54 protein-coding genes and 3 tRNA genes (2 of these 57 cut by a window edge) are annotated in these 57,671 nt (G+C 41.8%); 33 read left to right on the top strand and 24 right to left on the bottom strand.

Going from position 1 to position 57,671, the window contains the following annotated elements; all coding sequences use genetic code 11:
* Together rlmN and E4635_RS11270 are read right to left on the bottom strand one after the other, a co-directional pair.
* On the bottom strand, nucleotides 1-856 hold the 5' portion of the coding sequence (rlmN, locus tag E4635_RS11275; protein ID WP_135526790.1) for a 23S rRNA (adenine(2503)-C(2))-methyltransferase RlmN. It extends 188 nt beyond the left edge of the window; only the first 856 of its 1,044 coding nucleotides appear in the window; it begins with the start codon at nucleotides 854-856; the stop codon falls past the left edge of the window.
* A gap of 9 nt (nucleotides 857-865) precedes the next feature.
* Nucleotides 866-2,569, bottom strand: a complete 1,704-nt coding sequence (locus E4635_RS11270) for a carbamoyltransferase family protein (protein ID WP_135526789.1) — start codon at nucleotides 2,567-2,569, stop codon at nucleotides 866-868.
* Nucleotides 2,570-2,699: 130 nt separating this feature from the next.
* Between E4635_RS11270 and E4635_RS11265 the strand changes: the two genes are divergently transcribed.
* On the top strand, nucleotides 2,700-3,341 hold the full coding sequence (locus E4635_RS11265) for an O-methyltransferase (RefSeq protein ID WP_135526788.1): 642 nt from the start codon (nucleotides 2,700-2,702) through the stop codon (nucleotides 3,339-3,341).
* A 74-nt stretch (nucleotides 3,342-3,415) separates the two neighbouring features.
* Here the strand turns inward: E4635_RS11265 and E4635_RS11260 are convergent, their stop codons facing one another.
* From E4635_RS11260 to E4635_RS11240, 5 genes are all read right to left on the bottom strand, one after another.
* On the bottom strand, nucleotides 3,416-3,988 hold the full coding sequence (locus tag E4635_RS11260) for a phosphatase PAP2 family protein (RefSeq protein ID WP_135526787.1): 573 nt from the start codon (nucleotides 3,986-3,988) through the stop codon (nucleotides 3,416-3,418).
* Nucleotides 3,988-4,338 carry a Sec-independent protein translocase subunit TatA/TatB gene (locus tag E4635_RS11255; protein WP_135526786.1) on the bottom strand — a complete coding sequence of 117 codons (351 nt, stop codon included), beginning with the start codon at nucleotides 4,336-4,338 and terminating at the stop codon, nucleotides 3,988-3,990. Before E4635_RS11255 ends, E4635_RS11260 begins: the two co-directional genes overlap by 1 nt.
* Nucleotides 4,339-4,394: 56 nt before the next feature.
* Entirely contained in the window at nucleotides 4,395-6,647 is a 2,253-nt protein-coding gene (locus E4635_RS11250; RefSeq protein ID WP_135526785.1) for a M1 family metallopeptidase, read from the bottom strand.
* Nucleotides 6,648-6,708: 61 nt separating this feature from the next.
* Nucleotides 6,709-7,212: a DUF6702 family protein gene (locus tag E4635_RS11245; RefSeq protein ID WP_135526784.1), complete on the bottom strand. Its 504-nt coding sequence runs from the start codon at nucleotides 7,210-7,212 to the stop codon at nucleotides 6,709-6,711.
* Between the two features lie 12 nt (nucleotides 7,213-7,224).
* Entirely contained in the window at nucleotides 7,225-7,977 is a 753-nt protein-coding gene (locus E4635_RS11240; protein WP_135526783.1) for a hypothetical protein, read from the bottom strand.
* Between the two features lie 120 nt (nucleotides 7,978-8,097).
* Between E4635_RS11240 and pepE the strand changes: the two genes are divergently transcribed.
* Complete coding sequence (gene pepE, locus E4635_RS11235) at nucleotides 8,098-8,808, top strand: dipeptidase PepE (RefSeq protein ID WP_135526782.1); 711 nt, start codon at nucleotides 8,098-8,100, stop codon at nucleotides 8,806-8,808.
* A gap of 35 nt (nucleotides 8,809-8,843) precedes the next feature.
* Here the strand turns inward: pepE and E4635_RS11230 are convergent.
* A tRNA-Gly gene (locus tag E4635_RS11230) sits at nucleotides 8,844-8,916 on the bottom strand.
* A gap of 171 nt (nucleotides 8,917-9,087) precedes the next feature.
* Between E4635_RS11230 and E4635_RS11225 the strand changes: the two genes are divergently transcribed.
* Together E4635_RS11225 and E4635_RS11220 are read left to right on the top strand one after the other, a co-directional pair.
* Complete coding sequence (locus E4635_RS11225) at nucleotides 9,088-9,525, top strand: GNAT family N-acetyltransferase (protein WP_135526781.1); 438 nt, start codon at nucleotides 9,088-9,090, stop codon at nucleotides 9,523-9,525.
* 10 nt (nucleotides 9,526-9,535) lie between these two features.
* Nucleotides 9,536-11,086: a L,D-transpeptidase family protein gene (locus E4635_RS11220; RefSeq protein WP_169630253.1), complete on the top strand. Its 1,551-nt coding sequence runs from the start codon at nucleotides 9,536-9,538 to the stop codon at nucleotides 11,084-11,086.
* On the opposite strand, the gene E4635_RS11215 is transcribed toward E4635_RS11220, so the two are convergent.
* The gene (locus E4635_RS11215) at nucleotides 11,030-11,737 is read right to left on the bottom strand and encodes a murein L,D-transpeptidase catalytic domain family protein (protein WP_135526779.1); all 708 of its coding nucleotides are present in this window, start codon (nucleotides 11,735-11,737) and stop codon (nucleotides 11,030-11,032) included. The two genes, E4635_RS11220 and E4635_RS11215, sit on opposite strands and share 57 nt — an antisense overlap.
* A gap of 204 nt (nucleotides 11,738-11,941) precedes the next feature.
* Here E4635_RS11215 and E4635_RS11210 point away from each other — a divergent pair, with 204 nt between their 5' ends.
* From E4635_RS11210 to pruA, 9 genes are all read left to right on the top strand, one after another.
* The gene (locus E4635_RS11210; RefSeq protein WP_135526778.1) at nucleotides 11,942-14,455 is read left to right on the top strand and encodes a DUF5916 domain-containing protein; all 2,514 of its coding nucleotides are present in this window, start codon (nucleotides 11,942-11,944) and stop codon (nucleotides 14,453-14,455) included.
* The gene (gene gpmI / locus E4635_RS11205) at nucleotides 14,452-15,969 is read left to right on the top strand and encodes a 2,3-bisphosphoglycerate-independent phosphoglycerate mutase (protein ID WP_135526777.1); all 1,518 of its coding nucleotides are present in this window, start codon (nucleotides 14,452-14,454) and stop codon (nucleotides 15,967-15,969) included. The genes E4635_RS11210 and gpmI overlap by 4 nt, the downstream gene beginning before the upstream one ends.
* A 5-nt stretch (nucleotides 15,970-15,974) precedes the next feature.
* Entirely contained in the window at nucleotides 15,975-16,514 is a 540-nt protein-coding gene (locus E4635_RS11200) for a thioredoxin family protein (protein WP_135526776.1), read from the top strand.
* Between the two features lie 41 nt (nucleotides 16,515-16,555).
* Entirely contained in the window at nucleotides 16,556-17,374 is an 819-nt protein-coding gene (gene map / locus E4635_RS11195; protein WP_135526775.1) for a type I methionyl aminopeptidase, read from the top strand.
* The gene (locus E4635_RS11190; RefSeq protein ID WP_135526774.1) at nucleotides 17,374-18,138 is read left to right on the top strand and encodes a class I SAM-dependent methyltransferase; all 765 of its coding nucleotides are present in this window, start codon (nucleotides 17,374-17,376) and stop codon (nucleotides 18,136-18,138) included. The genes map and E4635_RS11190 overlap by 1 nt, the downstream gene beginning before the upstream one ends.
* 219 nt (nucleotides 18,139-18,357) lie before the next feature.
* A complete protein-coding gene (locus tag E4635_RS11185; RefSeq protein WP_135526773.1) occupies nucleotides 18,358-19,176 on the top strand; it encodes a peptidoglycan-binding protein in 819 nt (272 codons plus the stop codon).
* Between the two features lie 148 nt (nucleotides 19,177-19,324).
* Nucleotides 19,325-20,575 carry a type IX secretion system plug protein gene (locus E4635_RS11180; RefSeq protein WP_135526772.1) on the top strand — a complete coding sequence of 417 codons (1,251 nt, stop codon included), beginning with the start codon at nucleotides 19,325-19,327 and terminating at the stop codon, nucleotides 20,573-20,575.
* A 69-nt stretch (nucleotides 20,576-20,644) separates the two neighbouring features.
* Nucleotides 20,645-21,031 (top strand): Co2+/Mg2+ efflux protein ApaG, encoded by a 387-nt coding sequence (apaG, locus tag E4635_RS11175; protein ID WP_135526771.1) that lies wholly within the window; start codon nucleotides 20,645-20,647, stop codon nucleotides 21,029-21,031.
* A 146-nt stretch (nucleotides 21,032-21,177) separates the two neighbouring features.
* Entirely contained in the window at nucleotides 21,178-22,803 is a 1,626-nt protein-coding gene (gene pruA / locus E4635_RS11170) for an L-glutamate gamma-semialdehyde dehydrogenase (RefSeq protein WP_135526770.1), read from the top strand.
* A 60-nt stretch (nucleotides 22,804-22,863) separates the two neighbouring features.
* On the opposite strand, the gene rsmG is transcribed toward pruA, so the two are convergent.
* Complete coding sequence (gene rsmG / locus E4635_RS11165) at nucleotides 22,864-23,493, bottom strand: 16S rRNA (guanine(527)-N(7))-methyltransferase RsmG (protein WP_135526769.1); 630 nt, start codon at nucleotides 23,491-23,493, stop codon at nucleotides 22,864-22,866.
* Between the two features lie 105 nt (nucleotides 23,494-23,598).
* On the opposite strand from rsmG, the gene E4635_RS11160 reads away from it, so the two are divergent.
* The 11 genes from E4635_RS11160 to E4635_RS11110 all read left to right on the top strand — a co-directional run bounded on the left by E4635_RS11160 (nucleotide 23,599) and on the right by E4635_RS11110 (nucleotide 32,465).
* The gene (locus E4635_RS11160; protein WP_135526768.1) at nucleotides 23,599-24,696 is read left to right on the top strand and encodes a fatty acid desaturase family protein; all 1,098 of its coding nucleotides are present in this window, start codon (nucleotides 23,599-23,601) and stop codon (nucleotides 24,694-24,696) included.
* A gap of 24 nt (nucleotides 24,697-24,720) precedes the next feature.
* A complete protein-coding gene (locus E4635_RS11155; protein ID WP_169630252.1) occupies nucleotides 24,721-25,905 on the top strand; it encodes a pyridoxal phosphate-dependent aminotransferase in 1,185 nt (394 codons plus the stop codon).
* 202 nt (nucleotides 25,906-26,107) lie between these two features.
* Complete coding sequence (purT, locus tag E4635_RS11150; protein ID WP_135526766.1) at nucleotides 26,108-27,271, top strand: formate-dependent phosphoribosylglycinamide formyltransferase; 1,164 nt, start codon at nucleotides 26,108-26,110, stop codon at nucleotides 27,269-27,271.
* Between the two features lie 4 nt (nucleotides 27,272-27,275).
* Entirely contained in the window at nucleotides 27,276-27,602 is a 327-nt protein-coding gene (locus E4635_RS11145; RefSeq protein ID WP_135526765.1) for a DUF6370 family protein, read from the top strand.
* 2 nt (nucleotides 27,603-27,604) lie between these two features.
* Nucleotides 27,605-28,183: a Crp/Fnr family transcriptional regulator gene (locus E4635_RS11140; RefSeq protein WP_135526764.1), complete on the top strand. Its 579-nt coding sequence runs from the start codon at nucleotides 27,605-27,607 to the stop codon at nucleotides 28,181-28,183.
* A gap of 234 nt (nucleotides 28,184-28,417) precedes the next feature.
* A complete protein-coding gene (locus E4635_RS11135) occupies nucleotides 28,418-29,134 on the top strand; it encodes a pirin family protein (RefSeq protein ID WP_135526834.1) in 717 nt (238 codons plus the stop codon).
* 102 nt (nucleotides 29,135-29,236) lie between these two features.
* Nucleotides 29,237-29,770 (top strand): YceI family protein, encoded by a 534-nt coding sequence (locus E4635_RS11130; RefSeq protein ID WP_135526763.1) that lies wholly within the window; start codon nucleotides 29,237-29,239, stop codon nucleotides 29,768-29,770.
* A gap of 148 nt (nucleotides 29,771-29,918) precedes the next feature.
* Nucleotides 29,919-30,791, top strand: coding sequence for an ACP S-malonyltransferase (gene fabD, locus E4635_RS11125; protein WP_135526762.1), 873 nt, complete (start codon nucleotides 29,919-29,921; stop codon nucleotides 30,789-30,791).
* A gap of 92 nt (nucleotides 30,792-30,883) precedes the next feature.
* Nucleotides 30,884-31,675 carry a HipA family kinase gene (locus tag E4635_RS11120; RefSeq protein WP_135526761.1) on the top strand — a complete coding sequence of 264 codons (792 nt, stop codon included), beginning with the start codon at nucleotides 30,884-30,886 and terminating at the stop codon, nucleotides 31,673-31,675.
* A complete protein-coding gene (locus tag E4635_RS11115) occupies nucleotides 31,653-32,036 on the top strand; it encodes a DUF3037 domain-containing protein (RefSeq protein ID WP_135526760.1) in 384 nt (127 codons plus the stop codon). The genes E4635_RS11120 and E4635_RS11115 overlap by 23 nt, the downstream gene beginning before the upstream one ends.
* 177 nt (nucleotides 32,037-32,213) lie before the next feature.
* Nucleotides 32,214-32,465 carry a hypothetical protein gene (locus tag E4635_RS11110; protein WP_135526759.1) on the top strand — a complete coding sequence of 84 codons (252 nt, stop codon included), beginning with the start codon at nucleotides 32,214-32,216 and terminating at the stop codon, nucleotides 32,463-32,465.
* Between the two features lie 115 nt (nucleotides 32,466-32,580).
* On the opposite strand, the gene galE is transcribed toward E4635_RS11110, so the two are convergent.
* A complete protein-coding gene (gene galE / locus E4635_RS11105) occupies nucleotides 32,581-33,594 on the bottom strand; it encodes a UDP-glucose 4-epimerase GalE (RefSeq protein ID WP_135526833.1) in 1,014 nt (337 codons plus the stop codon).
* 168 nt (nucleotides 33,595-33,762) lie between these two features.
* Nucleotides 33,763-34,893 carry a DegT/DnrJ/EryC1/StrS family aminotransferase gene (locus tag E4635_RS11100; RefSeq protein WP_135526758.1) on the bottom strand — a complete coding sequence of 377 codons (1,131 nt, stop codon included), beginning with the start codon at nucleotides 34,891-34,893 and terminating at the stop codon, nucleotides 33,763-33,765.
* Nucleotides 34,894-34,991: 98 nt separating this feature from the next.
* Here E4635_RS11100 and E4635_RS11095 point away from each other — a divergent pair, with 98 nt between their 5' ends.
* From E4635_RS11095 to E4635_RS11080, 4 genes are all read left to right on the top strand, one after another.
* Nucleotides 34,992-36,233, top strand: a complete 1,242-nt coding sequence (locus E4635_RS11095) for a 3-deoxy-D-manno-octulosonic acid transferase (RefSeq protein WP_135526757.1) — start codon at nucleotides 34,992-34,994, stop codon at nucleotides 36,231-36,233.
* A complete protein-coding gene (locus E4635_RS11090) occupies nucleotides 36,220-36,663 on the top strand; it encodes a GNAT family N-acetyltransferase (protein ID WP_135526756.1) in 444 nt (147 codons plus the stop codon). Before E4635_RS11095 ends, E4635_RS11090 begins: the two co-directional genes overlap by 14 nt.
* 151 nt (nucleotides 36,664-36,814) lie before the next feature.
* Nucleotides 36,815-38,956, top strand: a complete 2,142-nt coding sequence (locus E4635_RS11085) for a S46 family peptidase (RefSeq protein WP_135526755.1) — start codon at nucleotides 36,815-36,817, stop codon at nucleotides 38,954-38,956.
* Nucleotides 38,957-39,178: 222 nt separating this feature from the next.
* A complete protein-coding gene (locus E4635_RS11080; RefSeq protein WP_246020754.1) occupies nucleotides 39,179-39,400 on the top strand; it encodes a hypothetical protein in 222 nt (73 codons plus the stop codon).
* A 67-nt stretch (nucleotides 39,401-39,467) separates the two neighbouring features.
* Here E4635_RS11080 and E4635_RS11075 read toward each other — a convergent pair whose 3' ends face one another.
* The 4 genes from E4635_RS11075 to mutS all read right to left on the bottom strand — a co-directional run bounded on the left by E4635_RS11075 (nucleotide 39,468) and on the right by mutS (nucleotide 42,879).
* Entirely contained in the window at nucleotides 39,468-39,830 is a 363-nt protein-coding gene (locus tag E4635_RS11075; RefSeq protein ID WP_135526753.1) for a DUF1508 domain-containing protein, read from the bottom strand.
* A gap of 132 nt (nucleotides 39,831-39,962) precedes the next feature.
* Nucleotides 39,963-40,048 (bottom strand) — tRNA-Leu (locus E4635_RS11070).
* 13 nt (nucleotides 40,049-40,061) lie between these two features.
* Nucleotides 40,062-40,134 (bottom strand) — tRNA-Gly (locus E4635_RS11065).
* 138 nt (nucleotides 40,135-40,272) lie between these two features.
* Nucleotides 40,273-42,879, bottom strand: a complete 2,607-nt coding sequence (gene mutS / locus E4635_RS11060) for a DNA mismatch repair protein MutS (protein WP_135526752.1) — start codon at nucleotides 42,877-42,879, stop codon at nucleotides 40,273-40,275.
* Between the two features lie 147 nt (nucleotides 42,880-43,026).
* On the opposite strand from mutS, the gene E4635_RS11055 reads away from it, so the two are divergent.
* Both E4635_RS11055 and E4635_RS11050 read left to right on the top strand, forming a co-directional pair.
* Nucleotides 43,027-43,527, top strand: a complete 501-nt coding sequence (locus E4635_RS11055; RefSeq protein ID WP_135526751.1) for a DUF1573 domain-containing protein — start codon at nucleotides 43,027-43,029, stop codon at nucleotides 43,525-43,527.
* Between the two features lie 64 nt (nucleotides 43,528-43,591).
* The gene (locus E4635_RS11050) at nucleotides 43,592-44,122 is read left to right on the top strand and encodes an RNA methyltransferase (RefSeq protein ID WP_135526750.1); all 531 of its coding nucleotides are present in this window, start codon (nucleotides 43,592-43,594) and stop codon (nucleotides 44,120-44,122) included.
* Nucleotides 44,123-44,124: 2 nt separating this feature from the next.
* Here E4635_RS11050 and folK read toward each other — a convergent pair whose 3' ends face one another.
* The gene (gene folK, locus E4635_RS11045) at nucleotides 44,125-45,261 is read right to left on the bottom strand and encodes a 2-amino-4-hydroxy-6-hydroxymethyldihydropteridine diphosphokinase (protein WP_135526749.1); all 1,137 of its coding nucleotides are present in this window, start codon (nucleotides 45,259-45,261) and stop codon (nucleotides 44,125-44,127) included.
* A gap of 125 nt (nucleotides 45,262-45,386) precedes the next feature.
* Between folK and sppA the strand changes: the two genes are divergently transcribed.
* Both sppA and E4635_RS11035 read left to right on the top strand, forming a co-directional pair.
* Nucleotides 45,387-47,147 (top strand): signal peptide peptidase SppA, encoded by a 1,761-nt coding sequence (gene sppA, locus E4635_RS11040; RefSeq protein WP_135526748.1) that lies wholly within the window; start codon nucleotides 45,387-45,389, stop codon nucleotides 47,145-47,147.
* Nucleotides 47,148-47,300: 153 nt separating this feature from the next.
* Nucleotides 47,301-49,931 (top strand): AsmA-like C-terminal region-containing protein, encoded by a 2,631-nt coding sequence (locus E4635_RS11035; RefSeq protein ID WP_135526747.1) that lies wholly within the window; start codon nucleotides 47,301-47,303, stop codon nucleotides 49,929-49,931.
* Between the two features lie 76 nt (nucleotides 49,932-50,007).
* On the opposite strand, the gene E4635_RS11030 is transcribed toward E4635_RS11035, so the two are convergent.
* The 7 genes from E4635_RS11030 to rimP all read right to left on the bottom strand — a co-directional run bounded on the left by E4635_RS11030 (nucleotide 50,008) and on the right by rimP (nucleotide 57,291).
* Complete coding sequence (locus E4635_RS11030; protein ID WP_169630250.1) at nucleotides 50,008-50,595, bottom strand: phage tail protein; 588 nt, start codon at nucleotides 50,593-50,595, stop codon at nucleotides 50,008-50,010.
* 2 nt (nucleotides 50,596-50,597) lie between these two features.
* On the bottom strand, nucleotides 50,598-51,278 hold the full coding sequence (locus E4635_RS11025; RefSeq protein WP_135526746.1) for a T9SS type A sorting domain-containing protein: 681 nt from the start codon (nucleotides 51,276-51,278) through the stop codon (nucleotides 50,598-50,600).
* A 6-nt stretch (nucleotides 51,279-51,284) separates the two neighbouring features.
* Complete coding sequence (locus E4635_RS11020) at nucleotides 51,285-51,857, bottom strand: phage tail protein (RefSeq protein WP_169630249.1); 573 nt, start codon at nucleotides 51,855-51,857, stop codon at nucleotides 51,285-51,287.
* 7 nt (nucleotides 51,858-51,864) lie between these two features.
* A complete protein-coding gene (locus tag E4635_RS11015; protein ID WP_246020750.1) occupies nucleotides 51,865-52,449 on the bottom strand; it encodes a phage tail protein in 585 nt (194 codons plus the stop codon).
* 216 nt (nucleotides 52,450-52,665) lie between these two features.
* Complete coding sequence (infB, locus tag E4635_RS11010; RefSeq protein ID WP_135526745.1) at nucleotides 52,666-55,521, bottom strand: translation initiation factor IF-2; 2,856 nt, start codon at nucleotides 55,519-55,521, stop codon at nucleotides 52,666-52,668.
* Between the two features lie 46 nt (nucleotides 55,522-55,567).
* Entirely contained in the window at nucleotides 55,568-56,812 is a 1,245-nt protein-coding gene (gene nusA, locus E4635_RS11005) for a transcription termination factor NusA (RefSeq protein WP_135526744.1), read from the bottom strand.
* A gap of 14 nt (nucleotides 56,813-56,826) precedes the next feature.
* Complete coding sequence (gene rimP / locus E4635_RS11000; protein WP_135526829.1) at nucleotides 56,827-57,291, bottom strand: ribosome assembly cofactor RimP; 465 nt, start codon at nucleotides 57,289-57,291, stop codon at nucleotides 56,827-56,829.
* Between the two features lie 177 nt (nucleotides 57,292-57,468).
* Here rimP and E4635_RS10995 point away from each other — a divergent pair, with 177 nt between their 5' ends.
* Nucleotides 57,469-57,671 carry the 5' end (the start) of a universal stress protein gene (locus tag E4635_RS10995; protein ID WP_135526743.1) on the top strand. It continues 622 nt past the right edge of the window, so only the first 203 of its 825 coding nucleotides appear in the window; it begins with the start codon at nucleotides 57,469-57,471; the stop codon falls past the right edge of the window.

Raw genomic sequence — 57,671 nt, 5'->3', positions numbered from 1 at the left:
CGTATTTGCAAAATTTGACCAATGCATCGATCGCTTCTTTAGAATCATTAATGCCTTTCCAGACCACATATTCGTAAGTGATTTTGCTTTTGGTTTTTTTATACCAGTATTCAAGTGCTTCCCGGAGTTCGGTAAGAGGGAAATTTTTGGTAAAAGGCATGATTTCGTTCCTGACTTCTTCAATAGCCGAATGCAGGGAAACGGCCAGTTTGAATTTTACTTCGTCATCTGCCATTTTCCGGATCATTTTTGAAACACCCGATGTAGAGACTGTAATTCGTTTAGGCGACATCCCCAATCCTTCCGGCGAAGTAATCTTATCAATCGCTTTCATTACATTGGGATAATTCATGAGTGGTTCTCCCATTCCCATAAAAACAATATTCGATAAAGGGTGGTTGTAATACAACCTGCTTTCTTTATCGATGGCGATGACCTGGTCGTAAATTTCGTCAGGATTCAGGTTCCGCATGCGTTTGAGTCGTGCCGTGGCGCAAAAATTACAATCCAGGCTGCAGCCTACCTGGCTCGAAACACAGGCTGTGGTCCTTGTCTCGGTTGGGATCAGGACACTTTCCACAATCAATCCGTCGTGCAGCCGCACTGCGTTTTTCACAGTACCGTCCGTACTTCTCTGCATGGTGTCCACCTTGATATGATTGATCACAAAATGGGCTTCGAGCATGGCGCGCGTAGTTTTAGCCACATTGGTCATGTCTTCAAAACGATGCGCTCCTTTACTCCATAGCCATTCATATACCTGGTTGCCCCGGAAGGCCTGGTCTCCATTGGCCACAAAAAAATCACGCAATTGCTCTTTGGATAATGCCCGTATGTCTTTTTTCTCGATTTGCATGACGCAAAGTTAGGGTAATTTTTCTAAAATAATATTCTCCAGCACCAATACATCCATAGCAGATTCCCGAAACAGCTGCAATGCTTCTGCTGGAGCCTCAACCATAGGCATGCCTTTGCGGTTCAGGCTGGTATTGAGCACTACCGCTATGCCGGACAAATCGTAAAATGCGGCAACTAATTTAGCAAACCTTGGGTTCCAGCTTGCATCAATGGTCTGTACGCGGGCGGAACCGTCTTTATGGGTTACGTTTTGCAGGGTTTCCCTGTATTTAGGCTTGGTTTTGTCTACTAAAATCATGTAAGGGCTCTTTCTGCCTTTTTCGAAATAATCCCCTACTCTTTCCTCAAGTACCGCCGGGGCGAAAGGACGAAAATCTTCCCTGAACTTGATATTCCTATTGATGTGATCCTTCAGGTTGCCAATGCCGGGATGGGCTAAAATACTCCTTCTCCCCAAGGCTCGGGGGCCGAATTCTGAACCGGAATGGAACCATCCCAATGTTTGGCCTTCACTGAGTTTGATTGCGCAATATTCCAGCAATGCTTCTTCCGTATCGAATTCCTTTCGGATATGGTTTCCAAGATCTATTTCTTCTATCGCCGTGACAATTGCTGCCCTGTCGTATTTTTTCCCGAAGCAAGTGCTACCACCGGCTTTTTCTTTAGACTTTCCAAGGTGCTCCAGCCACCCGTAAAAAGCACAGCCCAACGCCAATCCGTTATCAGCAGCGGCAGGTTCTATGTATAGATTTTCTACAACGGCATTGTCCAGTACTTTGGCATTGGCTACAGCATTTAAGGCCACTCCTCCGGAATAACATACGTTTTGATGCGGAAATTCGGCCATCCGGTAACGGAAGCACTCCAAAACGGCCTTCTCCACTTGTTCCTGTGCCCAGCGGGCAATATTGGCATAATAGTCGAAGTTTTCTTTAAAATAATCATATCCGCTTGACGGGTTCGTAAAATGGGTTTTCCAGTCTTCTTTGACATAAAGCCGTTGTGACCGGAATTCGAAAGCTTCAAAATCATACACTCCGGTTTGCCCATACGGAGCCAGCCCCATTAATTTGCCCACATCATCCATATTCCCAAAAACATATTTGCTTACCGAAGCATAAAAACCGCCTATGGAATGTTCTGTAGTCGGGAGGGAAAGCGAATCATTCCCAAACCTGGCCATCGTACTAAAATCCTTGAATAAAGGCTGGAGTTTTTGCCCGTCAAAATGATAAAAACTTTCTTTTTCGCATTGCATTTGGTTTTGCTGAAGCACGTCTGGAGAAATATCGCATTCCTGTTCTGGATGAAGGCTCAGGAACTGATCCAGCGGGCTGCCGCAACCGTCTATTACCATGACATGGCATTCCTGGAAAGGCGATGTCCCAACAGCACTGTAGGCATGGGCCAAATGATGAGATATTGTTACGATTTCCGGAGTTTCGGAGCTTGAAAATAGTCGTTTGCCTTTAAACTGGCTTCTTTCGGGAATATTGAAATTTTCGCATTGGACCACCAGGGAAACATCTTTCAATCCGATTCCTTCGGTGTCAAGGCAATACTGAATGGCCAAAGTATCATTCCCGCCGTCGTGTTTTTTCCTGCTCAGCCTTTCTTTTTCGATAGCAACGCAAATCTGCCCGTCTTTGAGCAATACCGCAGATCCGTTATGGGAAAGCCCCGTGCCTATTATATAAATGGGTTTGTTCATGGTTTTTAAAAAAGGTCAATTTACAAACTATTACGGTAATCCGGGCATTACAACGAAACATTGCGGGCTTGGTTTCTGGAAAAACCGGATAATTTAATACCTTTGAAACCTAATTAAAACCTATCAGCGCATGCATTTCCTTTCAGACGATTTAGAAGAGTACATCGAGCAACATTCTGAAAAAGAACCTGAATTGTTAGCACAGTTAAACAAAGAAACCTACCAGAAGATTTTACTGCCGCGAATGCTGAGCGGGCATTTCCAGGGACGTGTCCTGAGCATGATTTCCAAATTGGCCCGACCGGTAAATATCCTGGAAATAGGTACCTATACAGGTTATGCCGCTTTGTGCCTTTGCGAAGGGATGCAGGAAAACGGACAGTTGCATACTATTGATATTAAGGAAGAATTAATTGATTTCCAGCGAAAATACTTTGACCGTTCGCCCTGGGGAAATCAAATCGTGCAGCATCTCGGACAGGCCGTTGACATTATTCCGGGACTGGACATGAAATTCGATTTGGTATTTATTGATGCCGATAAGGAAAATTACATCAATTATTTCCATATGATTGTTCCGAAAATGAACAAAGGCGGGATTATCTTATCCGACAATGTCCTTTGGTCAGGGAAAGTGGTACAGCCCTTGGCCCCGAACGACCTGAGCACGAAAATCCTTTTGGAATACAACCGGCTGCTTAAGGAAGACCCGCGGGTGGAAACCGTTTTGCTGCCCATCCGTGACGGGCTTACCGTGAGCCGGGTGCTGTAGCCCAGATGGGAACGGCATCCTTTTTCCCGTTTCTTTAACGGGGAAAAGATACAGTGGACAGCTGGAAAAAGCTCCTATAAACTATCTTCAGGAAAATACTTGTATTGTGCCTTTTGGTATATTTTATAAAAAATAAAGCCCAAAGTGGCTCCTACCGCATAACCGGTCAGGATATCCCCGGGATAATGCACCCCGATGTAAATCCTGCTGTAGGCAAAAATCATCGGCCAGAGAAACAACAGGAACACATACTTAAAATGTTTCCTGAGGATCAGGTACACAAAAAGCGTAGTAGCCATGGAATTTGTCGCATGGCCGGAAAAAAAGCTAAAAGTAGGCGTGGAATGTAAAATCCTTATGGTACCCACCAAGTCAGGATTATTGCAAGGACGGATCCTTTGTACCAGATTCTTGACCAAATTGGTAAACTGGTCGCCGATGAGCACCAGGAAAGCGATAAAAAGAAGGATCATTAGTAAATGTTTCCATCCTTTCTTTTTGAAAATCATGTAGAATATGCCCAGGAATACCGGAGCCCAATGCAATTGTTTGGTGACAAAAAGCCAAAAACCATCGAAAAAAGGATTGCCAAGGCCGTTTAGGTAAACAAAAAGGTTCCTGTCTAATTCCTGCAGTTGTTCCAGCATTACAATTGACGTTTTATTGGTCCTGTAAGGTCATCTATATTTTCTTTGACCTTGTTGATTTCTGAGGTAATATCAAGCGGGGTTTCGCCCGGAGCATCCGAAATCATTTTGTTGAAGCCTTGTTTCACATTGTCAATTTCTGAAGTAAAATCGCTGGTCAATGATTTAATGTCTATATCATTCGCATCGGCACTGCGCTGGATTTCAGATTTTATATCGTTTGTGGCATTTTTCAATTGTGCCATGGCTTTTCCTAAAGTCCTGGCGATATCCGGTATTTTTTCAGATCCGAAAAGCATCAGGGCTATAAAAATAATGACGATTAATTCTCCACCACCTATTCCAAACATCTTCTTTTAATTTTATAAAGTTCTAACGGCAAAGTTACTTAAGTTTTGCCTTATTATTAGTCAAATTTCGATTTTACTTCTTCTTTTGGCCAGGCATTGTTGGTTACATCAATATCGGCTGTTTCTTCTTTTGGATCCACCATGATTTTCTTGATCAGTTTTTGGGTGGCAAAAGTCCTTGATACTTCCGCATCATTCATATTCCAGATTTGCGCCGGGAATTTATGGCTTTCCACAGTCCCGTCCTCAAAAGTAATGTCAACGATAAGCGGCATGACCAAACCGCCAGGTTTATTGAAAGTTACCTGGTAAAAATATTTTGGCTGCTGTAACTTGGCCCTTTCTTCTTCCGAAAAAGTAGCCTGTACATATTCGTCTAGTGTTTTGATCTCCTTAATGTCTAATTTCTTATTCATTTCCGGTTTAAAATCAGCGCTTTCCGCCGAAACCATATACACTAATGGGCCTGAAGTCCTAAAACGGTTACGTCTGGTCGCCTGTTGTGCATGGAAACCTTCCGGCGCTTCATTGCTCACAAAATACTGCTTCACTTCCTTGATTCCTATGTCATTGTAATCTGTGGTGTAGAACCATCCGCGGATAAACCAGTCCAGGTCAACCCCTGAAGCATCTTCCATAGTCCTGAAAAAATCCTCAGGTGTCGGGTGTTTGAACTTCCAACGGTTAGCATAGGTTTTGAAAGCATAATCGAACAATTCGCGTCCCATGATCGTTTCCCGCAGGATATTCAAACCTGCTGCCGGTTTGCCATAAGCGTTATTCCCAAACTGACGGATGCTTTCTGAATTTGACATGATAGGCTCCAATCCTTGTTGGTTCCCACTCATATAAGGAACGATTAATTTTGCCGGGCCTCTGTCTACAGGGAAAGTAGCTTCCCATTCTATTTCCGCCAGGTATTCCATAAAAGTGTTCAGGCCTTCGTCCATCCAGGTCCATTGGCGTTCGTCCGAGTTTACGATCATCGGGAAAAAGTTATGCCCTACTTCATGGATGATTACGCCAAGCATGCCGTATTTTACCCTGTCGGTATATTTTCCGTCTTCATCCGGACGGCCGAAATTCCAGCAAATCATAGGGTATTCCATTCCTTGGTCTTGCGCATTCACTGAAACTGCTTTCGGGTAAGGAAAGTCAAAAGTATGGCTGGAATAGCTTTTTAAGGTATGGGCTACTGCGCGAGTAGAATATTGTTCCCACAACGGATTTCCTTCTTTCGGATAAACGGAAGTGGCCATCACGGTTTTCCCGCCCAATTTGACCGCCATTGCATCATAAATAAATTTACGGGACGTTGAAATCCCGAAATCACGGACGTTTTCTGCCTTGAACCTCCAGGTTTTCTTTTTGTCCGAAAATCCTTTTTCAGCAACCATGGCTTCTGCCTGTGTTACGATAATTACCGGTTTGTCAAATGATTGTTCCGCCTGCGCGTATCTTTTTACCTGTTCTGCCGTAAAAACTTCACTCCTGTTTTGCAATGTCCCGGTCGCTTCCATGATATGGTCTGCAGGAACGGTAATATTCACTTCAAAATTCCCGAAAGGCAAGGCAAATTCGCCATTCCCCCAAAACTGCATGTTCTGCCAGCCTTCCACATCATTATAAACAGCCATCCTAGGATAAAACTGAGCGATTACATATAAACGGTTTCCGTCCTTGAACTGTTCGTATCCGGAACGGCCGCCTTCGACCATATAATCATTGATGTTGTAGTTCCATTTGATGCTGAAAGACATTTTCTGGCCATGGGCCAACGGTTTTTCCAGGTTAATGCGCATCATTGTTTCGTTGATGGTATAGGAAATAGGTTTTCCTTTGGCATCTTTTACGTATTCTATTTTGAAGCCGCCGTCAAATTTCTCTTCCAGGTATTTCCTTGAAAAACCGCGGGCGCTAATTGACGCATCTACTTTTGAATTCTCGACCAAAGGCGTTTTGGAAGTTTTAGCCAGGATGTTCTGGTCCAGCTGTATCCATAAATAATCCAGCGATTCCTTAGCATTGTTGGTATAGGTGATGGTTTCAGTCCCGAAAAGTTTCGCGTTTTTATCATCCAGCTCTATATCCATTTTATAATCAGCCTGTTGCTGATAATATTCCGGCCCAGGCGCACCAGAAGCGGTACGGTACATATTGGGAGTGGCCAACAAGTCATACATCTGCCTGAACTTGTTCGTATCTTCGTGTCCTTGTTCTTTCGGTTTTGCCCCTTCTTTGGCCACTTGAGCCATTAAAGAAGAAGAAAATACCAATAAAAACAACAGTTTAGCTGTAATTTTTTTCATAACGGAAATAGTAGTTTTGAACCGATAAATTTAATCGTTTTTATCGAAGAACGCATTCAAATCAAAAATTTAACAAACCTTTCACATTATCTGTGGTCATCAGCAGGTTTTGCTTCTTGCCGTAAATAGTGGTCTGGACAATATTTTGCTGGTCTTCGCTTAATTCGAGAAGGGCCGTATTTTGTATTTCAAAAGATTTTATCTTGGAAATATCCTTACTGTTATAATAGCAGATCAGTACATTTCCTTCCATTTCTTTGCTCAGGTAACGTATCGGTTTGGCATGCCCGTTAATTTTGATGGAAATATGTTCCAGCAGGTATTTTTCCATCAGGGCAACATCTTCCTGTGACTCGTTGGGTTCTCCCAGGAAAGTCTTTTTATTGTATTTCCTTTTCAGGACAGTATTCAGGTCGTCTACAAAAATGCGGGACGTTATCTGGAGCATCTTTTTTTCCTGCGCATACTGGATCTGATAAATGGACACATAAAATTTATGCACCGAAAAGGCGGAAAGAACCACAAACATCACAAGGGAAAAAGAAATAAAAACCGATTTTTTCATACCGTAAAAATATTAATTCTTTTCAGGAAATACCATCTGCTTGTATTTTTCGGCCAATTCACCCAATAAAAATGTGGTGAGTGTGGTATTTTTGGCTTTTAGGGCATTGACCAGCTTTTCGTCATCCAATGTAAAAATCTGGAATCCTTTAATATATTCGACAGGTATTTTAAGGGTTTCGACAAAGAAAATCTCTTCGTACATCTTATCTAATTTTTCCTGTAGTTTTTCCCTGGTTTCCACAGCGACTTCTTTTTTGAGCATTGCCGTGCGCCCGGAAATGGCATTCAGCAAAGGATCAAGCCCTACCGAACCTCCGGCCATTCCACCTGCATACAAGTTTGGGTAAGCCGCACTTGCCGTTCTTAATTTGCGTTGCGCCGGAGTGTACGATTTGACACTTTTAGGAACAATGCCCAAGGAAACCGCATTGATTTCGGAATAATTCTTTATGATGACCTCATCCAATTGGTTTACCTGGGGTTTTAGCCTTATAAAAAGTAGGTTTTCTGAAAAATCCGTCGGCTTCAACACAATCTGGAGGCCTTTGACCAGCACTCCCGAAAACATCAAAGTATCTGATGGTTTTGCTAAAATGGAAAAGAACCCGCTGTTCTCGGTCAACGTATTTTTTTTATTGGACAAATTAATGACATGGATCCCATCAAGATTTGAAGCTTCGGAAACCACTTTCCCTTTCAACAACGTTTGGGAAAACGAATTTTGAACGAGCAGGAAAAATAAAAAAAGTAGAATTTGCCTCATGTATGAATTATTACCTTGTAAAAATAGAACCCTCCCTTCCTAATTTATTATTAAGGCCTTGGTAATTTTTTGTTAATATAATTTTTACCTTTGGAATACCTATAAATGAAACTCAAAAAAATGAACAAAAAAGTCATTCTTGCCAGTACTTCCACTTTATATAACGGAGGTTACCTGGAATACCTGTTACCGGTCTTGTCAAAACATTTCGAAAATTGCCAAACCCTGCTTTTCATTCCTTATGCCAGGCCCGGAGGCATTACCCATGACGAATACACGTCGAAGGTCCGACAGGCATTCGCCAAAATAAATATCGAAGTAAAGGGCATCCATGAATTTGAAAGCCCAGTGCTGGCCATCCAGGAAGCCCAGGCCATTTTCACCGGCGGCGGAAACACTTTTTTACTGGTTTCCCAATTATACCACTACCATTTAATCGGTATTCTGAAAGAAACGATCCTTGGCGGCACACCTTATTTAGGTACGAGCGCCGGAAGCAATATTGGCGGCATGACGATGAACACTACCAATGACATGCCTATCGTACTACCGGAAAGTTTTACGACTTTAGGTCTGATCCCGTTCAATTTAAATCCTCATTATTTAGATCCTATAGAAGGTTCTACCCATATGGGTGAGACACGGGAAACCAGGATCAACGAATTCCATACGATAAGCGACATTCCTGTCCTTGGGTTGCGCGAAGGAAGCTGGTTGGAAGTATACGGGGACAATATCATCCTGCGTGGCCAACTGACGGCGCGTTTGTTCAGGCAAAAAGACCTTCCGGTAGAAATGGCCCCAAGTGAAAACCTTAACTTTTTACAATAAAAAAAGCCTCAAACATTGTTTGAGGCTTTTAGCAGAGCGGAAGACGAGGCTCGAACTCGCGACAACCAGCTTGGAAGGCTGGAGCTCTACCAACTGAGCTACTTCCGCTTTTGTGAGTGCAAATATAACTAATAACTTTTCTTAGTTGCAAGTTTTTTTGGAAAAAAAATTACATTTTATTTACACCCAAGTAATAGTGAAATATAATTTTTGCACTAAATGATTTATAATTAGAATTTTATATTTAAATTTAATGTTGGGCTTTTGCCAAAAAAAAATATGATTACCATTAAGATTATTCCTTCAAAAGAGACCTATCCGGTCAGACAGCCTGTTTTAAGAGCAGGAAAACCCATTGAGTCCTGCTGTTTCGATGGCGATGATTTAGAAACGACCGTACACTTTGGCCTGTATTTTGATAAAGATCTGGCTGGGGTAGTATCGGTTTTTGAAAGCAGGAATGCTAATTTCCCCGAAGAACGGCAAATGCAGATTAGGGGAATGGCGGTTTTGGAAGGATACCAGAAAAAAGGGTTCGGAAATTTCCTGGTAAATCGCGTGGAAGAATATGCGAAATCTAAAAATGTACCGTTACTATGGTTCAATGCCAGGGAAACCGCCGTAAGGTTCTATGAAAAATTACAGTATACGACTATAGGTCCTGCTTTTGAAATACAAGAAATCGGTACCCATTATGTCATGTTTAAGCATTTATAACAAAGTATTTATGAAATTAATTTTACCCGTCCTTTTTTGTTTCTTTTTATACATCGGCTGCGGCAATAATACCAATACGGAAATTATCGCCCACAAAAGCACGTTGCACACTCCCGGGCAAAAAACGGAATTATTTGGGTGGGAAAACCCGGAAAACAGGCGATTGTTTATAGAATCGATCCGAAATTCAGAAAAAGAAGGTTTGTTCCCTGACGATTATTCCCTTAAAAAACTGGAAAAACTGGAGGAATCTTACAGTACGCTTTCGGAAAAGGAAATCGAAGGCTATTACAAACAATTATCTTCTTCTTTTATAAAATACACTTCCAACCTGGCCAATGGAAAATTAAACCCAAGGGAAATTTATCCTGACTGGGAAATCAAAAAGAATAAATTCAAAGGCGATTCCATCTTAAGTACAGCACTGGCCAAGAACAAAATCGACAGCGTTATTGAAAGCTGTAAACCCAAACATGCCATTTATGCCTACCTGAAAAAGGCGTTGGCAGTGGTAAATGCCTTACCGGATGAAAATTTCACACCTATTGCCACGACTGATAAATTTGATTTCGGGGACAAAGGCAAAAACATTGTCCTGATCAAAAAAAGGCTGCAGTATTGGGATGATTTGAGCAAAAACGACACTTTAAACGAAGTCTATAACGAAGCCATGCACGATGCCGTAAAGAAATTCCAATCCAGGCATGGGCTGGAACCTGACGGTGTTATTGGAAAAGGCACTATTGCGGCCTTGAATTTTACCAAAACACAGCGCAAGCAGCAAATTATAGACAACCTGGAACGATGGAGGTGGTTCCCGAGGGATTTGGGCATCAATCACATCGTGGTGAACATTCCTGATTTTTACCTGCATGCCGTACAAAACACCGATACGATCAAAACACACCGGGTTGTGGTAGGTACCGAAAAAAGGAAAACCCCGATCCTTTCTTCCAGGATTGACAATATCGTCTTTAATCCGACCTGGACTGTTCCGCCAACCATCCTGAAGGAAGACCTTATTCCGGGAACCCAAAAAAGCCGGAATTATATCACCAGCCGGAACATCACGATTTATAACCGCAAAGGCGAAGAAGTCAGTTTGGGGAATTGGAGTTTCAGCAATGCCGAAAATTACAGGTATGTGCAAAGCCCGGGTGAAGACAATGCCTTAGGTTTTGTAAAAATCAATTTTCCCAACAGTCATTTGGTGTATTTGCACGATACCAACCACCGCGATTATTTTGTGAAAAACTTCAGGGCTTTGAGTTCGGGTTGTGTCAGGGTGGAAAACCCGCTGAATCTTGCAGAATACCTTCTTTTCAGCAAAAAAATATACACTCCTGAGAAAATCGATTCGATCCTGTTCCTGAAAAAAACAAAAACCGTAAAAATCGAGGAGGAATTTGACGTCCACATTCTCTATTTTACGGCTTGGTATGCAAAAGGCCAATTACAGTTCCGAAACGACGTCTATAATTATGACCCTGAATTGTATCTTCGGTTAAGCAACCAGTTTAGAAGTAATCTCGTAACTTCTGCTAGGGTGATAAATAAATAAGCAGGATTTCCCTTTTATCACACTGATGATTTCATCTTTTACGGCTTCAGGAATAGCAGGACAACCCTGGCTTCTTCCTAAATAACCCTGTGTTTTCAGGATAGAAGGATTGGCGTAACTTGCGCCGTGCATCACAACAGCCCTTGCTCTTGCGTTGCTGTTGATCCCGTTTTCAAGGCCGTCAAGTTTCAATGACAGGCCGTGTTTCCCGTTGTAGGTTTCACCTGTTGCGTAAAACCCTAAACTGCTTTTGTTGGAACTTGGGGAATTCGAGAAGTTAGTGGCAAATTCGCCTCCGGAATTCATTCCGTGGGACACTACTGTATTGTATAATATTGTATTGCTGGATAAATCGATTACCCAAAGCCTCTTTTTAGTAGAGGACATGCTAAAATCGATAACCGTCAAAATATCTTTCTGGATAATCCCTTTTTGTTTCAGTACAAAGAAGCCTTCCATCGCTTTTTTGAAGCAGCTGATTTGCGGCAAGGCAAAATTATTTGCGTTTAAGGAATTGTAAACAATTTCGATTTTTGCTGCCAGATTAGTACTGTTTGCACTGGCAATCAATGTAGGATCGGTGTTATTAGTAGTCTTTGGGGCGAAAGACATAAAAAACAATAAAAGAAGGGGTAGAAATCTGTAATTCATTGATAATCTTTTAATTGTGTTGTTGTTCATCGGGGGCAAATATTAAATAAAAAATAATACCATCCAAATTTATTTACACTTAATCGGTAAAATTTAACATTTCGTCGATTTTTTTTAATCCCCGCAATTAGTTAAACTATTCATAAATAAAAAGCACTCGCAGAGATTATATTTATTTTTGAACCAATCAAAAAAACGAACATTATGGCTCTACGTTTCGCATTGTTTTTTGCCTTTTTATCTCACGCCCTCCTATTTAGCCAAAACAACACTTCTAACGATGCCCTTACAGGCCCAACATCCGGGATTGCTGGGAAAAAGAAGCTCACCTCTTTATTTACAAAAGAAAAAATCACCGTAGACGGGAACATGAATGAGGCTATTTGGGCCAATGCCGAAACAGCATCGGATTTTATCATGTACCAGCCCGACAACGGAAAACCGCTCCCGTACGACAAAAGGACCGAAGTAAAGATCCTTTACGACAATGAGGCTATATATATAGGTGCAAAAATGTATGATGACCCGACAAAGATTTTGAAAGAAATTACTGAACGTGACAATTTCGGCACCAGTGATTTCTTTGGGATTTTCATAAACGGTTACAACGACGGCCAGCAGGACTACCGTTTTTTTGTAAGTGCTGCCGGTACGCAAATGGACTGCCTTGCCACCGATGACGGCGAAGATTATTCCTGGGACGGCATCTGGCACAGCAATGTTTCAATGACTGATTTTGGCTGGATTGCCGAAATGAAAATACCGTACGCCGCTTTGCGTTTTTCGGAAAAGGAAAAACAAAACTGGGGCATGAACCTTTTTAGGGAAATAAGACGGGACAGGCAAAAATACACCTGGAATTATATCAATACGAAAATGGGGACGTTTACCCAACAGGCGGGTGTCCTGGAAGGGATTGAAAACATCAAACCGCCCACGCGCCTTTTCCTGATGCCATATGTTTCGATCTATGAAAACACGAATGACAACGGGAATGAAACCAAATTCAAAGCCGGATTGGACGTCAAATACGGGATCAATGATTCTTTTACATTAGATGCGATTTTGGTTCCGGATTTCGGGCAAACCGCCTTTGACAATGTGACTCTTAATTTAGGCCCGTTCGAGCAGCAGTTTAATGAAAACAGGCCTTTTTTTACCGAAGGTACTGATTTATTCAACAAAGGAGATTTGCTGTATACCCGAAGGATTGGAAGCGCTCCGTCTACCTATCCCAATACCACCGATGAGCAAAAAGTCCTTGATTATCCTGCCAATGTAAATTTACTGAATGCTTTAAAAATCTCCGGAAGGACAGCCAAAGGCCTGGGAATCGGGGTACTGAATGCCATAACCGAAAAAACCGACGTGACTATCGAAACGCAGACCGCTATTCCAAATGCCGACCCTTCTCTACCGCCAACGATTAAATATAATTATAGAAAACAAACTGTGGAACCTTTGGCCAATTATAATGTCATTGTCCTGGACCAGCGTTTCCGCAAAAATTCTTCTGTTTCTTTAATCAACACAAACGTAATGCGCGACGGGCATTTCAATGACGCCAATGTGACAGGGGCTTTATTTGATTTGAATACCAAAGCGAATTCCTATAATTTATCTGGGGATTTCAAATACAGCTACATCAATCAAATGGGCACAAACGAAAACCTCAACGGGTACAGGGCCTATCTTAATTTTGGGAAAACCAGCGGAAAATTCCGTTTCAATGCGAACGGAAGCTACGTGAACAACGAATTCGATATTAATGACCTGGGAATCAATTACATAAATAATTACCACCATCTCTACAATAATGTAAGTTATCGTATCCTCAACCCTAACAAAATGTTCAACAGTTTTAACATCAACCTGAATTCGTACGCCGAAATGAACAATACAACCGGCCGTGCACAGGAAACTTATTTTAACTTAAATGTAAACATGACGGGCAAAAAGAATGATTTTGTTGGTATAGGAATTCAATTGGAGCCTTTTGTAACGTATGATTTTTACCAGCCTATAGCCAGCGGAAGATTCGTTTACAATCCGAGGGCCTTTAAGAGCTGGATCGATATTTCAAGCAATTACAACCGGAAATTAGCCTTGGATACCGGAATCTGGTACCACATCATGGATCAGGACAAGCGCAATACCGTTGGTTTTTATTTCAACCCGAGATACCGTTTCAGCAATAAGGCTTTAGGGATTTTAGGTTTTGAAGTAGACCGTAGGAACGATGATAAGGGAAGGGTTGACTATGTCGATGCCGATCCGAATGACAATATACAAGGAGATGTTATTTTTGCCAACAGGAACAGGAACACGATTACAACTTCTTTTACCGGGAAATATTCCATTTCGCCAAAAATGACCGTAAATGTAAAAGCAAGGTATTATTGGTCTTACGCCGAAAACCTGAATTTCCTGGTTTTGACCAGCAATGGTTACTTCGAACCTGACGATAACTACAGCAAAAACAAGAATTCGAATTTCAAAACCTGGAACCTGGACTTATCGTATTCATGGTGGGTTGCCCCGGGAAGCCAGCTGTCCGTTTTATACCGAAATAACGCAATTCATTACGAAAACATCATTAATAAAAAATTTATTGATAATTTAGACCACACAATTGCAAACAATCTAAACAATACCCTATCGGTGAGTTTCCGGTATTGTATTGATTACAACAGCACCAAAAATTGGTTTAAAGCATGAAAAAAAAAGTAATTTTAATGATTTTGGATGGTTGGGGCAAATCTCCTGACCCGAAAGTTTCCGCCATAGACAACGCCCATACACCTTTTATAGACAGTTTATATACTAAATACCCGAATGCACAATTAAGGACCGACGGCTTGAATGTAGGCCTTCCCGAAGGGCAGATGGGAAATTCCGAAGTTGGCCATATGAATCTCGGCGCCGGAAGGATTGTCTACCAAGACCTGGCAAAAATCAACCTGGCTGTGGAAAATAAGGCTTTCAATAAAGAAAAAGCCATTATTGATGCCTTTCATTATGCCAAAGAATATGATAAATCCGTGCATTTCCTCGGATTGGTTTCCGATGGCGGTGTGCATTCCCACATCAACCATCTCAAAGGACTTGTAGATGTAGCATATGATACCGGGCTTGAGAAAGTATTCATACATGCCTTTACTGACGGCCGTGATGTAGATCCAAAATCAGGAGTTGGTTTTATTGCCGATATCCTCAACCATATCAAAGGGACTTCTGTCAAACTGGCTTCAATTATCGGGCGTTATTATGCGATGGACCGGGACAAAAGATGGGAACGCGTCAAGCAGGCATATGACCTGGTGGTTTTAGGAACGGGAGTACATTCTAAAGACGCCGTTAAGAGCATTGAGGAAAATTACGCCAACAATACCACCGATGAGTTCCTTCCTCCTATTGTAATGACCAATGAAAAAGACGAACCTATTGCCACTATTAAAGAAGGTGATGTGGTTATTTTCTTCAATTTCCGTACAGACAGAGGCCGTCAGCTTACCGAAGTCCTTTCGCAAAAAGACCACATGGACTTCAACATGCACAAAATGAACCTGTATTATGTCACAATGACCAATTATGACGATACTTTCCAGAACATTTACCGCATTTTTGACAAGGACAACCTAACCGAAACACTGGGAGAAGTTTTGGAAAAACACCACAAAAAACAAATCCGTATTGCCGAAACCGAAAAATACCCGCATGTTACCTTTTTCTTTTCAGGCGGAAGGGAAGAACCTTTTGAAGGCGAAGCCCGGATCTTGAGGAACTCGCCAAAAGTAGCCACCTATGATTTAAAACCCGAAATGAGTGCTTATGAACTCAAAGACGCTTTAGTCCCGGAACTGCAAAAAGGCGAAGTCGATTTCGTGTGTTTAAATTTTGCCAATGGCGATATGGTGGGCCATACCGGTGTGATGTCTGCGGCCATTAAAGCCTGTGAAGCCGTTGACGCCTGTGTTAAAGAAGTGATCGAAACGGCCCTGGAAAATGATTATACCACGATAGTAATTGCAGACCACGGAAACTGCGAAACCATGATCAATCCGGACGGAAGCCCCAATACGGCCCACACCACAAACCCGGTACCGATTATTTTGGTGGACAAGGAATTGCAAAACATCACAGATGGCGTGTTGGGAGATATTGCCCCGACAATCCTAAAACTGATGGGAATAGAAAAACCGGAAGCCATGACCAGGCATTCTTTAGTATAAAAACGATGAAAAAAACAATCACATTCTTTGCTTTGGTTTTCATAATCATCAATGCAGAGGCACAACAAAATATGGCAACCCATACCACAGACCCCAAAACAAACACCCCGATGTTAGTCGGCAAAAGCGTAAAGGAGGAAATAAAACAATCTCCTTTTTCCGATTGGTATGCCCCAAACCATGACAGTTATGCGCCCAATTCCAAAACCGTAGAAGACCTGAAAAAACATACCGAAGGCATCACCATTACTATTTTTATGGGAACATGGTGCGAGGACAGCCAGCATCAGGTGCCTGCTTTTTATAAAATCCTGGAACAATTGAATTTCGATGAGAAGAATGTCACGTTAATCATTACCGACAGGACCAAAACAACGCCGGACCATTTGGAAAAGGACAAAAATATCACCAATGTCCCGACGTTTATTTTCTATAAAAACGGAAAAGAAATCCAGCGTATTGTGGAAAGCCCGGTAACCAGCCTGGAAAATGACATGCTGAAAATTATGTCCGGACAACCCTACAAACATACCTACGAAGATTAAAAAAATAAAATTGCTACCTTTGCATTCCAATTTTCGAAAAAATGATTATCGTAAAAACACGTGAAGAAATTGAATTAATGCGCGAAAGTGCTTTAATCGTTTCCAAAACTTTAGGGATGATTGCAAGTGAAATCAAGCCTGGAGTAAGTACTTTATATTTAGACAAATTAGCCGAAACCTTTATCAGGGACCATGGTGCCACGCCTGCTTTTTTGGGCATGTACGGTTTCCCCAACTCCTTGTGCATGAGCCCGAACGCCCAAGTGGTACACGGAATCCCGACTGACAAACCATTAGAAAGCGGGGATATTATTTCCGTGGATTGCGGTGCCTTGAAAAACGGCTTTTACGGTGACCATGCCTATACTTTTGAAATTGGCGAAGTCGCTCCCGAAACCAAGAAACTCCTTCAGGTTACCAAAGAATCTTTATACGTGGGTATCCGCGAATTGCGTGTGGGCAACCGTGTTGAAGATGTCGGGAATGCCATCCAGAAATATTGCGAAGACCATGGGTATGGCGTTGTCCGCGAATTGGTAGGCCATGGCTTAGGGCAGAAAATGCACGAAGAGCCTGAAATGCCGAATTACGGAAAACGCGGGCGCGGCAAATTACTGATCGAAGGAATGGTGGTTGCCCTGGAACCGATGATCAACATGGGGACCAAAAACATCAAACAGCTGAAAGACGGCTGGACCATCCTTACCGCAGACGGGAAACCTTCGGCGCATTTCGAGCATGATATTGCCATCGTAGACGGAAAACCGGAATTGCTTTCTACTTTTGCTTACGTAAACAAAGCACTGGGAATCGTTACCAATGAAGAAGACGAATTTAGAAAAGTCCCTTTTGTCATCTAATGAAGAAAATTTTCAAATTCATACTCAATACCATTCCAAGGCCGCTATTGATCCGTTTGAGTTATATAGCAAGGCCTGTCTTGGCTTTCCTCCTAAAAGGAAATACATTTACAGACCCAATCGACGGCAGGAGTTTCAGGACTTTTTTGCCGTACGGTTACGGAACCCAGCGTAACAATGTCCTTTCCCCGAGCACTTTATCGTTGGAAAGGCACCGATTGCTTTGGCTGTACCTGAAAAATGAAACCGATTTTTTTTCGGCTCCTAAAAAAGTATTGCATTTTGCTCCGGAACAGGCCTTTTATAAAATATTCCGAAACCAGGAAAACCTCGAGTATACCACTACAGATCTTTTTTCGCCGTTAGCCGATGTAAAAGCCGATATCTGCAACCTGCCATTTGAAGACAATTCCTATGACCTGATTTTATGCAACCATGTTTTGGAGCATATCCCGGACGATACCAAGGCCATGCAGGAATTATACCGTGTTTTAAAACCCGGCGGTATGGGGATTTTCCAGATTCCGCAGGATCTTTCGCGTGCGGTGACTTTTTCCGATGATACGATTACAGATCCGAAGGAAAGAGCCAAAATCTTCGGGCAATATGACCATGTCCGTGTGTATGGGCGGGATTATTTTGACAAATTGAGAAGTATCGGATTTACCGTAACCGAAGAAGATTACACCCAAAAAATCTCCCCGGAATTAGTCGAAAAATATTGCCTTGCAAAAGGAGAGATCATCCCGGTTTGTTATAAATAAGGCGCAGCCACTTTTTTATCTGCCGGAAGGCTTACCGTTTATCGTTTCTTTCTTTGATGGAATTACGGTGTTTTTCCCCTTTTCAAATGGGGACAAATCCTCTGTTTACGCCAACCAAATAGTTTTAATTTTACAGTAAATCATTAATTATCAGAAAATTAAATTCGTTCAATATAATTTCCGTTTTCTGATACTGGTATTCACTTAAAATGTAAGGCTATGCAAAAGACTTCCTACCAGAAAGAGTTAGTTATCAAGAACACTCATGAGAAAAACGGGGCGAACAACTCCAAAAAGGAAACAGAGAAAATCCAATCATTACTGAATTTATTTTCCCTGGTGCATCCTGGCTCCGGAACAGCAACGGCAATAGATGGTGATTTTGGCCCGGCAACCCAAAAGGCTGTCCAAAACTTCCAAAAGGCACAAAACATACCGCAAACCGGTATTGTAGACCAAAACCTGTTCGGCATTATGGCTTTGCCTATCCAAAAGGCTTTTGAAAATCCGGTGCAGGGCGGCAACCTTAGGGAGTTGATTGTCAATACTGCCAAAAACCACCTCCAAAACAATCCTTTCGAACTGGTCATCCGCCAACAGGGAAATTCAGGCCCGTGGGTGCGGAGTTATATGGACGGAAAAGAAGGAACCGATTGGCTTTGGTGTATGGGATTCGTACAAACCATTATCGACCAGGCTGCTTCCCTTCAGGGCAAAAACTTTAAAACCCTGATGCCACTCACCTACAGCTGCGACACCATCGGGATAAAAGGGATTGAAAAAAACTTGCTCACCCGTTACCAGACAGCCAGGAATAACCCTTCGCTGATTAAAACCGGTGATATTTTTTTACTTCAGAAATCTTCTTTAGACTGGAAACACACCGGGATTGTCATTAACGTGCATGAAGACACGATCGAAACCATAGAAGGGAATACAAACAGTTCGGGTTCCAGCAACGGGAATGCCGTAGCGGGCAAAATACGGAATTTCAGGACCTCAAAAATTGATTTTTTCTCCGTTGGGCCTTTGGTATAAACCTTTAAAAAAGCTCCAGAAAGTTCAGGTTTCTTCTTTTTGGAACAAAAATTTCCCTGAAGCTGGCCGGCAAGTGAAGGATTGTATTAAAAAATGATTCATATTCTATTCGAAATGAATACATTTACAATTCAATTTTTTTACAGCTATGCTACAAAGGCTTATTCTCTTTTTTTCGGCGATTATAGTTTCCTGCCCGGGTTTTGGCCAGGATATCGAAACAGCAGCACCTTTTAACATTAAGACCATAACATTTACCCAAAATGCCAATAACACCATTCCGGTTTTTAGGTTGGGAGAGCAATTCCAGTTTAGTTTTGATGATTTATATGGGAACGAGGAAGATTACTATTATACCATCACTCATTTTAATTACAATTGGACGCCGTCTGAATTAGCCAAAGGCGAATACCTGGATGGCATTGACAACCAAAGGATCCAGGATTACGAAAATTCATTCAACACACTCCAGATTTATTCCCATTACAGGCTCAAGATCCCCAATAATTTTACACGCCTTACCAAAAGCGGGAATTACCTGCTTTCGATTTTCAACGGGAATAAGGAATTGGTATTCTCCAAAAAATTTATCATGTTTGAAGAATTGAGCGAAGTGCCGATGCAAATAAAAAGAGCCCGGAAAGTCGCTGATATGGGTTACAAGCAAAACCTGGAATTTACCATAAAATCCAAAAGCATCTTATTCCAGAACCCGGCCCAAAACGTAAAGGTCATCCTTTTCCAAAACGGCAAATGGAACAATGCCATTGTCAATGTAAAACCGCAATACACCATTGGGAATGACCTGATATTCAAATATGACAAGGAAACCCAGTTTTATGCCGGAAACGAATACCTGTATTTTGACAACAAAGAAATCAGGGCCTCGACCAATACCATTTCGCGGGTGGATTCGAACAGCGGATTGTACAACACACATTTGTATACCGACATGGCCCGCAAAAATAACGGATATACATATTTCCCGGATATCAACGGAAATTTCCAGACCCGTAACCTGACGGCCCAGAACAATGAGGTCGAAGCCGATTATACCTGGGTGTATTTCTCGCTTTTTTCAGCAGAAACCCAAGCCGCAAAATCTGTGTATGTAACCGGGATGTTCAACAATTATGTTTTGGGGCCGGAGAATAAAATGGACTATAATACCGATAAAGGCATCTTTGAAAAAGCCATCCTGATCAAACAGGGATTCACGAATTACAATTACACCATCGTGGGCACAAACAATGCCGTTGCTGACAATGAGGCCGTGGATGGTAATTTTTACCAAACTGAAAATCAGTATACTGCCATAGTCTATTATCGTGCCAATGGAGAACGGTACGACAGGGTCATCGGCAAAGGCGAAGCAAATTCGGAAAACATCACCAATTAAAAATTAATGTTAATATAAAGTATTTGTTTTCATAAAATTTCTAAATTTGTAGAAGTAGAATTCAGCATTATGGTAACGCAAATCACAAGGGGAATAAAAATCTCGGTCTTGACTACTTTTGAAGGTACTTACTTCAAAAACCATAAGATGCATTTTGCTTTCAGTTACCACATTTCCATTGAAAACCACAGTAAGGATTCCGTACAGCTTTTAGCCCGCCACTGGGAAATCTTTGATGCGCTAAACGACATTGAAGTAGTTGACGGTGAAGGGGTAATAGGCAAAAAACCGGTACTGAAGCCCGGCGAAACCCACACCTACAGTTCCGGCTGCCTGCTCTGCTCTCCTTTCGGGACAATGCAAGGCCATTTCAATATGATTAATTTTACCTCAACAAGGGCTTTTAAAGTTATCGTTCCGGCTTTCCGCCTCAGTGCTCCTTTCGCTTTGAACTAATTTTCCATCGGTTAAAAACGTTCCGGTACCCGTTTCTTTTTAAGATAGTTTTGTGCTATTTGATACTTAAAATTCAAGATTTCCTTTGTACTTTTGTATCCGTTCATAAAATTGCATTAATCTAACAACTTAACAATCTCAATACCATGTTAAAAGGATTTTTTAATATACCCAAAGCGGTAAACGAACCCGTAAAAGCATACGCACCTAATTCTCCCGAAAGAGCAGCAGTCCAAGCCGCTTATAAAGCAATGTGGAATAGCAAAATCGATGTTCCATTATATATCGGAAGTGAAGAAATAAAAACCGGGAATACCCGAAACATGTCTGCTCCGCACGACCACCAGCATATTGTAGGAACGTATCATTTGGCAGAAAAAGCACATATAGAAAAAGCGATCGCCAATGCCTTGGAAAGCAGGGCAAAATGGGCCAATATGGCTTGGGAACAGCGTGCCGCCATTTTCTTGAAAGCAGCCGAACTGATTGCCGGCCCGTACAGAGCAAAAATAAATGCCGCAACCATGATTGCGCAATCCAAAACCATCCACCAGGCAGAAATCGATGCGGCTTGTGAGCTGATAGATTTCTTGCGTTTCAACGTAGAATTCATGACGCAAATCTACAAAGACCAACCGGCGTCCAATTCCGATGTTTGGAATAGAGTTGAATACCGTCCGCTGGAAGGTTTCGTATACGCCATCACTCCTTTCAACTTTACCGCCATTGCTGCCAACCTTCCTGCAAGTGCCGCTTTAATGGGGAATGTAGTGGTTTGGAAACCAAGCGACAGCCAGGTTTTTTCTGCTAAAATCATTATCGATGTATTTAAAGAAGCAGGTGTTCCTGATGGTGTAATCAATGTGGTTTTCGGAGATGCGCTGATGATTACCGATACTGTTTTGGCAAGCCGGGATTTTGCCGGGATCCATTTTACCGGTTCCACACATGTATTCAAAGATATCTGGGCAAAAATAGGAACAAACATCCACCATTATAAAACCTACCCAAGAATTGTAGGGGAAACAGGTGGAAAAGATTTTATCATAGCACACCCTAGCGCTAACGTAAAGCAAGTGGTAACAGGAATTACCCGTGGTGCTTTTGAATTCCAGGGGCAAAAATGTTCTGCAGCATCCAGGGCTTATATCCCACAGAGCTTATGGCCAGCCGTAAAAGAACAATTGATTACCGATGTTAAATCGATGAAACAAGGTTCGCCTGAAGATTTCGGAAACTTTGTTACTGCCGTAATCCACGAAGGTTCTTTCGACAAATTAGCTAGTTATATCGACCAGGCCAAAAAAGATGCAGATGCCGAAATCATCGTAGGTGGAAATTATGACAAATCAAAAGGATATTTCATCGAACCGACTGTTATCGTTACTACCAATCCGAAATACACGACAATGGAAACCGAACTTTTTGGTCCGGTAATGACCATTTACGTTTACCAGGATGCCCAATGGAACGAAACATTGAAATTGGTAGATACCACTTCTGAATACGCTTTAACCGGAGCCATCTTCAGCCAGGACCGTTATGCCATCGAAGAAGCTACAGTAGCGTTGCAAAATGCTGCCGGTAATTTCTATATCAATGACAAACCAACCGGAGCTGTGGTAGGAATGCAGCCATTTGGAGGAGCAAGGGCTTCAGGGACAAATGACAAAGCTGGTTCGGCACAAAACCTATTGCGTTGGGTTTCTCCAAGAACAATCAAGGAAACTTTCGTAACACCGGAAGATTACAGATATCCGTTTTTAGGGTAATCCTCAAAACGATCCATTAAAAAAGCCCGTCTGTTAAACAGACGGGCTTTTTTTGATTTATTATGCCTTGTGTTTTAAAGGCAAGTGCACTACTTTTTTGGTTTCGAAGAAATCAGGGGCAAAGAATGTTGAAATATTGTACTCCGAAACTTTGGGGAAATCTTTCAGTTCTTCCGCCAGGTCGCCACCTTTTAGGTAAAGGATGCCGTTTGGAAGAGCATGTTTTTGCTGTTTCTTGATTTTATCCTTGATCCAGGAAACAAAATCCGGCATATTGGTCACGGCCCTGCTCACAATAAAATCAAAATCCCCTTTGACGTTTTCGGCGCGCATTTGCTCGGCCTTTACGTTTTTGAGTTCCAAAGCATCGGCTACAGCCTGGACGACTTTTATTTTTTTGGCAATCACATCAATCAGGTAAAAACGGGTTTCGGGGAAAAGTATCGCTAACGGAATCCCGGGAAAACCTCCGCCGGTGCCAACATCCAAAACATAAGTCCCTGGTTCGAAAGGCTGTACTTTGGCAATAGCCAAAGAATGCAAAACGTGTTTCACATACAATTCGTCAATATCCTTCCTGGAAATGACGTTGATCTTGGCATTCCAATCCTGATATAATGCTTCCAATTTTTCAAATTGTGCAATTTGTGCTTCTGTCAAATTAGGAAAATACTTTAGTATTTCATCCATCGGGTATAATTTTAGGCAAAAGTAAGTAATTTAAGAAACAAAATCTGTTAATCTTTATTGGATAGTTTTTTTTAATAATTACCTTTGACGTTTATAGCTAAATTTATGAATACATCGGTTCCAACATTTTCACGTAATGATTCCATGAAGTTTTTCAGGACTTTAAATTCTCGTGTAAATGCCTATTTTAAAGACAATAACATTCAAAAAACCGGAAACTGGAAATTACACCTCAAAACAGTAATCATGTTTGCGATCTTTTTGACTCCATATTTCCTGATCCTGACCATAGACATGCCTTTTGGGGTTCACCTGCTTTCTACAATCGTTATTGGGATTGGCATGGCCGGAGTGGGCATGAATGTGATGCATGACGGTAACCACGGATCGTATTCCGGGAAACCATGGCTCAATAAGATCATGGGAGGAAGCATTTACATCCTGGCCGGAAATGTATACAACTGGCAGGTCCAGCACAATGTTTTACACCATACGTACACCAATATCCCAGGACATGATGAAGACCTGGAAGCCGGAAGGATCATCCGTTTTACCAATGAGGCCAAATGGTACCGTTTCCATAAATTCCAGCATTACTATTCTGTTTTCCTATACGGTTTGTTGACCTTCAACTGGGCCATCACTACCGATTTCAAACAAATGAAAAGCTACATCAAAAGGAAATTATCCTACGGTGAATTCCCGAGCCCTGTAAAATTATGGAGTACTTTGGTCATCACAAAAGTGATTTATTTTTCCATTTGGTTAGTGATCCCGATGATTTTAGGCATTACCTGGTGGAAAGTCCTGATCGGTTTTTTCATCATGCACTACACAGCCGGTTTGATTTTAAGCGTTGTATTTCAATTGGCACACATTATTGAGGACACTTCCAATCCCCTTCCGAATGAAGAAGGCGAGATCGAGAACACCTGGGCCATCCATCAATTGTTCACCACTACTAATTTTGCCCCTAAAAACTGGATCGTCAACTGGTATACAGGAGGATTGAACCATCAGATCGAGCATCATATCTTCCCAAATATCAGCCATGTCCATTATGGTAAGATCGCCGAGATCGTAAAACAGACGGCAAAGGAATGCAACTTGCCTTATTACGAATACAAAACCATGCGGGGCGCAGTTATAGCGCATTTCCGCCACTTGAAAACATTAGGGCAAGAACCAATGTCATTAGCATAAAACAACTACAACAACATACCCATTATGAATTTTCTTTCAGATCGAATTAACAATCTATCTACGTCTCAAACTTTGGCAATGGCCGCTAAAGCTAGAGAATTAAAAGCCCAAGGCATCGACATTATCAGTTTAAGTTTGGGAGAGCCGGACTTCAATACTCCCGATTTTATCAAAGAAGCAGCCAAGCGCGCTATTGATGAGAATTACAGCACTTACACTCCGGTGGAAGGCTACGCGGATTTAAAAGAAGCCATCTGCCGCAAATTCAAAAGAGACAACAACCTGGACTATACTCCGGCAAACATCGTGGTTTCCACAGGAGCAAAACAATCCTTATACAACATCGCCCAGGTGATGATCAACCCTGGCGACGAAGTCATCCTTCCGGCGCCGTATTGGGTAAGCTACTATGAAATCATTAAAATTGCCGGCGGAATACCTGTAGAAGTCCCTACATCCGTAGAAACAGATTTCAAAATCACACCGGAACAGTTAGAAGCTGCCATCACACCTAAAACAAAAATGATCTGGTACAGTTCTCCTTGCAACCCAAGCGGATCCGTTTTCAATCGTGAAGAATTGACAGCTTTAGCCAAAGTACTGGAAAAACACCCTAATATCTTTGTCGTTTCAGACGAAATTTACGAGCACATCAATTTTTCCGGGACATTTTGCAGCATCGCCTCTATTCCGGGCATGTTCGACAGGACCATTACCGTAAACGGAGTGGCCAAAGCCTTTGCCATGACCGGTTGGAGAATCGGTTATATCGGAGCAAATGAAACCATTGCCAAAGCCTGTACCAAAATGCAGGGCCAGGTAACTAGTGGTGCGAACAGTATTGCACAACGGGCTACCATTGCCGCTGTTGACGCAGATCCAAGCGTTTTACATGACATGGTGAAAGCCTTCCATAGCCGCAGGGATTTGGTAGTCGGCCTGATCAAAGAAATCCCGGGGTTGAAACTAAACGTTCCAGAAGGTGCATTTTACGTTTTCCCGGATGTTTCCTCTTTCTTCGGAAAAACACTAAGAGGCACCGAAATCAAAAACGCAGATGATTTCTCCATGTACCTTTTGGCCGAAGCCAATGTAGCGACGGTAACAGGAGATGCTTTCGGGAACCCAAACTGCATCCGTTTTTCATATGCCACCAGCGAAGAAATCTTAACGGAAGCCTTAAAAAGAATCAAGGAAGCTTTAGCTTAAAAACAAATAAGACCTCAAGGAAACTTGGGGTTTTTTATTACATTTGTTTCGCCGTCCGGCCTTTTCAGGATCGGGTGGGCGTGACCGCAAGGGTCGGGTTTTTTGTTGCAATCTTTTCCTTTTTAAAGAAAAAAGAAAAAGGATTTCCACTTCAACCCCTCACGCAAACACCAACAACAAACCAAAACAACATATACTAAAAATGTCAAAAATACTATTACTCGGTTCCGGAGAATTAGGAAAAGAATTTGTCATCGCCGCACAACGCATTGGCCAGGTTGTCATTGCCGTAGACAGTTATGAAAATGCTCCGGCCATGCAGGTCGCACACCATTTTGAAGTCATCAACATGCTTGACGGCAGCGAACTGGACCGCATCATTGCCAAACACCAGCCGGATTTTATTGTCCCTGAAATCGAAGCCATCCGGACCGAGCGTTTCTACGATTACGAAAAACAAGGCATCACCGTTGTCCCTTCTGCGAAAGCGGCCAACTTTACCATGAACCGAAAAGCCATCCGGGATTTGGCAGCCAAAGACCTGGGATTGAAAACCGCCAATTATCGTTATGCCACCTCAGCCGAAGAACTGCAGAAAGCCGTTCAGGAAGTAGGCATTCCGTGTGTGGTAAAACCTTTGATGAGTTCCTCCGGAAAAGGGCAGTCTACCATCAAAACGGAAGCGGACATAGAAAAAGCCTGGAGTTATGCCGTGGAAGGTTCCCGTGGCGATGTCGTGGAAGTTATCGTGGAAGCCTTTGTGAATTTTAATTCGGAAATAACCCTATTGACCGTCACACAAAACAACAACCCAACGCTTTTTTGTGCGCCAATAGGCCATCGCCAGGAGCGTGGGGATTACCAGGAAAGCTGGCAGCCGGCCCGTGTTTCGGAAAAAGACATCCTTGAAGCACAGCAAATGGCACAAAAAGTAACCGAGGCTTTGGGCGGAGCCGGTTTGTTCGGCGTGGAATTTTTCCTGACCGATGAAGGCGTTTATTTTTCGGAACTTTCCCCTCGCCCGCACGATACGGGAATGGTCACTTTGGCCGGGACACAGAATTTCAATGAATTTGAGCTGCACTTGCGTGCCATTTTAAGTTTGCCTATTGCCGAAATTACAGCCGAAAAAGCGGGAGCCAGCGCCGTTATCCTCGCTTCTGAAAACTCAAGCACACCAACCTATTCAGGCATAGAAAAAATCGCAGGATTACCTAAAACCGATTTCAGGATTTTCGGAAAGCCGACCGCAAGGCCTTACCGAAGGATGGGAGTGGTTTTGGCCAACGATTCATTAGAAACCCCGATAGAAGAAATTGTAGAGCGTGTCAAAAAAACAGCTATCTTAGTTACTGTAAATTCTTAATATCATGAAAAAAGCAGCAATCCTATTTTTAGTATTCACCTCTTTTGCCATCCATGCACAAGAGAAAAAAGAAAAAACACAAATCGTAGAAGCTTCCTGCGGGCAATGCCAATTTGGTATGAAAGCCGATGGCTGTAGCCTTGCGGTCCGAATAGACGGCAAACCTTATTTTGTAGACGGGACTTCATTAGACCAACACGGAGATGCCCATGCCCAGGATGGTTTTTGCAATGCCATCCGAAAAGCCGAAGTTTCCGGAAAAATAGTCAATGACCGTTTTGTGGTTTCTTCCTTCCATTTGGTAGACGAAAAGAAAAAAGCCAAGCCATAAGCGTGAATTTACTTCTCGAAAGCATCGCCAAACACGTTTCGCTCTCAACCGAAGAGCAGGAACGTGTTTTGTCATTAACCGAAAGCCGGCAATATAACGCCAAAACGATTGTATTGAAGGAAGGGGAAACCTGTACCCATTCTTTTTTTGTGACCAAAGGCATCCTCCGCAATTACACCATAGACGAAAACGGCATGGAACATGTGGTAAGTTTTGCCTGTCCCGGCTGGTGGATTGCCGATATGTACAGCTATCTGACCCAACGCCCCGGGCATTCTTTTATTGAAGTCAACGAAGAAGCCGAAGTGCTGTTGCTTTCAAAAGAAAACCAGGAACTGCTCTACGCGGAAGTCCCGAAAATGGAGCGTTTCTTTCGGATCCTTATCGAAAATTCATTGGTGGCCAACCAACAGCGGCTCATAGACAACATGAGCTTCACGGCAGAAGCCCGGTATGACAAGTTTAGCAAAAAATATGCGGGCCTTATCCACAGCCTTCCGCAAAAACAAATCGCTTCCTATATAGGGGTTACTCCCGAATTCTTCAGTAAAATGAAAGCCCGCCTTCTTAAAAGGCATTAAATTTCCACTTCTTATCTTCCCTGTATTTCTTAACCTAGGTTAAGTGTTCCTGCTATAGGCCTGTAGTAACTTTGTACTATTAAAAACAACGTTATGGACCGAAAAGATTTTATCCGTAAAATGATTCTTGGCAGCAGCGGTATAATGACCGGAACAGCTTTAACCGGCAATGCCGCTTCCACCATGGTGAAAAACATCGGGTCAAATCCTGTCCAGAACACAAATACAAACATTATGGAAAAAACCATTTTACATAAAGCCGATACCCGTGGACATGCAGATCACGGCTGGCTACAAAGCTTTCATACATTTAGCTTTGCCAATTACCACAACCCGGAACGGATGCACTTTGGAGCGCTTCGTGTGTTGAATGACGATACGGTTTCTGCAGGAATGGGCTTCGGCACGCATCCTCATGAAAATATGGAAATTATCAGCATTCCGCTGGAAGGCGACCTGGAGCATCAGGACAGCATGGGCAACAAAACCGTAATCCGCAACGGCGATATCCAAATCCTGAGCGCCGGTACAGGCATCCGCCACAGCGAATACAATAAAAATACGGATGAGCCCGTAAAGTTCCTTCAGATCTGGATTATCCCAAACAAAAGGGATACTGAGCCAAGATACGACCAGATAACGCTGGACCCAAAAGAAAGGCATAACAAACTCCAACAGGTTTTGTCCCCAAACCCTCAAGATGCCGGCGTTTGGATCGAGCAGGACGCTTGGTTTCATTTAGGGACTTTCGACAAAGGCACAACAACAGATTACCAATTCAAAAAACAAGGAAACGGATTGTATGTTTTTGTACTGAAAGGAACCATTACCGTTAACAACCAGGAATTGAATAGCAGGGACGGTTTCGGGATCTGGAATACCGATACGGTTTCGATCCAGGCAAATTCGCAAGCGGAATTCCTATTGATGGAAGTGCCGATGGCATTCTGACAATGCAACTAGAATCATTTCTTAATCTAGATTAAGTTACTGAATATCAATACAGATGTAACTTTGCTTCATCAAAATAAAATAAAATTTAAAAATAAAATTATGGCAACAACTAAATGGGCAATTGACCCAACACATTCGGAGATAGGTTTTAAAGTAAAACACATGATGTTTACCAACGTATCCGGGAAATTTGAAAATTATGACGCGGCAATCGTAACGGACAATGACGATTTTACGAAGGCTTCAATCGAATTTTCAGCGGATATAAATTCTATCGACACTCACAATTCCGACCGCGACAACCATTTGAAAAGTGCTGACTTTTTTGATGCTGAAAACTATCCGAAAATGACCTTCAAAGCGTCTTCCTTTACGAAAATAAACGGGGATCAATACGAATTGGCCGGAGATTTAAGCCTGAAAGGTGTCACTCAATTTGTAAAACTTCCTGCAGCATACAGCGGATTGATGAAAGACCCGTGGGGAAACACGAAAGTAGGATTGACTATTTCCGGGAAAATCAACCGTAAGGACTGGGGCCTAAACTGGAATTCTGCCTTGGAAACCGGCGGTGTACTTGTAGGGGAAGAAGTTAACCTCAACGTCGAATTACAGCTTTTAAAACAATCATAATTCTCATAATAATTGGTTTTTGTTTATTGCAACCCCTGTGCTTTGTTATAAAAGTACAGGGGTTTGTTTATGAAAAAAAGAGTATTTTTGCTTCTGGGTTGGGAATCCGTTTTCGGCCTTTATATTTTTTCAACTTTAAATAAAAAACATGAAAGCATACGTATTTCCGGGGCAAGGCGCCCAATTTACCGGTATGGGTAAAGAACTATATGAAAATTCGGCTGTAGCCAAAGACCTTTTTGAAAAAGCGAACGAAATATTAGGTTTCCGCATTACCGACATTATGTTTGAAGGCACGGCAGAAGAACTGAAAGAAACTAAAGTAACGCAACCTGCCGTATTTTTGCATTCTGTGATTTTGGCAAAAACACTGGAAGGTTTCAAGCCGGAAATGGTGGCCGGTCATTCTTTGGGCGAGTTTTCAGCCTTGGTCGCAAACGGTGTCTTATCCTTTGAAGATGGGTTGAAGCTGGTATCACAACGAGCGGCCGCAATGCAGAAAGCCTGCGAAATTACACCTTCAACAATGGCTGCTGTTTTAAATTTAGAAGACAAGGTTGTAGAAGACATTTGCGCTTCCATTGACGGAATTGTTGTTGCCGCCAATTATAACTGCCCGGGGCAATTGGTTATCTCAGGAGAATACAAAGCGGTTGAAGCTGCCTGTGAAAAAATGAAGGAAGCCGGAGCGAAACGCGCATTGATCTTACCGGTCGGCGGCGCTTTCCATTCCCCGATGATGGAACCTGCCAGGGAAGAATTGGCCGCAGCCATCGAAGCAACAAATTTCTCCACTCCTATCTGCCCGGTATATCAAAACGTAACGGCAAGTGCTGTAACGGATCCTGCTGAAATCAAGAAAAACCTGATCATCCAATTAACGGCTCCGGTCAAATGGACACAATCAGTACAGCAAATGATTGCTGATGGCGCCACAAGCTTCACTGAAGTAGGCCCGGGCAAAGTACTGGTTGGATTGGTTGGAAAAATCAACAAAGAAGTAGAAACCATTTCAGCTTAATTGCTATAAAAAACAAGAACAGGAAACTCCGGCATCAAACACCGGGGTTTTTTATTTTAATGGTATATTTGCCTTAACAGAATTTACTATATATGGATATACCCGGCTTACGGACTGTAAATGTAATACGTTACATCACTCCCTTGCGTGAAGGAGGTTCCTTGCCTGCTTTGGCCGATGCCGACGATGATTTCAAATACGTTTTGAAATTCCGCGGGGCAGGTCATGGTGTAAAAGCCCTCATTGCCGAATTATTAGGTGGTGAAATCGCCCGGTTCCTTGGGCTTCCGGTTCCCGAACTGGTTTTCGCAACACTTGATGAAGCTTTCGGGCGAACAGAAGCAGACGAAGAAATCCAGGATTTGCTGCAGTTCAGCCAGGGATTGAACCTTGGGCTGCATTATTTGTCGGGTGCAATTACGTATGATGCTTCAGCCAATGACTGCGAAGGGCTCCTTGCTTCAAAAATCGTTTGGCTCGATGCTTTCATAACCAATGTAGACCGGACATTCCGCAATACTAATTTATTGATCTGGCACAAAGAACTTTGGCTGATAGACCATGGGGCCGCTTTCTATTTCCATCATTCCTGGGACAATTGGGAAGCCAATGCAGTAACACCTTTTGCCATGATCAAAGACCATGTACTGCTGCCAAAAGCTGACCGGTTAGAGGAAGTCCATGCCGAATTCACACAAAAATTAAACGACGGCCTGTTAAGAAACCTTGTCGGTTTGATTCCCGAAGACTGGCTCCAGTGGGAAAATGGAACCATTACTCCCGAAGAAATCAGGGAAGTTTATTTCCAGTTTTTATCGATTAGGTTAGCGAATGCTGATGTCTTTTTTAAACAAATTCAAGATGCCCGAAAAACACTTATATGAATATGCGGTAATTCGTGTAGTACCCAGAGTAGAACGCGAAGAGTTCATCAATGTTGGCCTGTTGCTTTTTTGCAAGCGGCAAAAATATTTGCGGATGGCATTTCAGGTCCCTGCCGCAAAAATAAGGCTGTTGTGCCCGGAATTCGATATTGACCAGCTGGAAACCAATTTGATGTCATTTACCAGGATTAGTGCCGGAGAGCCGAATTCTGGCCCAATTGCCGCATTTGAAACGGCTGAACGCTTCAGGTGGCTTACCGCCGTAAGAAGTTCCAGCATACAGACTTCAAGGCCGCATCCGGGTTTCAGTACTGATTTGGATCAGACATTCGAAAAATTATACGCCGAATTGGTCTTGTAAATTCTCCCGAAACATAGCCTTTTGTGAACTTCATATTAAAATGACCGTGTGGTTTTTACGCTATAAATGATTGGAAATGAAAAAAATAATGTAAGAAATTAACTTTATATTATATTTTTTCTATCTTTAGGATTGTAAACTTTTTAAAAAATTATTAATTCTAAAAAATTTAAAAAAATGAAAAAAACACTTTTAGCTTTAGCCTTCGTTGGCGCATTGACAATTTCTTGCAAAGAAAAAACAGAAGACAAAGTAGATGCTGCTGCTGATGCAGTTGGTACTGAAATGACTGATGCAGTTGATTCGACTGCTGCTGCTGTAGACAAAGCTGCTGATTCAACTGCTGCAAAAGTAGAAGACGCTGTAGAAGCTGGCGCTGCAAAAGTAGAAGAAGGCGCAAAAGAGATTAAAGAAGCTGTTAAAAAGTAAATTTTTAAAGCCGGCTTTTTCGGCCGGCTTTTTTATTTTATCCTAAAATACCTCGATATAAAAACTCCCAAACCATTGCTGGCTTGGGAGTTGTTTTTTTATTCTTTTATGGAAATCAATTCCTGATTTTCTTTTCCCATTTCCAGGCACTGTCCAGGGCTTCCTCCAAAGTATATTTGGCTTTCCAGCCTAAAACAGTATTAGCTTTGTCTGTATTGGCATACGCGGAAACAATATCTCCTTCTCTCCTGCCTACAATTTTATACGGTAATTTTTGACAGCTTACTTTTTCAAAAGCGGCAATAACCTCCAGGACAGAACTTCCGGTCCCGGTCCCGAGATTAAATGTTTCGACAGCCTCCAGGTTTTTCTTTTCCAGCAATCTTTGCAGTGCTGCCACATGCGCCTTGGCCAGATCCACCACATGGATATAATCCCGTATGCAGGTTCCGTCAGGTGTAGGGTAATCATTTCCATAAACAGACAATTCGCTGCGCAGCCCCATGCCGGTTTGTGTAATGAACGGCACCAGGTTTTGCGGTACACCAAGAGGCAGCTCTCCTATTTCTGACGAAGGATGGGCTCCAATCGGGTTAAAATAACGCAATAAAACCGCTTTGATATGGCTTACTTTGGCAACATCTGAAATAATTTCCTCTCCAATTTGTTTGGTATTCCCATAAGGGGACAACGATTGTTGAACCGGGGCATTTTCGGTAATCGGCATTTTTTCGGCCTGACCGTAAACAGTACACGAAGAACTGAAAATAAAACTGGCCTGGTCTTTTTGCTGGAGTTCCTGAAGGATATAAATCAACGCTGCAATGTTATTTTCATAATACAACAGCGGGTTTTCCACACTTTCGCCAACGGCTTTGCTCGCCGCAAAATGGATTACCCCGGAGATATCGGGATGCTTGCTGAAAAACTCCTGAACCGCCTTTTTATCTCTTAGATCAATATTTTCAAATGCGGGTTTTGTACCGGTAATCCGCCCGATTCCTTCCAAAACATCGATGGATGAATTGGAAAGGTTATCCGCAACAAGTACTTCAAAACCTTCATTCTGTAATTCTACAACAGTGTGGGATCCTATAAAACCAAGACCTCCGGTTACTAGTATTTTCATCATAAATTAACTTGGCGCTTATCTTCCAGATGGCAACAAAACCACTTCCGGGCTTATTTCACCTTTCCGTTCAAAAAATATCTCGTCCCCAAAAAAGCAATGGCGAAAACCACAAGGAAGATGACTATCTGGACAACATATGTATTTTTAGGTTTCGGCTCCATGGTATTATTGTAAAAATTCCAAAACGGAATCTGTGATAAATTTGATCTGTTCATCTTCTAGTTCGGTATGCATCGGAAGTGAGATAACTTCTTGTACCAATTGGTTGGTTACCGGGAAATCCTCTTCTTTATACCGGGCATCCAAATACGCTTTTTGCGAATGCAACGGAATCGGATAATAAATGGCACATGGGATTTGCTTGCTTTGCAGATAGTCAAGCAAACCGTTACGGTCCGCGTTGATGATCCTTAGCGTGTACTGATGGAAAACATGGTCATCCCCGTTTGAATCGAACGACGGGACCACAATATTCTTATGGTTGGCAAAAGCGGCGTTGTATTTGGCCGCAGCCTCGCGACGGGCTTTATTGTACTGGTCCAGATGCGGCAGTTTTGCATTCAAAACCCCAGCCTGGATACTGTCCAAACGGGAATTCACTCCTACAACATCATGATGGTAACGCACATACATTCCGTGGTTTACAATGCCGCGAAGCGTATGGGCCAAAGCATCGTCATTGGTAAAAATGGCTCCGCCGTCTCCATAACAGCCCAGATTCTTGGAAGGGAAAAACGAAGTTGCAGCCACGTGGCCAATCGTTCCTACTTTCTTTTTCGAACCGTCTTTTGAGGTATAATTCGCTCCGATGGCCTGCGCATTATCTTCAATAACATATAAATTATGCTCTTTTGCAATTTCCATAATGGCATCCATATTTGCCGCAAGGCCGAATAAATGTACCGGGACAATTGCTTTGGTTTTAGGGGTAATGGCTTTTTTCAGGGCTTCAATGGAAATGTTCATAGAATCCATATCAACATCTACAAGGACCGGCGTTAATTGCAATAAAGCGATAACTTCAACCGTTGCCGCAAAGGTAAAATCGGCGGTGATTACTTCGTCTCCCGGTTTCAGGCCGAGCCCCATCATGGCAATCTGCAGCGCATCAGTCCCATTTGCACAAGGGATAACGTGTTTTGCCCCTAAATAGTCTTCAAGCGATTTTTGAAAAGCATGGACTTGTGGGCCGTTAATATAAGCATTGGTATCTAAAACTTCCTGGATAGAAGCATTTACGGTATCTTTTATTTTTTCGTATTGACTTTTCAGGTCAACCATTTGGATTTTTTTCATCGTATGATTATTTGAATTCACAAAAATAAGAATTTAATGACTGCTTGCCAACGAAAATAAACATAGAAACTGTATTTTAGCCATTCAAATTTTGATGTATGTTTCTTCTTTACAATTTAGTTGTACATATCGCCGAATTTTTATTGAGGATAATTGCCTTTTTCAGCCCCAAAATCAAATTATTTGTAGAAGGAAGAAAAACGGTATTCTCCAATTTACAGGGCAAAATCAGCCCTGGGGACAAGACTATCTGGTTCCATGCGGCGTCTCTGGGCGAATACGAACAGGGCCTTCCGGTGATTGAAAAAATAAAAGAGCAATTCCCATCGCATAAAATCGTAATTACTTTTTTTTCCCCTTCCGGCTATGAAGTGAGAAAAAACAATACCATAGCAGATGCCACTGTTTATTTGCCTTTGGATACCAAATACAATGCCCAGAAATTCCTGCACCTGGTCCATCCGGAGATGGTTTTTTTCATCAAATACGAATATTGGCCCAACTACCTGAACGAGCTTAAGAAACAAAAAACAAAGACCTACCTCATTTCGGGGATATTCCGGGAAAAGCAATCGTTTTTCAAATGGTATGGCGGCTTTTACAGGAATGCACTGCAAACTTTCAATTGCTTTTTTGTACAGAATGAAAGTTCGAAACAACTCCTGCAGGGCATTGGTTTCCATAATGTAAAAATAGCAGGGGACACTCGTTTTGATAGGGTTGCTTCCATTTTAGAGCGGGACAACACTTTAGATTTTATCGAAGATTTCAAAAACGGTACCACTACAATTGTCGTGGGAAGTTCCTGGCCAAAAGACGAAGAGCTCCTGGCACATTACATCAACCAATCTGCCCAAAATGTAAAATTCATCATCGCCCCGCACAATATCAAAACGGAACAAATCCTGCGGCTGAAGGATTCCATTTCGAAGAAAACCGTCTTATTTTCTGAAAAAGACAACCAAACTATTTCCGAATGCGATGTTTTGATTATTGACACCATCGGGCTTTTGACTAAAATATATAGTTATGCCGATATTGCCTATGTAGGCGGCGGTTTTGGAAATCCCGGCGTCCATAATATCCTGGAACCGGCCACATTTGGTGTGCCTATTGTCATCGGGCCCAACTATTCCCATTTTGCGGAAGCGACTGCTTTGGTCCATCTGGAAGGCTGCCAGCCGGTTACGAACGAAAACGAACTGAAAGACGCTTTCGATTCCCTTATCCAAAACAAGGACGAACGATTTGAAAAAGGGCATATCTGCAGCACTTTTGTACAAATGAACAAAGGCGGGACGGACATCATCCTCAAGCATATTAAAAATGACAGTCTTTAAGCCTTTAGGGAAAAACCAGATAGAAACCATCGTCACCATGATGCAGGATTTCTATGCCATCGACAATTATCCCATAGATACAACCGTTTCGAAGCAATTGTTCGAAAATTTCCTGGAAGATGAAAATGCCGGGAAAGCCTGGCTTATTTATGCCGATGATGAAATTGCCGGTTATATCATCCTGACTTTTGTTTTTAGTTTTGAATACAAAGGCCGGATTGCTTTCCTGGACGAATTATACCTTTCAGAAAAAGCCCGCGGGAAAGGCATCGGAAAAAAAGCGATCGCGTTCATTCAGGAAGAAGCCCGCACATCAGGATTGAAAATCATCTATCTGGAAGTTGAAAACCATAATGAAAACGCACAAAAATTATACCTTAAGAACGGTTTTATGATGCATTCCCGAAAACTCATGAAGTATTTGGTTTGATAAAATCCGATTCTTAGTTTTTCCTTTTTAAAATATTCCGAGTTGCGTTCTTCCTAATTGTTTTTGTGGAATTTCTTAATCAAAGCTTAAAAAAAATCCCCGAACAGCTTAAAAATTGTACATTGCGCACGGAAAAATAAAACCAAGTTATATGAAATTAGTAAAGCTACTTATTGTTTTATTCGTTTTACCGACATTTGCCCAACAAGGCGGAATGTGGATTCCTTCGCTACTAAAAGGAATGAACGAAACTGAAATGAAAAACCTGGGCATGAAAATGTCTGTGGAAGATATTTATTCCGTTAATCATTCCAGTTTAAAAGATGCCGTTCCGCATTTTAACGGAGGCTGTACTTCTGAAATCATTTCACCAAAAGGACTGCTCCTGACCAATCACCACTGCGGGTTTGATGCCATCCAAAACCATTCGACCGTAGAGCACGATTACCTTGCCAATGGTTTCTGGGCCATGAAAATGGAAGACGAATTGCCTAACAAAGACCTCGTAGTCACTTTTATGGTCAGCATCAATGATGTAACAGCACAGGTTTTAGACGGAGTGGCTTCTATTACTTCCGAAGCGGAAAAACAAAAGAAAATCCAGGAAAACATCGCCAAAGTTACCGCCAGTTTCCCGAAAGAATCCTGGCAGGAAAATAAAGTCCGGACTTTTTTCGAAGGAAACCAATACATATTATTCGTTACCGAAACCTTTAAAGACGTCCGTTTGGTAGGGGCACCGCCGAGTTCCATAGGAAAATTCGGGTCTGACACCGACAACTGGGTATGGCCGCGCCACACCGGGGATTTTTCGATGTTCCGTATTTATGCCGACAAAAACAACCGCCCAGCGGAATATTCTAAAGATAACGTTCCTTACACGCCAAAACACTTCCTTCCAGTGTCGCTAGATGGCATCAAGGAAGATGATTTTACGATGGTTTTCGGTTATCCGGGAAAAACCCAGGAGTACCTTCCTTCTTTTGCTGTTGCGCAAATCGTGAAGGAATTAAATCCTGCAAAAATTGAAATCCGTGATGCCGCCCTGAAAGTGCAGGATGGTTTTATGCGAAAAGACAATGCCATTAAGATTCAATATGCCTCAAAATATGCCAGCGTTGCCAATTACTGGAAAAAATGGATCGGGGAAAGCCAGGGCCTGAAAAAATCGAATGCTATTGCCCTGAAACAAAATTTCGAAAAAGATTTCCAGCAAAAAGTTACGGCTTCCGGAAAGCAAAACGAATACGGGAACCTGTTGCCTGAATTCGAAAAATATTACACAGAAATTACGCCTTACGCCGTAAGCCGCGATTATTTCCTGGAAGTTGTTGCCAAAAACACCGAATTATTAAGTTTAGGCTATAAATTATACCAACTGGAACAGGTTTACAATACCAAAGGCGAGCAATCGTTTAACGACAGGAAAGAAAACCTGATCAAGGCGCAGGAAGATTTCTACAGGGAATTTAACGCAAAAGTAGATGAAAAGGTTTTCGAGCAGCTCATTGCCCTTTACGGAAATAAAGCCCCGAAACAATTTTTGCCTTCTACATTAATCAACGCCGATTACAAAAAACTGACCTCTACTTTATACAGCCAGTCAAAATTGGTCGATTATGCGAAATTTAAAGAGCTTTTAAAAGGAGATGCCAAATCTGTCCTGAAGAAATTAAATAAAGACAAAGGATATCTTTTTGTAAAATCTTTAGCGGATAATTATACGAAGAATGTTGCTCCTAAATATGACGAGATCAACCTGAAAATTGCCGCGCTGCAAAGGACTTACATGAATGCCCAGCTGGAACTGTATCCTAACACCCGTATTTTCCCGGACGCAAACAGCACATTGCGTGTTACTTACGGAAAAGTAAACGGATACGAACCAAAAGACGCAACCTATTACAAGCCGGTAACGTACCTGGAAGGGATGATGGAAAAATACATTCCCGGGGATTATGAATTTGACATTCCTAAAAAACTGATCGAATTGTACGACGCTAAAGATTATGGCCCATACGCCGAAAATGGGAAGTTGCCTATTTGTTTTATCGGGACCAACCACACCACCGGAGGAAATTCCGGAAGCCCTGCCATCGATGCCCAGGGAAATTTGATCGGATTGAATTTCGACCGTGTTTGGGAAGGCACCATGAGTGACATCCATTACGATCCGGCCATCTGCAGAAACGTTATGGTAGATATGCGTTATGTTTTATTTGTGATCGATAAATTCGCAGGAGCGAAGCATTTGGTCAACGAAATGAAGCTCGTTCACCCTAAGAAAAAATAAACCATTAAATTTCAATGATTTACAAATACGGGATATTTTATTTTATTTAAAAAAGAAATGTATTTTTGGCACAGAAATTGTAATTGAATAGGATGTTGTCAAAGAATATTTTTTTGAAAAAAAAAGTAAAAAAAATTTTTACATATTAAAAAATTTATATCTTTGCCTCGAATTAATAATTAACCTTTATAATTAAGTAAGATGAAAAAAGTTGTTTTAAGTATGGCTTTAGTAGCTATGATGAGTGTTTCTTTCGTATCATGTAAAGATGCTGCTAAAACTGAAGAAGCTCCAGTTGAAGAGGCTGCTCCAGTAATGGAAGAGGCTATCGATAGCGCTGCTACTACAGTTGATACTGCTGCTGCTGCTGCTACTACTGAAGCTGCTGCTGCTGCTACTACTACAGAAGCTGCTGCTCCTGCTAAAGAAGAAGTAAAAAAATAATTAGACTACAATCTAATATTTTTACAAAGCCACGCCAAGCGTGGCTTTACTTTTTTATACACTTTCCTTATTCCTGGAATTCAATATCAGGAAAAACAAAATCATTGCTTGAAAAATCCAAAGTTTCAGATTTCACGGCATACTTACGGATTTCAGTAATTCCTTTTTCCAGCATCAACAAAGTAGAATACTTCCTGCTGACAGCCAGTTCCTTTTCCTCTACGATCAATTTAAAGAAATATTTCCCACTGGAAGTCTTGAATTTCATAAAGGTGCTATTTTCCAAAGAAGCTTTCAAATGCTCAATTTCATTCTCGCATTCAAACCTCAACTCATAACTATTGCTGGTAAATATCGTTTTCCCTTTTCTGGATGTAAATTCGAATTTATAATCCCCACTAAAACGTTTACTAATTACAAATGTCCCCATGCTTGCTTATGAATGTTAAAAATGACCGAACCGAAGATAACCCACAATTACCTTCTTTAGAGTATTGATTGAAGAAAAAAACCAAAATGTTATAAACAAAAAAAAGCTCCAAACATAGTTTGAAGCTTTTTGTACTCAGAGCGGGACTTGAACCCGCACGAACATTACTGTTCACTGGATTTTAAGTCCAGCGTGTCTACCAATTTCACCATCCGAGCATTACGGTAATTGAGCGAAAAACGGGGCTCGAACCCGCGACCTCGACCTTGGCAAGGTCGCGCTCTACCAACTGAGCTATTTTCGCATTTCAAGTCTAAAAAGAACTGCAACACATTGCTGTATTGCGAGGGCAAATTTAATACATTAATTCAATAAAACAAGCGTTTTCAATAAAAAAATGACACTTTTTTATAACGAACTGAAAACCCTTGTTTTATGACAATTATTTTTTAACCAGCATTCGTTTTATTTCATTCAACTTCATTAAGGCTTCAACCGGAGTCAGCGTGTTGACGTCTAAATTCAGTATTTCTTCTTTAATTTCTTCCAAAATCGGATCATCAAGATTGAAAATACTCAACTGCATTTCATCCTTAACCGATTTAATCCCGCTTAATACTTCCCCGGAATGGTTTTTTTCGAGTTTCTTCAAAATTTTACCGGCTTTCTGGAGGACAATTTGAGGCATTCCGGCCATTTTTGCCACATGGATACCAAAACTATGCGCACTTCCGCCTTTTTCCAGCTTCCTGATAAATAAAACCGTATCTTTTAATTCTTTGACAGAAACATTATAATTCCGGATCCTTGGCAAGGAGTCGCTCATTTCATTCAATTCGTGGTAATGCGTGGCAAACAACGTTTTGGGCTGTGCCGGATTTTCGTGGAGGAACTCGGCAATGGCCCAGGCAATGGAAACCCCGTCATAGGTACTGGTCCCGCGGCCTATTTCGTCAAGGAGTACCAGACTTCTTTCGGAAATGTTGTTCAGGATCGAAGCCGTTTCGTTCATTTCGACCATAAAGGTAGATTCACCCATCGAAATATTGTCACTCGCGCCCACACGGGTAAAAATCTTATCCACTACGCCCATTACCACACTTTCTGCCGGAACAAAACTCCCCATTTGAGCCAGGAGAACAATGAGTGCCGTTTGCCTTAAAATAGCAGACTTACCGGACATGTTCGGACCTGTGATCATAATAAGCTGTTGCGAATCCCGGTCCAGGTAGACATCGTTCGCAATGTAAGGCACACCTATCGGCAATTGTTTTTCAATAACCGGATGGCGCCCGTTTTTGATATCCAAAGCAAAAGAATCCTCTATTTGAGGGCAGATATAATTGTTTTCGATTGCTAATTGGGTAAAGGAAACCAAACAATCCAACTGTGCAATAAGGTTTGCATTTAATTGTACCGGTTTGATATACGTGGCAATCCAGCTCACTAACTGTTCAAAAAGCTGGTTCTCGATTTGCTGTATTTTTTCTTCAGCACCTAAAATTTTGGTTTCATATTCTTTCAGTTCTTCGGTAATGTAGCGTTCTGCATTGACCAAAGTCTGTTTGCGGATCCATTCTGCCGGGACTTTGTCTTTGTGCGTGTTCCGGACTTCGATATAATATCCGAAAACGTTGTTGAATGAAATCTTCAAGGAGGAAATCCCTGTTCTTTCCGATTCCCGGGATTCGATTCCTTCCAGGTATTCTTTCCCTAAAGAAGAAATCCCGCGCAATTCGTCCAATTCCTGATTGACACCGGCAGCGATTGCATTTCCTTTACTGATAGCCACCGGCGCGTCCTGATGCAAGGTTGCCTTGATTTTTTCGCGCAGCAAATCGCAGGCATGCAAACTGTCTCCAATAACTTTTACCGCTTCCTGGCTGCTTTTTAAGGCAATTTCTTTTATAGGGATGATGGCATCAAGCGATTCCTTAAGATAGATTACTTCCCTTGGACTTACTCTTCCGGCCGCTATTTTTGATATCAATCGTTCTAAATCCGAAATTTGTTTGATCTGGTATTGCACTTCCTGCAGGATGTCCTGGTTTTCCTTAAAATACGAAACCACTTCATGGCGTGATTTGATTTTCCCGGGATCTTTTAACGGAAGTGCCAGCCATCGCTTGAGCATCCTTCCACCCATTGGCGAAAGCGTTTTATCAATCACATCAAGCAACGTAACTGCATTGGGATTGTAACTGTGGTACAGTTCCAGGTTGCGGATCGTAAAGCGGTCCATCCAAACGTAAGCGTCTTCCGCAATACGATGGATAGAAGTAATATGCTGTATTTTATTATGCTGTGTTTCAGATAAATAATACAAAATAGCACCAGAAGCAATAACTCCATTTGGCAATTCTTCGATTCCAAAACCTTTGAGTGAATTGGTCTGAAAATGATTCGTCAGGGTCTCCACGGCATAATCTTCCTTATACACCCAGTCTTCGAGGTAAAAGGCGTGGAAATTTTCCCCGAATATCTCCTTGAAATCGGTTTTATTTTGTTTTGGGACCAAAATTTCGCTCGGACTGAAATTCTGTAGCAGCTTATCGATATATTCCCCGTTTCCTTCAGATGTCAGGAATTCTCCCGTGGAAACATCCAAAAAAGAAACCCCGATTATTTTTTTTCCGAAATAAACCGAAGCCAGGAAATTATTGGTTTTAGACTGCAGTACTTCATCATTCATGGAAACTCCAGGCGTTACAAGCTCTGTGACACCTCTTTTGACAATGGTTTTAGTCATTTTGGGGTCTTCCAACTGATCGCAAATCGCTACACGCAAACCTGCTTTGACCAATTTTGGCAGGTACGTATTGAGCGAATGGTGCGGAAATCCGGCCAGTGCCGTTTCCGTTTCGGAGCCAGCGCCTCTTTTGGTCAGGGTAATGCCCAGGATTTTTGATGCCCTGACGGCATCGTCTCCAAAAGTCTCGTAAAAATCCCCGACTCTGAATAATAAACAAGCATCAGGATATTTCCTTTTTATCTCGTTATACTGCTTCATTAGTGGTGTTTCCTTTGGCGATTTTTCTTTTGTTGACAAAACTTTGGGAGTTATAATTAGTGGCGACGAATTTACTTATTTTTAACCAAATAAATAATCATTATTTTAACAACAATTTTAGAAAAAAAAAGAACCATCATTCAATTTTATTTTTACATTTGTTCGTCCAACAAAAAAAATGACAAAATGAAAAAAATCATATTTATGGTTGCTGCTGTTGCTTTCTTAGGAACATACAGCGCAACAGCTCAGGAAGTAGCTGCTAATGCTAAGACTGAGATCAAAAAAGAGAAAAAAGAAAAAAAAGCGAAACTTCCTAAAGTAGAAGGAGCTGGAATGGTTTTCGAAAACGAAACTATTGATTACGGGACTATTCCTCACAATGCAGACGGAAAACGTGAGTTTGTATTTGTAAACAACGGAAATAAGCCATTAATCATTTCTAACACACAAGGTTCATGCGGTTGTACTGTACCTGTAACACCTAAAGACCCTATCAAACCAGGTGCAAAAGGTGTTATTGGAGTAAAATATGCTACTGACAGAGTAGGTGCTTTTACAAAAACGGTAACTGTTACTTCAAATGCTGAAGGCATGCCGACAAAAGTATTGACAATCAAAGGAACTGTTTTACCGGATCCAGCTGCAACTCCAGCTGCCGGGACTACTGAACCTACAAAAAGCTAATACATTTTAATGTAGACAACAATTGTAAGCTTCCCTTAACCGGGAAGCTTTTTTAATTATAATTATGCGTAAATTAGAAAACAGCGAACTGGACAGAAAATCGGTTGAAGATTTTAAAGAAGCGGCCAAAACCCCTATTATCATTATATTGGACGATATCAGGAGCCTCCATAATATCGGTTCTGTTTTCAGGACTGCCGATGCTTTTTTGATCGAGAAAATATACCTGTGCGGCATCACAGCAACGCCACCCAACAAAGAAATCCATAAAACAGCCCTTGGTGCCACTGAAACAGTTGCCTGGGAACACCGCAACAATGTGCTGGAAGTTATAGAAGAACTCAAAAAACAGGATATTGAAGTGCATGCTATCGAGCAGGTGGAAAATTCTGTTTTCCTTAATGATTTTAACGTCGGGAAAAATAAAAAATATGCGTTGGTTTTCGGGAATGAAGTTTTCGGGGTCAACCAGGAAGCTATAAAACAATGCCATGGCACAATTGAAATCCCGCAATTAGGGACAAAACATTCGCTAAATATTTCGGTAAGTACGGGAATTGTGGTTTGGGACCTGTTCTGCAAGTTGCAACAGTAAACCTAACCGTTTATTTTGAGCTGGATCGCCTCCAGTATCTTTGTGTAATCGTCTTGTTTTTTTACAAAATCAAAATCCGAGACATCGATAATCAGTACATTCAAATCCGTTTGGGTCTTGATGTAGTCCAAATAGCCCTTATTGATCTTATCCAGGTATTCCGCCGGGATTTCCTGCTCGTAGCTCCTGCCCCGTTTCTTAATATTGTGAAGCAGCCTATCGGTATTTTGATACAAGTACACGTATAAATCCGGTTTTGGCATTTCCCTGTAAATAATATCGAACAAGGTTTTATACAATCTGAATTCGTCTTCCTGCAATGTTACTTTGGCAAAAATCAGTGATTTAAAAATATGGTAATCCGCAACTACAAAGTCTTTAAACAAATCAAACTGCGACAAATCATCGGCTAATTGCTGGTAGCGGTCTGCCAGGAAAGACATTTCAAGCGGAAAAGCATACCGGTTCTGGTCTTTGTAAAATTTCGGCAAAAAAGGATTGTCCGCAAATCGTTCCAATACCAATTTGGCGTTAAAATCCCCTGCAATCCTTGAAGCAAGGGTCGTTTTCCCGGCACCTATATTTCCTTCAATGGCAATATAATTCAGTTTGTTGATATGGTATTTTTGATATGGGGAATCCAAACCGGAAACAATGGCACAGTCACTGGTATCTTCGCAGCCGACAATCAGTTCCTGAACGGTTTTCTGCAACAGCGGGTGCTTCCATTCGAGTTTGAGGTCCTGTAGCGGCAGCAAAACAAAAAGCCTGTGTTGCATTTGCGGATGCGGTATGTTCAGCGTCTCGGAAACAACCACCTGGTCTTCGATCGAAATAATATCGATATCGATAATCCGGGCTTCATAATTAGCCGTTTTTTTCCTGATCCTACCCAGTTCTTTCTCAATAGAAGCTATCTTTCGCAGTATTTTTTCCGCCGAAAAGGAAGTATGCAGCACTAATGCACAATTATAGAAGGCATCACTTTCAAAACCCCACGAAGGCGTTTCATATAATTTGGAAACACGCAGGACCAATCCAATCTTCCGATGGATTAATTGGATGCAATTTTCAATATTTTCGCGACGGTTTCCCTGGTTGCTTCCCAGCGAAAGCACTACCTTTTTCTGGCTTTTCATACTAATTACAAATTAACTAAAAAGAAATGTACCATCGAATTATATTTGCTTCAGTGTTAATAACTAATTTGAATTGTAACAAATCTGTCATAATCAATACTTATAGCTATTAAATTAATGAGAAAATGAAATTTTTAGGAAATGTTTTAGCCACTATCGTGGGCCTGTTTATTTTTTGCATGCTGTCTTTTTTCGGGATATTGATCATTGCCGCTATTTTTGGCGGGCCGAAAGGACCTCACGTGGAAGACAATTCTGTTTTGGAATTGAATCTTGAAAAAGTAACCCATGATTACGGCGGGAAATTTAATTTTGAAGAAATTGGTTATTTTGAAGCCAACCATGACGGCCTGACCGACGTTTTAAAAGCCATTGAAGCAGCTAAAACCGATGATAAGATAAAAGGGATTTCCATCCTGAACAACGACCTGAGCCTGGGCGTGGCGCAAACCAAAGCGCTGCGTGATGCATTGGAAGATTTTAAAAAATCCGGAAAATTCATCATGGCCTACGGAAATGTTTTATCACAAAAAGACTATTACCTGAATTCGGTGGCCAATACGGTATATTTAAATCCTGTTGGAGAAGTCGATTTTAAAGGACTTTCTACAGAAGTCATGTATTTTAAGGATTTCCAGGACAAGACAGGGCTTAAAATGGAAGTAATCCGCCACGGGAAATACAAAAGTGCTGTTGAACCGTTTTTAGCCAATGAAATGAGCCCGGAAAACAGGGAACAAATCTCTACTTTCCTTACTTCTATCTGGAACTCTATTGTGACCGATATTTCAAAATCCAGGAACATTCCGGTAGAAAGGCTAAATACCATCGCTACAGGATTATTGGCACGAACTCCGGAAATGGCCAAGGCCAACAAACTGGTAGACAAAGTGGCTTATGAAGATGTATACCATGATGACATCCGCAAATTATTAAAAGTGGACGCCGACGAAGACTACAATACTATTGATATTATGGATTATGCCCAGGATGTGGCGACATCCAGCTCCAATTTTGACACCAAAGACAAAATTGCGGTTATTTACGCTCAAGGCGAAATCGGTTCGGGCGAAGGTGATTTGAATGTTGTGGGCGAAGGTTCTATGAGACGATCGCTGCAGGAAGCACGAAAAGACGAAGATGTCAAGGCTATTGTACTGCGAATAGACAGCCCTGGAGGAAGCGCATTGACTTCGGACCTGATCTGGAGGGAAATTGAAGTGACCAAAAAAGTAAAACCCGTTATTGTTTCGATGGGTAATTTAGCGGCTTCGGGCGGGTATTACATTGCCTGCAACGCAAACAAGATTTTTGCCGAATCCAGCACTATTACAGGTTCTATTGGGGTTTTCGGGACATTGCCGAACTTCTCCCAGATAACTAAAAACTACGGAATCAACACCGAATTGGTTGAAACCCATGAAAATGCTTCAGGATACAGTGTTTTCAAACCGCTTGACCCAAGCTACAGGGCTTTCACACAAGAAGGCGTTGAAAACATCTATAAAATCTTTGTCAACCGTGTGGCAACAGGCCGGAAAATGACCTTTGCACAAGTAGACGCTATCGCGCAAGGAAGGGTTTGGGCCGGTTCCGATGCCTTACGCCTGGGATTGGTGGATAAGATTGGTGGTTTGGACGATGCTTTGGCATATGCTTCTGATTTAGTGAAAATTAAAAAATTCTCTACTGTTGAATATCCGAAATTCGAAAAAGATTTCAAAGACCTTTTCGGCGGAAGCGGAATACCTTTCATGAAATCACGCGAGAGCCTGATCAAGGAAGAAATAGGCGAGGCCAATTATAAGGTTATCGAGCAAATCAGGAGATTAAACACTCAAAAAGGTACACAGGCATTGCTTCCGTTTGAAATAAACATTCAGTAATTTAACAATATTGTACCCGATTAATCCGTTTTAGTAACCATACTGAAACGGATTTTTTTATGAAAATTTTACATTGGGGCTTCATTAGAAATCTTATTTTTGTAAGAAATCAGTCGAAGTCTCTCTTAACCTAACAGTGTAAATTCAAACAAAATGAAAAAGAAAATTTTTATAGGAATTGGTATTTTCTTAGCCGTAATCGTGATCAGTTTAGCCGCTATCCCGATATTTTTCAAAGATCAGATCAAGGCCAAAATAGAACAGTCTATCAATGAAAGTGTAGATGCGAAGGTAACTTTTGCCGATGCCAGTTTGAGTTTATTCAAAAGTTTCCCGCAAGCCAATGTCAGCATTGAAAAAATGACAATCATCAACAAGGCGCCTTTTGCCGGGGATACTTTGGTGGCTTTTGACGAATTGAACCTTAAGATGTCCATCAAGGAATTATTCAAGGGAGAGAAAGAACCGATGACCCTGGAAGCGATTTCCGTAAAAAACGGGAAGGCCAATATCCTTTTCAATAAAGACGGAATCGGGAATTTTGACATCGCCATCAAAGACGATAAAAAAGAAGAAACATCGGAAAGCAAGCCTTTTGCGATGAATATCCAAAAATATGCCGTAGAGAATTTCAAGTTCAAATATTATGATGAGCGTTCCAAAATAAAATTGGTCATCAACGAATTGAACCACGAAGGCACAGGGAATTTTGCAGCACAAAACCTAGACCTGGACACCAAATCGACGGCGAAAATCTCCCTCGACATGGACAAAATGAATTACATGAAGAATGTGGCTATTACTTTAGATGCCGTTTTGGGGATCGATTTAGGGAAAAGCAAGTATACTTTTAAAGAAAACAAGGCCAAAATCAATGAACTGCCGCTCGAATTCAACGGATTTATCCAATTATTGGAAACCGGGCAAGACTATGACCTGACATTCAAAACACCTACCTCTTCGTTTAAAAACTTCTTAGGGCTGATTCCTGCTGCTTACGCCGGAAATTTAAGTACCGTAAAAACTACCGGGGATTTTAGCGTAAACGGAAAAGTAAAAGGAACCTTAACGGATACTACCGTTCCCAAATTCAACATAGGCATCGCATCGAACAATGCTTCTTTCCAATATCCGGACCTTCCCAAATCAGTACAAAACATCATCATCGACACTAAAATCATCAATGAAACCGGTGTCATGAATGATACCTATGTAAACCTGGACAAGCTCTCTTTCAGGATCGACCAGGATGTTTTCAATGCCAAAGCCAATATCAGGAATGTCGCTACAAATGCCTTGGTGGATGCTGCTTTGAAAGGAACCATTAATTTGGCCAATGTTACCAAAGCTTATCCTGTAAAACTTGATAAGCCGCTTTCAGGCATTTTAAAAGCTGACGTAGTGACAAAATTCGACATGAAATCAGTAGAAACCAGCCAATACCAAAACATCCAGAATTCCGGGAATATTACCCTGACTGGTTTCAATTATACGGGTGAAGGAATGGCTAAACCGGTACAAATCAGGCAAGCGGTTGTGGCGTTCAATCCAAATCAGATTCGTTTGAACCAATTGGATTTAAAAACCGGCAATTCCGACATCCAGCTGGCGGGAACATTGGATAATTTCTATGGGTTCCTCTTCCGGAAACAAATCCTGAAAGGGAGTTTCAACATGAATTCCAATAATTTCCTTGTTTCCGATTTTATGGCTCCTACTCCGGCCGGAACGAAAACTTCCTCCGGATCCTCATCCGGTACTACTTCCAAAACAAAGAAAGAAGCTGTAAAAATCCCGGCATTCCTGGATTGCACCGTCAATGCGAAAGCCAACACTGTGGTCTACGACAACCTGACGCTGAAAGCCGTTTCCGGAACCATGATCATCCGGGACGAAGCAGTGACTTTACAAAATGTAAAAACCAATATTTTTGACGGGCAGATTGGCCTGAACGGAGTGGTTTCGACCAAAGGGAACGTCTCCAAATTCAATATGAACCTGAATTTAGACAAAGTGGATGTGGCCAAATCATTCACCACTTTGGACATGTTAAAGAAAATCGCGCCTATTGCCGGTGTAATCAATGGGAAGTTGAATTCTACAATCAAACTTTCAGGAAACCTGGATGCTGTTGAAATGACTCCTGATTTAAGTACCATTTCAGGAGATTTATTAGGGCAATTGCTTTCTACAACCATTAACCCGAGCAATTCGCAAATGCTGACTGCCTTAACCTCTCAAGTTAAATTTTTAGACCTGAATAAATTGAACCTGAACGATATTAAAGCGGCGATCTCTTTTAGCAACGGAAAGGTGAACATTAAGCCGTTCAACATCAAATACCAGGACATTAACGCTCAAATAGGAGGTTCGCATGGTTTTGACCAAAGCATGAACTATACGGTTAAAATGGATGTCCCTGCTAAATACCTGGGTTCGGATGTCAATAAATTATTGGCCAAATTAACTCCTGCCGATGCCGCTAAAATTGAAAGCGTTCCGGTAACAGCTTTAATGACCGGGAATTTCAAAAGCCCTAAAATTAGCACCGATATGAAGCAAGCGACCACAAACCTGGCTTCTCAAATCGTAAAACTGCAAAAAGAAAAGCTTTTAAATCAAGGTGCCGGAGCTTTAGGAAACATTTTAGGAGGTGGTACTAAAAATCCAAAGGATACCACAAAAACACAAACCCCCAAAAAAGACGATGTGAAACATGCCGCAGGCGAATTGTTAAACGGGATTTTCAACAAAAAGAAAAAACCGGCACAACAGACTCCTTAAGTTTTTTAAAAAAATACGATTACTAAAAAACCCGACAAGTATTTTTGTCGGGTTTTTTGTTTATAGGCTTCAAACTTTAATTCGGAGAAGGGAAAATACCATACAATGAAATTATGAAATTAACAGCCAGGTAAGGCTGCACATTATTGATCGGCTGGTTTCCACCGGTATTTCCAATCATAGTTGGTTTCATTGTCGTATCCGAAGCAGCGTCGGAATACTCCTTGTCAAGTATTTTAGTATTGGCAAATATAGCTCCCGTGGGAGAACTTTGGTTGCCATCGCCAGTGGTTCCGGCCACTAAATGTGAATGCGTCGGCATTTGGTTTATGGTCATTGTTACCGTTTCCGATCCACCCATTTCACCCAAAACCCTTGGTGTCAGCCCAGCTCCCGTTCCAGTATGCATGGGCACGCGGCCTCTGAGGTCCGGAAGTGCAAATGTGGTTTGGCCATCACCGCCATAGGTTGTCCCTAAAATGGCAAACAACGCTTCGTTTTCGGAAATAGGGAGTAATTGCCCATTGCAGAGCGCCCAACCTGACGGTGCATAATTACCGGCAAACATTTTAATCTGCCCTACATAAGGATTGTCCTGACAGAAACTTTTTTGGTTCCCGGCAAACAAGATCAGTAATGCGGTGATATATATTATTTTTTTCATCTTCATCTTTTTATAAAATTAGACACTTGCAATCCGGCTTCGGTTTTAATTCTTGCAATGTACATTCCGGCCTGCAATTCTGAAACATTCACAATATCCATACCCTTGAACTCCATCATTTTTCGTCCCTGAACACTCCAAATGGCAATTTCGTTAATGGGACTACTGCTTTTCACGGTAATAAAACTGTTGGTCGGGTTCGGATAAAGCACGATTCCTTTGTTGACGGCAAAATCATCAACACCCAAAACAGTATTCTGGACAGCACCGGTAAGAACGGCATTGACAATGGTCAGGTTTCCGCCACAGTCGCCAGCGGTATCCGTATTGTTTTCGACCCAGGTTCCCAAGGTTATACTCGGCGGATTAGGGGTTGATGCTGAAGTATTGGAATAAATCAGGTACGGATTAACAAAATCCCCATCACCTCGATCGGCAATAAATTCCCACCTGGAATTGGCAGTGCTCCATAAAATCTTGAATTCGCAAACCCCAGCAGGGCAAGGTTGGTCTCCTGTTATGGGGGTGGTTGCATAAACGTTCCTTCCTGTCGCATCCGCGCCCATAGGGTTAAAAATATAATTTTGGGATGCAAACAAATCTGGACAACCACTGAAAGTTATGGTTTGCGCGTTTATTAATGAGACAAACATTAATAACGATAAAGTAAATAGTGTTTTCATTTTACATTAGTTTTGGGATGGGAAAATTCCATTAATGGCGATGATGAATGTAACGGCGGTAAATGGCTGTACATTGTTCATAGGCTGACTTGCTCCGGCCTGGCCCAACATTGATGGCTTAAAAGTAGTATTGGGCGCTCCATTGGAGTATTCAGGATCAAGGGTTTTCGTGTCAGCAGGTAAATTCCCTGTCGGCAGGTTCTGGTTTCCTTCTGCAGTTACGGCATTTACAGCATGTGAATGTGCCGGAAGTTGCGGAATGGTTACGGTATTGGTTTCTGTTCCGCCCATCTGGCCCTGGACAATCGTACTGTTATTATAATACACCGGAACACGGCCCCTTAAATCCGGAAGTGCGAAAGTAGTTTGCCCATTTCCTCCATAAGTTGTTCCCAACAAAGCGAATAAAGCCGTATTCTGTGCGATTGACAATATTTGCCCTTCGCATTTTGCCCATCCGTTAGGAGCATAATTCCCGGAGAACATCTGTATTTCTCCTAAAAAATGATCCTGTGCTACCGTTTTTTGGCCAAAAGCCAATAAAAGGGCCAATAGGATTGTATATCTTATCTTTTTCATGGTCTGATTAGTTATGAGGTGGATAAACGCCCTGCAGAGCAATAATATAAGTGACAGAAGTATACGGTTGCATATTATTTACCGGCTGGTTGTTTCCTGTCGGCTGAACCATATTACCGCTCATAGTTGTATTCGCAGCGGCATCGGAATATTCTTTATCCAGAAGTTTTGTATTGGCATGCAGGTTCCCCGAAGGCAGGTTTTGATTGCCATCAGCGGTTACGGCATTGACAATATGGGAATGGGAAGGGATTTGGGTTACCAACAATGTATTGGTTTCAGATCCGCCGGTTTCGCCAAGGTCCCTCAACTGAAGTCCTGGGCCTTGCCCGGTATGCATGGGTGCCTTACCCCTTAAATCAGGCAAAGCGAAAGTTGTTTGGCCGTTTCCGCCGTAAGTAGTTCCTAAAATAGAAAACAATGCCGTATTCTGCGCAATTGATAATATTTGCCCTTCGCATTTTGCCCATCCGACCGGGGCAAAATTAAATCCGACCATTCTGATCTCTCCAACATAATTGTTTTGTGAAAAAGTAGTTCCACTTACGCCGAGAAAAAAAACCAGAACAAGTAATAATGTAGTTTTTTTCATACTTTTTAAATATTTTATGACCACTAAGATAATCAATTATCACCGTTGAAAAGCAGCATTCCATTTTCGTTTTATCCTGATTGCTACTAAAATAGATGAACTACAGAAATAATCGACGAAATGAATCCCAGGCATTATCCCTACCCGAAAAAAGCCATAAAAAAAACCGACAATATTGCTATTGCCGGTTTGGTTTTATCAGGAATCGAAATCCGATTATTTCAGTTTTTTCTTCACTGCCACTTCGGTGAATCCTTCTATTACGTCATTGATTTCAATATCGTTATAGCCTTTGATCTGCATACCGCAATCGTAACCTTTCGAAACTTCTTTCACATCGTCTTTGAAACGTTTCAATGCGATCAGTTCTCCGGTGTAGATCACCACGTTATCACGGATTAAGCGGATTTTGTTCGCTTTGAATATTTTACCGTCAGTAACCATACATCCGGCAATGGATCCCACTTTGGAAATCTTGAATATCTCCCTGATTTCTGCAGTTCCCGTGATTTCTTCTTTCATTTCCGGAGATAACATACCTTCCATCGCATCGCGTAAATCGTCGATAGCCGCATAGATGATAGAATAATGACGGATGTCGATTTCTTCCTTATCTGCCAATTGTTTGGCGTTTCCTGCCGGACGAACGTTGAATCCGATAATGATTGCATCTGAAGCAGACGCCAACATTACATCCGATTCGGTAATTGCCCCAACTCCTTTGTGAATGATATTGATCTGGATTTCCGGTGTAGATAGTTTCGAGAATGAGTCTGACAACGCTTCAACCGAACCATCCACGTCTCCTTTAAGGATAATGTTCAATTCTTTAAACTGGCCAAGAGCGATACGGCGTCCGATTTCATCCAGGGTAATATGGCGCTGAACACGTACGGACTGCTCACGCATCAATTGCGTACGTTTTGCCGCAATTTGTTTTGCTTCCCTTTCGTCTTCATATACGTTGAATTTATCCCCGGCTGTCGGTGCTCCGTCAAGACCCAATAAGGATACCGGTGTTGATGGACCTGCTTCCAGGATACTGTTTCCACGTTCGTCATGCATCGCTTTGATCTTACCGTGGTTTTTACCCGCCAATACATAATCGCCGACTTTTATTGTCCCTGCCTGTACCAGTACCGTAGAAACATATCCACGTCCTTTGTCAAGGAAAGCTTCGACAACGGTTCCGGTTCCCGGTTTATTAGGGTTTGCTTTTAAATCTAATATTTCGGCTTCAAGCAATACTTTTTCCAGTAATTCCTTGATTCCTAAACCTGTTTTGGCAGAAATATCATGTGATTGGTATTTTCCACCCCAATCCTCTACCAAGAAATTCATGGCTGCCAATTTTTCCTTGATCTTTTCAGGGTTAGCCGTTTGTTTATCTACTTTATTGATAGCGAAGATGATAGGCACATTAGCCGCTTGTGCGTGGCTGATGGCTTCTTTTGTCTGAGGCATGATGTCATCATCGGCAGCGACCACGATAATAGCGATATCTGTAACCTGGGCTCCACGGGCACGCATCGCGGTAAACGCTTCGTGTCCAGGTGTATCCAGGAATGCTATTTCCTGTCCGTTGTCCAATTCCACTCCGTATGCACCGATATGCTGCGTAATTCCTCCTGATTCACCCGCAATAACGTTTGTTTTACGAATGTAATCCAGTAAAGAGGTTTTACCGTGGTCAACGTGACCCATAACGGTAACTATAGGAGCACGGTGTTTCAGATCTTCCGGCTTATCTTCAACAACTTCGATATTTTCTTCAATATCCGTTGTGATAAATTCTACATCATAACCAAATTCATCTGCTACGATAGTTAATGTTTCAGCATCCAAACGCTGGTTCATCGTAACCATGATCCCTAATGACATACAGGTTCCGATCACTTTTGTAATCGGCACGTCCATCATGGTCGCCACTTCACCTACAGTAACGAATTCCGTTACCTTGATCGTTTTGCTTCCTTCTTCCAATGCTCTTTGCTCGTCATCGGATTTCTGACGGTGGGTATCACGTTTGTCACGACGGTATTTCGCCGCTTTGGATTTGTTCCCTTTCCCCTGAAGCCTTTCTAAGGTTTCCTTGATTTGGTTTTTAACCTCTTCTTCCGTAGGCTCAACTTTGGCTACGATTGCAGGCCTGTTCCCTTTTACGAAACCTGGTTTCGCATTGCGGTTAGCGCCTGGTCCGCCTTGGCCTCCCGGTCTATTCTGATTGGCACCTGGCCCACCTGTAGAATTTGGTCCTCCCGGTTTCGGCGCGATGCGTTTGCGTTTGTTCTTATTGGCATTATTAGCACCGGCAGCGTTATTGGCTCCAGGCTTGATTGTTTTGTCCTCTACTTTCTTTTTAGGCTTATTAAACTGTGACAAATCGATGGTTTGGCCGGTAAAAGTCGCTCCTGAAAGTTTTTGGTATTGAGTTGTAAATGTTTCTTCTGATGGTGGCGCATCTTCAACTGAAGGTTTTGAAGTTGTGTTTTCAGGTTTTACGGAAACAGGTTTTATTTCAATTTTCGTTTTGATTTTAGGCTCTGGTTTTACTTCCGGAGCAGATTGGGCCTCAACGGTTTTTACTTCCTCTTTCGGGGTCGGAGTTTCCACAACAGGTTCCACTTTAGGCTCTGCCTTCGGTTCTTCTTTCGGTTCCACTACCGCAGGGGTTGCAGGCACTGTTGGTGTTGGAGTAGCAACCGGCTGTTTAGGAGACAGGTCGATTTTTCCAACTTGTTTAGGGCCTGTAACGTTAGCTCTGGCTTTGATTACTTCCTGGCGTTGGCGCTCCTCATCCTGTTTGCGCTTTTCTTCAATTTCATGCTCTCTTTCAAGACGCAAAGCCTCTTTCTCTTTTCTTTTTTCTTCGCCAACCTCTTTTGAAGCGTCCTTATTCCCTTTGTCCCCAGCAAATTGATTTGATAGGATATTATATACTTCGTCAGAGATTTTCGTATTTGGATTGGATTCGATCACGAAACCTTTATCCTTTAGATAATCTACGGCTCTTTCTAACGAAATATTAAATTCCCTTAAAACTTTGTTTATTCTTATTGTACCTTCAGACATAAAATCTTTTTATTATTATCTTTTTTTTTGGGTTGAAAGAAAAAAATTAATCTTCAAATTCCTCTTTCAAAATTCTAACTACTTCCAAGATAGTTTCTTCTTCTAAATCAGTTCTTCGAACCAAGTCATTTACATCCTGGTTCAAGATGCTGCGCGCCGTATCCAAGCCTATTTTTGCAAATTCTTCAATAATCCAAGCTTCGATTTCATCTGAGAACTCTGTCAATTCAACATCATCTTCAGTATCGGCAATATTTCCTTCGCGGATTACATCAAGCTCATAACCAGTTAGTTGACCCGCCAATTTAATATTATGTCCGCCACGACCGATCGCTTTGGAAACCTCTTCCAGTTTCAGGAACACTTCGGCACGTTTGTTTTCTTCATCGATCTTGATGGAAGAAACCTTCGCAGGGCTCAAGGCTCTGGTGATATACAACTGAATGTTTGTCGTGTAATTGATTACATCTATATTCTCGTTCCCCAATTCACGTACGATTCCGTGGATACGGGATCCTTTCATACCAACACATGCTCCAACAGGGTCAATTCTGTCATCGTAGGAATCCACGGCAACTTTTGCTTTTTCGCCCGGAATACGCACTACGTTCTTGATGTTGATCAATCCGTCGAAAACCTCAGGGATTTCCTGCTCGAATAATTTTTCAAGGAATTTTTCAGAAGTCCTTGACATAATGATTTGAGGTTTGTTCCCCTTCAATTCCACATTTTCAATGATCCCACGAACGTTATCCCCTTTTCGGAAGAAATCGGACGGGATTTGTTTTTCTTTCGGCAATACGATCTCGTTTCCTTCATCGTCAACCAAAATTACGGCTCTAGGACGCACGTGGTGCACTTCGGCAGTATAAATATCTCCAATTAAATCTTTAAATTGCTTATAAAGATTAGTGTTGTCATGTTCATGGATTTTAGAAATCAGGTTCTGGCGCAACGCCAGGATAGCCCTTCTTCCCAAATCGATTAATTTCACTTCTTCAGAAACTTCTTCACCAATTTCGAAATCCGGCTCGATCTTTCTTGCTTCAGACAAGGTGATTTCCTCGTTCTCAAAATCCAGATCCTCATCCGCAACGATAACCCTGCGTCTCCAAATTTCCATATCCCCTTTATCAGGATTGATAATGATGTCAAAATTATCATCTGAACCGTATTTCTTCTTCAATGCGTTCCTAAACACATCTTCCAAAATCGCCATAAGCGTTACACGATCAATCAGTTTGTCATCTTTAAACTCTGAAAATGAATCGATTAATGCTAAATTCTCCATGCCAACTCTTTAATTTAAAATATTATTGTAACTACCGCTTCGATAATATCGCCGTAAGCGACTTTCTCAGTGTGAATCACTGTTTCTTTTCCTTTACCTATTTTTTTAGGTTCTCTCGAACTCCATTCTACCGTTATATCCTCATCTGTAACTTCCGTAAGCTTTGCTTCGATAGTTGTCGATGACGTTTTGATTTTCAACGTCCTTCCAATATTTTTCTTGTACTGGCGGACTAATTTCAGCGGCGCAGACACTCCGGCCGAAGCTACTTCAAGTGCAAAATCCTGCTCTTCCCGATCCAGATTGTTTTCAATAACACGGCTTATGGCAATGCAATCCTGCAATTGAACGCCGTTATCACCATCTAAAGTTACAATAATTTTGTAACTATCAGTAATAGTCATGTCAATTAAAAACAGATCAGGATGTTCCGCCAATCCTTCGTCTACTAATTTTTTTACTTTTTCCTTAAATGTCATACTGTATAAAAAGAGGGAAGCCCTGCTTCCCTCATTATTTAAATCAACCACTAAATAATGGCGCAAATATACTACTTTTTTTTAATTTACGAAATATTGTGTTACGTTAAATAAATTCCTACCTTTAATGGACAATATGTTACCATACACAGAGTACTAATCCTAAACCACAAGATTATGAAACGAATTTTAGTTCCAACAGATTTTTCTGACCACGCAGAATACGCCCTAAAAGTTGCCGCACAAATCGCAAGAGACAATGACGGAGAAATCTTCCTGGTTCACATGCTCGAATTTCCGACACAAATGGCCGACGCGGTAAGTGGCGGGGCAGACATCCCGGAAATTATGCTTTTCATGAAAAAAGCGCATGAAAAATT

This window comes from Flavobacterium humi (genome assembly GCF_004745595.1).
Taxonomy (GTDB): domain Bacteria; phylum Bacteroidota; class Bacteroidia; order Flavobacteriales; family Flavobacteriaceae; genus Flavobacterium; species Flavobacterium humi.
This window is presented reverse-complemented; position numbering and strand designations above follow the sequence as displayed.

Excerpts from the sequence above, each read along its gene's own strand:
- E4635_RS11260 (WP_135526787.1), bottom strand. The coding sequence starts at position 3,988 with ATGCTGGAACAACTGCAGGAATTAGACAGGAACCTTTTTGTTTACCTA.
- E4635_RS11025 (WP_135526746.1), bottom strand. The coding sequence starts at position 51,278 with ATGAAAACACTATTTACTTTATCGTTATTAATGTTTGTCTCATTAATA.
- E4635_RS11135 (WP_135526834.1), top strand. The coding sequence starts at position 28,418 with ATGGAAAAAACCATTTTACATAAAGCCGATACCCGTGGACATGCAGAT.
- E4635_RS11145 (WP_135526765.1), top strand. The coding sequence starts at position 27,276 with ATGAAAAAAGCAGCAATCCTATTTTTAGTATTCACCTCTTTTGCCATC.
- infB (WP_135526745.1), bottom strand. The coding sequence starts at position 55,521 with ATGTCTGAAGGTACAATAAGAATAAACAAAGTTTTAAGGGAATTTAAT.
- sppA (WP_135526748.1), top strand. The coding sequence starts at position 45,387 with ATGAAATTTTTAGGAAATGTTTTAGCCACTATCGTGGGCCTGTTTATT.
- E4635_RS11160 (WP_135526768.1), top strand. The coding sequence starts at position 23,599 with ATGAATACATCGGTTCCAACATTTTCACGTAATGATTCCATGAAGTTT.
- E4635_RS11215 (WP_135526779.1), bottom strand. The coding sequence starts at position 11,737 with ATGAATTACAGATTTCTACCCCTTCTTTTATTGTTTTTTATGTCTTTC.
- E4635_RS11075 (WP_135526753.1), bottom strand. The coding sequence starts at position 39,830 with ATGGGGACATTTGTAATTAGTAAACGTTTTAGTGGGGATTATAAATTC.
- E4635_RS11115 (WP_135526760.1), top strand. The coding sequence starts at position 31,653 with ATGCCCGAAAAACACTTATATGAATATGCGGTAATTCGTGTAGTACCC.
- E4635_RS11250 (WP_135526785.1), bottom strand. The coding sequence starts at position 6,647 with ATGAAAAAAATTACAGCTAAACTGTTGTTTTTATTGGTATTTTCTTCT.
- E4635_RS11090 (WP_135526756.1), top strand. The coding sequence starts at position 36,220 with ATGACAGTCTTTAAGCCTTTAGGGAAAAACCAGATAGAAACCATCGTC.
- E4635_RS11180 (WP_135526772.1), top strand. The coding sequence starts at position 19,325 with ATGCTACAAAGGCTTATTCTCTTTTTTTCGGCGATTATAGTTTCCTGC.
- rsmG (WP_135526769.1), bottom strand. The coding sequence starts at position 23,493 with ATGGATGAAATACTAAAGTATTTTCCTAATTTGACAGAAGCACAAATT.
- folK (WP_135526749.1), bottom strand. The coding sequence starts at position 45,261 with ATGAAAAGCCAGAAAAAGGTAGTGCTTTCGCTGGGAAGCAACCAGGGA.
- E4635_RS11210 (WP_135526778.1), top strand. The coding sequence starts at position 11,942 with ATGGCTCTACGTTTCGCATTGTTTTTTGCCTTTTTATCTCACGCCCTC.
- E4635_RS11095 (WP_135526757.1), top strand. The coding sequence starts at position 34,992 with ATGTTTCTTCTTTACAATTTAGTTGTACATATCGCCGAATTTTTATTG.
- E4635_RS11220 (WP_169630253.1), top strand. The coding sequence starts at position 9,536 with ATGAAATTAATTTTACCCGTCCTTTTTTGTTTCTTTTTATACATCGGC.
- E4635_RS11155 (WP_169630252.1), top strand. The coding sequence starts at position 24,721 with ATGAATTTTCTTTCAGATCGAATTAACAATCTATCTACGTCTCAAACT.
- E4635_RS11030 (WP_169630250.1), bottom strand. The coding sequence starts at position 50,595 with ATGAAAAAAATAATATATATCACCGCATTACTGATCTTGTTTGCCGGG.
- E4635_RS11190 (WP_135526774.1), top strand. The coding sequence starts at position 17,374 with ATGAAGAAAATTTTCAAATTCATACTCAATACCATTCCAAGGCCGCTA.
- E4635_RS11015 (WP_246020750.1), bottom strand. The coding sequence starts at position 52,449 with ATGAAAAAAACTACATTATTACTTGTTCTGGTTTTTTTTCTCGGCGTA.
- E4635_RS11245 (WP_135526784.1), bottom strand. The coding sequence starts at position 7,212 with ATGAAAAAATCGGTTTTTATTTCTTTTTCCCTTGTGATGTTTGTGGTT.
- fabD (WP_135526762.1), top strand. The coding sequence starts at position 29,919 with ATGAAAGCATACGTATTTCCGGGGCAAGGCGCCCAATTTACCGGTATG.
- E4635_RS11085 (WP_135526755.1), top strand. The coding sequence starts at position 36,815 with ATGAAATTAGTAAAGCTACTTATTGTTTTATTCGTTTTACCGACATTT.
- E4635_RS11120 (WP_135526761.1), top strand. The coding sequence starts at position 30,884 with ATGGATATACCCGGCTTACGGACTGTAAATGTAATACGTTACATCACT.
- E4635_RS11110 (WP_135526759.1), top strand. The coding sequence starts at position 32,214 with ATGAAAAAAACACTTTTAGCTTTAGCCTTCGTTGGCGCATTGACAATT.
- rimP (WP_135526829.1), bottom strand. The coding sequence starts at position 57,291 with ATGACATTTAAGGAAAAAGTAAAAAAATTAGTAGACGAAGGATTGGCG.
- galE (WP_135526833.1), bottom strand. The coding sequence starts at position 33,594 with ATGAAAATACTAGTAACCGGAGGTCTTGGTTTTATAGGATCCCACACT.
- apaG (WP_135526771.1), top strand. The coding sequence starts at position 20,645 with ATGGTAACGCAAATCACAAGGGGAATAAAAATCTCGGTCTTGACTACT.
- E4635_RS11265 (WP_135526788.1), top strand. The coding sequence starts at position 2,700 with ATGCATTTCCTTTCAGACGATTTAGAAGAGTACATCGAGCAACATTCT.
- E4635_RS11185 (WP_135526773.1), top strand. The coding sequence starts at position 18,358 with ATGCAAAAGACTTCCTACCAGAAAGAGTTAGTTATCAAGAACACTCAT.
- nusA (WP_135526744.1), bottom strand. The coding sequence starts at position 56,812 with ATGGAGAATTTAGCATTAATCGATTCATTTTCAGAGTTTAAAGATGAC.
- E4635_RS11020 (WP_169630249.1), bottom strand. The coding sequence starts at position 51,857 with ATGAAAAAGATAAGATATACAATCCTATTGGCCCTTTTATTGGCTTTT.
- E4635_RS11080 (WP_246020754.1), top strand. The coding sequence starts at position 39,179 with ATGGCTTTAGTAGCTATGATGAGTGTTTCTTTCGTATCATGTAAAGAT.
- E4635_RS11240 (WP_135526783.1), bottom strand. The coding sequence starts at position 7,977 with ATGAGGCAAATTCTACTTTTTTTATTTTTCCTGCTCGTTCAAAATTCG.
- gpmI (WP_135526777.1), top strand. The coding sequence starts at position 14,452 with ATGAAAAAAAAAGTAATTTTAATGATTTTGGATGGTTGGGGCAAATCT.
- E4635_RS11100 (WP_135526758.1), bottom strand. The coding sequence starts at position 34,893 with ATGAAAAAAATCCAAATGGTTGACCTGAAAAGTCAATACGAAAAAATA.
- E4635_RS11200 (WP_135526776.1), top strand. The coding sequence starts at position 15,975 with ATGAAAAAAACAATCACATTCTTTGCTTTGGTTTTCATAATCATCAAT.
- E4635_RS11270 (WP_135526789.1), bottom strand. The coding sequence starts at position 2,569 with ATGAACAAACCCATTTATATAATAGGCACGGGGCTTTCCCATAACGGA.
- E4635_RS11055 (WP_135526751.1), top strand. The coding sequence starts at position 43,027 with ATGAAAAAAATCATATTTATGGTTGCTGCTGTTGCTTTCTTAGGAACA.
- purT (WP_135526766.1), top strand. The coding sequence starts at position 26,108 with ATGTCAAAAATACTATTACTCGGTTCCGGAGAATTAGGAAAAGAATTT.
- E4635_RS11255 (WP_135526786.1), bottom strand. The coding sequence starts at position 4,338 with ATGTTTGGAATAGGTGGTGGAGAATTAATCGTCATTATTTTTATAGCC.
- E4635_RS11225 (WP_135526781.1), top strand. The coding sequence starts at position 9,088 with ATGATTACCATTAAGATTATTCCTTCAAAAGAGACCTATCCGGTCAGA.
- map (WP_135526775.1), top strand. The coding sequence starts at position 16,556 with ATGATTATCGTAAAAACACGTGAAGAAATTGAATTAATGCGCGAAAGT.
- E4635_RS11050 (WP_135526750.1), top strand. The coding sequence starts at position 43,592 with ATGCGTAAATTAGAAAACAGCGAACTGGACAGAAAATCGGTTGAAGAT.
- pruA (WP_135526770.1), top strand. The coding sequence starts at position 21,178 with ATGTTAAAAGGATTTTTTAATATACCCAAAGCGGTAAACGAACCCGTA.
- E4635_RS11130 (WP_135526763.1), top strand. The coding sequence starts at position 29,237 with ATGGCAACAACTAAATGGGCAATTGACCCAACACATTCGGAGATAGGT.
- pepE (WP_135526782.1), top strand. The coding sequence starts at position 8,098 with ATGAACAAAAAAGTCATTCTTGCCAGTACTTCCACTTTATATAACGGA.
- E4635_RS11035 (WP_135526747.1), top strand. The coding sequence starts at position 47,301 with ATGAAAAAGAAAATTTTTATAGGAATTGGTATTTTCTTAGCCGTAATC.